The organism is Ruegeria sp. A4 (assembly GCF_056543025.1).
In genome coordinates this window covers 55713-112793 of the sequence record NZ_JBQGAW010000003.1, presented here as the reverse complement: position 1 = coordinate 112793, position 57081 = coordinate 55713, and the positions used below count along the sequence as shown (strand labels likewise).

Below are 57081 nucleotides of genomic sequence, written 5' to 3'. Positions count from 1 at the left end.
AGCAGGTTCTGTTCGGATTCCAATCCCATCTCGACCAAAATGACGACAGGCAGCAAAAACCCGAAAAGAACGGGTATTGCACACAGCAGAAATGCCCCACAGGCGCGCAGACCCGTCAGATTTGCCGCCGGTTGCGCCACATGCTGTTTCCCCGCCTGATAGTATTTTGCCTTGCCACGTTGGGTGCGCTCGGCCACGGCCATGATCAGGGCAAAGACCAGCAGGCACAGGGCCAGTTGCGCCGCTGCCGCACGATCGGCCATGGAAAACCAGCTTGTGTAGATCCCGGTGGCAAAGGTCTGTACGCCGAAATACGACACGGTTCCGAAATCTGCGATGGTCTCCATGACGGCCAGCAGAACGCCGCCTGCAATGGCGGGTCGCGCCATCGGCAGTGACACGCGCCGAAAAGCCAGCCATGGATTGTTGCCCAGCGCCCGCGCCGCCAGAAACGCGGTCGCGCTTTGTTGCAGGAACGCAGCCCGCGCAAGCAGATAGACATAAGGGTAAAGCACAAGGATCAACATGACCGCCGCACCCTCGGTCGAGCGGATTTCCGGGAACCAATAGTCGCGCGGGCCCCAGCCGGTCACATCACGCAGCGTGCTTTGAACGATGCCCGGGTGATCCAGAATGAAGGTGTAGGCATAGGCCAGAACATATGCCGGAAAGGCCAGCGGAAGGACCAGTGCGATCTCAAGAAACCGCACGCCGGGAAAACGGGTCATCGTTACCAGCCAAGCCGCCCCGGTGCCGATGCTGAACGTTCCCACCGCGACCAGGACCACAAGAATCAGGGTCGTCGCGATATAGCCGGGTAGCACCGTCTCCATCAGGTGCGAGATCGTATCCGTTCCCCCGGTTACAGCCGCCAGGACCACGGCGATCATCGGCAAAAGGCATGCGGCAGCCACGACATAGGCGATCCCCGCCAGCAGTCGGGTACCGCGGACACCGCGATTGCGCGATCCGTTCTGTGAAAACTCGATTTCGGCCATCATCCCGGCTTGTGATTGGCAAAGGCGAAGGGTTCACCTTTAATCGACCAAAAAGCTCGGAAACACCAGTGCATCGGTCAACAAATCTGCGGCACAAACTGCCGCAGACCTGAAAAACATCGCTATTCGTAGACGCGCTGATCCTCGATCACCACCCCGTCCTTGGGAAGGGATCCGGGGGCCACGACTTCGATCGCACCTTTCAGTTTCAGCACTTCGGCCACTGACTTGGCGTATGCCGGGTCGTCACCACGTGGGCTTTCGATCCGGACCGTCATCGTGTCCATCTCACCCTGGCGGGCTGCGATGACGCGGGCCTTGACAATTTCCTCATGCTTGTCGACCAGGGCCGCAACCTGTTCCGGGCGTACGAACATTCCCTTGATCTTAGTGGTCTGATCGGCGCGACCCATCCAGCCTTTGATCCGGGTGTTGGTCCGGCCACAGGGCGAGACACCCGGCATGACGGCAGAAAGATCCCCGGTCGCAAAGCGGATCAGCGGGTAATCCGGGTTGAGAGAGGTCACGACAACCTCGCCCACCTCGCCCGGCTCGACCGGCGTTCCGGTTCCGGGCGTCACGATTTCGACGATCACGTGTTCGTCGATGATCATCCCTTCCATCGCGGCACTTTCATAGGCGATGTTACCCAGATCCGCCGTCGCATAGCATTGCAGGCACGAAATACCGCGATCCGCATATTCCTGACGCAGGGACGGGAACAGCGCGCCACCACCAACAGCGGCCTTGGAGAAATTCAGCGAAACGCCCATCTCGTCGGCCTTGTCCAGGATGACCTTTAGATAATCAGGAGTGCCCGCATAGGCGGTGCAGCCAACGTCACGCGCGGCTGTCACCTGCAGTTCGGTCTGCCCGGTTCCCGCCGGCAAAACGGCAGCACCAACTGCGCGGGCACCGTTTTCAAAGATCATGCCAGCCGGCGTCAGGTGATAGCCAAAGCAGTTCTGAACAATATCGCCAGCTGCAACACCAGCGGCATGCAGGAACCGGCCCATACGCCACCAGTCGTGATCGGTGCTGCCCGGTTCATAGATCGGCCCGGGGGACTGGAACACGTGATGAAAGTGGCGCGCAGGCTTCACGGTGAAACCACCAAAAGGGGGCCGCTCCGCCTGCGCGCGGATCAGGTCCGACTTGCGCAGCACCGGCAGCATCGGCAGATCATCTGCCGAAATCACTTTGTTAGTGTCTGAATCAGAAAAATGTGCAGCAAACCCGGGTGCCGATGCAGCACGCTTGATCTGCTCTACCAGGGCTGCGGCCTGATCCGAAGCGCGTTCGTCCGCCGAGCGTGTTTCGAGTGCGTCGAAATAGGTCATCGCGATATCCTCCATCCGCTCACAGCCACCTCTTGCGGCGACGATAGGACCGCACATCGCGAAAACTCTTGCGGCCTTCGTCAGACATGCCGAGGTAGAATTCTTTGACATCCGGATTCTCGCGCAGTTCTGCGGCCGGGCCATCCATCACAACGCGCCCGGATTCCAGAATGTATCCGTAATGCGCGAACCGAAGGGCGACATTTGTGTTCTGCTCGGCCAACAGGAACGATACGCCCTCTTTCTCGTTGAGATCTTTCACGATGCCGAAAATTTCTTCGACCAACTGCGGCGCCAGTCCCATCGAAGGTTCGTCCAGCAGGATTGTCTCGGGGCGCGACATCAGTGCCCGGCCCATGGCTACCATCTGCTGTTCACCACCCGACGTATAACCTGCCTGCGAGCGGCGGCGCTCTTTCAGGCGGGGAAAGTAATTGTAGACCAGTTCCAGATCCTGCTGGATCGCTGCACTGCCGTCCTTGCGGGTATACGCGCCCGTCAGCAGGTTTTCTTCAACCGTCAGGTGTTCGAAACAGTGACGGCCTTCCATCACCTGAATCACACCTTTTTCCACCAATACGGCGGGGTCGCTTTCGTGTACGTTCTGGCCACGATATTTGATCGTGCCTTTCGTGACCTCGCCACGTTCTGAATGCAGCAGGTTAGACACTGCCTTGAGCGTGGTCGTCTTGCCCGCGCCATTGCCCCCCAGCAGGGCCGTAATACCGCCCTTGGGCACAGTCAGGCTTACGCCCTTCAGCACGAGGATCACGTGGTTGTAGATCACCTCGATATTGTTGACCTCAAGCAGGGTTTCCGCCTGCACGTCAGTGGTTTGTGCCGCATCAAGCATCAGCGCGTGTCCTCATGCCTGTCCCCTTCGGGACTGTTCGTGAGGAGCGGCGGCAAACCGCCGCTCCGGTTGTCTGCACCGCCCCGGGATTCCGAGGCGATCAGTTTGTCATTCACACCGCGGAGAGATGTTGTTTTCAGCCGCATAAGCGCCCGAGTCTTCTTCGATCAGCGCACTGATTACCTCGACATCGGTCGGTTTGAAATCCTGAACCGGGTTCCAGGTTCCTGCTGCCGCATCCCACTGAACGACGCCCACAAGGCCGGGGCCACCATGGTTTTCACAGCTTACCGTGAATTCGGGTCCAAAACCTGCCATGCCCAGACCTTCCATCTTGGCATTGGTGATCTCCAGCGCTTCCATTCCGTCACGCATCATCGATGCGTCGATATCGGCGGTTCCGTGCATCTCCTGCGCGGTCTTCACGGCTTCGGCTGCCAGCATCGCGGCATAGAGACCGCGGTTGTACTGAACCGTTCCCAGCTGATCACCTGCGCCGGCGGCTTTGCCCGCATCCACAACGTATTTCTTCAGATCGTCGTAGACCGGATAGTCCATACCCAGGCCGGTGAAGGTCAACGCTTTGTAGCCATTGGCTTTTTCACCTGCCGGCTCAACGTCGAATTCCGCGCCCGACCACCAGACGCCGATGAAATTTTCCATCGGGAAGCGGATGTTGGCGGCTTCCTGAACCGCAACCTGGTTCATGACGCCCCAGCCCCACATGATGACATAGTCAGGCTTTTCACGGCGGATCTGCAACCACTGCGACTTTTGCTCCTGACCGGGATGGTCAACGGGCAGCAGGGTCAGTTCATAGCCATGCTTTTCGGACAGGGTTTCAAGTGTGCGGATCGGTTCTTTGCCGTAGGCAGAGTTGTGATAGACCAGCGCAATCTTCTTGCCGCTCAGATCTCCGCCATTTTCATCCAGCAGATAGTTGATCGCGCCGGATGCACCGTTCCAATAGTTGGCCGGATAGTTGAACACATGGCTGAACACCTTGCCGTTGGCGGCCGAGGTCCGGCCATAGCCCATCGTGTGCAGCGGGATGCCGTCTGCCGTTACTTTCGGGATCAGCTGATAGGTGATGCCGGTCGACAGAGGCTGATAGACCAGGGCGCCTTCACCCTTGGTCGATTCATAGCATTCCACACCTTTTTCGGTGTTATAGCCGGTTTCGCACTCGATAACCTTGGCCGGAACGCCACCGATACCGCCATCGCGTTCGTTCAGCAGGGTGAAATAGTCCGCATAGCCATCCGCGAACGGAATGCCGCCCGCTGCGTATGGGCCAGTCCGGTAGCTGAGCGACGGGAACACCAGGTCGGCCATGACCGGACCTGCGGCCATCACGGCGCCCAGCGCCAGGGTTGCCAGTTTCTTGTTCATCGGGTGTGTCCTCCCTTGATTGATCCGATGTTGAGTTTCGGGCTTCGCACCCGTCTTTTCCTTGGGCCTGCCCCTTAGTGCGGGAACGGCCAGAGTCTGAGTTTCTCTTTCGCCACGCGCCACAGCTGTGCCAGCCCGTGAGGTTCGAGGATCAGGAACATGATGATCAGCGCACCCACGATCACCAGGTTAAGATGCGCGACGATGTCAGTGGGCCAGCCCAGCAAATCAACGCCAACAAGTTTCAGAACCACCGGCAGTAAAACCAGGAAAGCGGCCCCGGCAAAGGATCCGAAAATAGACCCTAATCCGCCGATAATGACCATGAACAAAACCAGGAACGATTTCTGGATTCCGAACACCTCGCCGACCTCGACCGCGCCCAGATAGACCGCGAAAAACAGCGCGCCCGCGATGCCCACGAAGAACGAGCTTACGGCAAACGCGGTCAGTTTCGCCTTGAGCGGGTTCACCCCGATGATCTCGGCGGCGATGTCCATGTCGCGGATCGCCATCCATGTCCGCCCTGTCGTACCGCGTGTCAGGTTGCGCGCAACGATGGCGCAGGCGGTCAGGAAAATCAGACAGAACAGATAGGTGGCCCAGGCCGATGCATTCGGACCGGTGATGATGATGCCGAACACATCGCGTTCCGGCGCGTTGATCTGCCCCGAAGCCGAGTAGTTGTAGAACCACGGCACCCGGTTGAACAGCCAGACCAGAAAGAACTGCGCCGCCAGCGTCGCCACCGCAAGATAAAACCCCTTGATCCGCAAGGATGGCAAGCCGAACAGCACGCCCACGATGGCAGTGATGCCACCGGCCAGGATCACGTGGATGAACATCGACACGTCTGGAAAGGCGGTCATCAGCTTGTAGCAGGCATAGGCCCCAACGGCCATGAACCCCCCGGTACCCAGGCTGACCTGCCCGCAATACCCCACAAGAATGTTCAGCCCAATGGCCGCGATCGCATAGATCAGGAAGGGCAGCAGAAGTGCATTGGCCCAATAGTCGTTGATGATGAACGGAATGATCCCGAAGGCCACCGCCAGCACCACATAGTACCGATACCGATCGAACTTGATCGGGAAAGTCTGGCTGTCATCCACGTAGGAGGTTTTGAAATCTCCGGCCTCACGATAGAACATGTCTTACTTTCCCCATTGTTCCTGCGCCCGATTCCGGGCTGCGGCGTCCAATTGATTGGACCCTTTGGCATATCCGCTCGCCTCTGAGGCGCGCACCAGCTTCAAGTAGGCCAGAACCCCCATGATCAGCCCTGCAAAGGCCAGGATCGCTGCAATCGTCAGTTGGCCTTCGGTCAGATCGTCTGATGTGAGAGCGATGTAGCCAAAGGCCCAGAACCCCGCCCATGCGATCACGTTGATGATGGCGATCAGCTTGGTCATGCCCTACACCCTCTCGATGATCTTTTCTCCGAACAGGCCCTGCGGCCTGAACACAAGGAAGATCAGCGCCAGCACATAGGCAAACCAGTTCTCGGTTGCGCCACCGACCATCGGTCCGATTGCGAATTCGAACAGCTTTTCACCCACGCCGATGATCAGACCGCCGACAATGGCACCGGGGATCGAGGTGAACCCGCCCAGCATCAGCACCGGCAGCGCCTTGAGTGCGATCAGCGACAGTGAAAACTGGACCCCCGATTTGGTGCCCCACATGATGCCCGCGACCAGAGCAACGAACCCGGCCACCGACCAGACCATGACCCAGATGAAGTTCAGCGATATGCCCACCGACAGCGCCGCCTGATGGTCATCCGCCACCGCGCGCATGGCCCGGCCCTGCTTGGTGTACTGGCTGAACGCCACCAATGCGGCCACCAACAGCGCCGCAATGATCGTTGCCACGATGTCCAGATTGTCGATGAAGAAGCCGTAGTCGAAGATGTTATAAGTGGTCTCGTCAATCCACAGATTGATGCCCTGCGGCAGACCCACATCCAGCGTCTTGATTTCAGACCCCCACATCAGGTCGGCCACGCCTTCAAGGAAATACGCCAGACCAATGGTCGCCATAAACAGAATGATCGGTTCCTGCCCCACCAGATGGCGCATGACAAATCGCTGCACGGCCCAGGCCAGCAACACCATCACACCCATCGTCAGAATGATCGCGAACAGCGCGGGCACATTCCACCCGAAATAATGGATATGGGTGCCGAAAGTCGCGTTGATCAGATGGGCAAACGGCACCTGCCCATTCATGATCCCGACCAGAGTCATCGCCGCGAACAGGGCCATAACCCCTTGGGCATAGTTAAAAATACCGGACGCCTTGTAGATCAGCACAAAGCCCAGCGCGACCAGCGCATAAAGCACCCCGGCCATCAGACCGTTGAGGATGACCTCCATTGCGAAGATAAGTTGTTCAGGCATGCCAGCCCCTCCCCAATTCTGCCCAGAGCTTAATCATGGCTGACCCCCAGATAGGCGTCGATGACTTCCTGGTTGTTGCGCACCTCATCGGGTGTGCCGTCGCCGATCTTCTTGCCGTAATCCATCACGACCACCCGGTCGCTCAGATCCATCACCACGCCCATATCGTGCTCGATCAGAGCAATCGTGGTGCCGAACTCATCATTCACGTCCAGGATAAAGCGGCTCATGTCCTCTTTCTCTTCGACATTCATCCCGGCCATGGGTTCATCCAGCAGCAGCAGCTTGGGCTCCGCCGCCAGCGCTCGCGCCAGTTCGACACGTTTCTTCAACCCGTATGGCAGACGTGACACGGGCGTCTTGCGGATGTGCTGGATTTCAAGAAAGTCGATGATCTTCTCGACCGCCTCGCGGTTTTGCACCTCTTCCGCTTCGGCCTTGCCGCGCCAGATCGCCTGCTGGAGGATGTTGGTCTTCATGAAGTTCAGACGACCCGTCATCACGTTGTCCAGAACGCTCATACCCTCGAACAGGGCGATGTTCTGGAACGTCCGCGCGATTCCCTGCTGGGCGACTTCAAAAGGCCGCATCGGCGGGCGTCTGGACCCATGGAACCAGACCTCGCCTTCCTGCGGAACATAGAAGCCCGAGATCACGTTCAGCATCGAGGATTTCCCGGCGCCGTTCGGCCCGATGATGGCGCGGATCTCGCCTTCGCGGATATCGAACGAGATATCCTTGATCGCCACCACACCGCCAAAACGCAGGGTGATGTTCTTCATTTCCATCACCACGCCGCCGATCTTGCGACCGTCTTCGGTGACATATCCTTCGGAATTATCTAGCATCGGTCACTCCCTGACTTGCGCGAAAACGGGACGGCGGGCGGGGCGATGACCGCAGGTCGAGCGGCGCGCGTGCGGCCCTCATTCTGCGGCAACCTTGTGTTGGGCGACGGGAACAACCGGCGCATCGACAATTTCCAGCGTCGCCGAAATCGATCCCTTGCGACCATCCTCATAGGTCACCTCGGTCGTGGTCGAAACCGCCTTGGACCCGTCATAAAGCGCGGCAATGATGTCGCTGAACTTGTCCTCGACAAACCCGCGCCGCACCTTGCGGGTCCGCGTCATCTCACCATCATCTGCATCCAGTTCCTTGTGCAGAACCACAAAGCGGTGCACCTGACAGCCCGACAGCATCTCGTCAGCGGCGACCGACTTGTTCACCTCTTCCACATGGGCCTTGATCGTCTCCAGCACGCGCGGATGTCCCGCCAGTTCCTGGTACGAGGCGTAGGCAACGTTGTTGCGTTCGGCCCAGTTCCCGACCGCGGTCAGATCGATATTGATGAAGGCCACGCAGCGATCCTTGCCATTGCCGAACAGCACCGCCTCCAGAATATCGGGATAGAACTTCAGCTTGTTCTCGACATATTTCGGAGCAAACATCGACCCGTCGGCCATCTTGCCCACGTCCTTGGCGCGGTCGATGATTCGCAGATGACCCGAGCTTTCCTCGATGAACCCCGCGTCGCCCGTGGCCACCCAGCCTTCGGGGTCCTTGGTCGATGCGGTCGAGTCCGGGTTCTTGAAATATTCGACGAACACGCCGGGCGAGCGGTAGTGGATTTCGCCTTTGTCGTCGATCCTGATCTCGACATCGGGGGCCGGGACGCCAACGGTGTCGGCGCGCACCTCGCCGTCGGGCTGGACGGTGATGAACACGGTCGCCTCGGTCTGGCCGTACAACTGTTTCAGGTTGATGCCTAAAGAGCGATAGAAATCAAAGATCTCCGGCCCGATCGCCTCACCCGCCGTATAGCCCACCCGAAAGCGCCCATATCCCAGCGTGTCTTTGAGCGGCCCGTAAACCAACAGATTGCCCAACGCATATTTCAACCTGTCACCCAAGCTCACCGGCTTGCCATCCAGCAACCGGCCGCCGACCTTCTTGGCATGCGCCATGAAGTAGTGGAACATGCGCTGCTTGAGCTTACTGGCATCCTCCATTCGGATCATCACATTGGTCAGCTGGGTCTCGAAGACCCGCGGCGGCGCGAAGAAATAGGTCGGCCCGATCTCGCGCAGGTCAGTCATCATCGTGTCGGCGCTTTCAGGGCAGTTCACGCAGAAGCCGCACCAGTAGGCCTGACCGATGGAAAAGATGAAATCCCCCACCCAGGCCATCGGCAGATAGGACAGGATGTCTTCGTTGCGGGTCAGGTGGTCGAATTCGGCCGAGTTCTTTGCACTTTCGATCACGTTGCGGTTTGACAGCACCACGCCCTTGGGCTTGCCTGTGGTGCCCGAAGTATAAAGCATCACGCAGGTGTCATCATAGGTGATGTCGCCGATGCGCCTGTCCAGTTCGGCGTCGAAACGCGCATGACCGGCGCTGCCCTCGGCCTTGATGTCGTCAAGGGCATTCATCTGGCTGTGGTCGTATTTCCGCATACCGCGCTTGTCGGTATAGAGGATGTGTTTGACCTGATGCAGGTTTTCCTGAATCTCGATGACCTTGTCGACCTGCTCCTGATCGCCGCAGACGACATATTTCGCTCCGCAATGCTCCAGCACATAGGCCATCTCTTCGGCAACCGCGTCTTGATAGAGAGGGACCGGAATGGCACCGACCATCTGCGCCGCAACCATTGACCAGTAATGTGCCGGACGGTTGCGCCCGATTACGGCGATGTGGTCACCCTTTTCAACGCCAAGTTCAAGAAATCCAAGCGCCAGCGCGCGGATCTCGGCGGCCGTTTCCGCCCAGGTCCAGCATTGCCAGATCCCGAATTCCTTTTCGCGGTAAGCCGGGGCATCCCCGAACTGCGTCGCATTGCGATGTAGCAGCGCCGGAAGGGAGTGCATCCCTTCGGCGCCCGACTGCGTCTGAGCCAATTCTTTCTCTCCTCCCCATCCGGCCCCGGGTCGGGCCGGAACGGCGTCGCCGGGTCAGACCGGAACGCTGCTGCCCCGATTAAGGACAAGGAGGACGATCAGCGTCAACTTTTTCGTGATGTTTTCTCAATTCTTACGAATTGTAACAATGGGGGGGGTGATCGTCTGATCCTGTTTCAAGCCACATATTCCAGTCGTGTTTTGTACTTTAAATGTCCGCTTTCAAACAGTCTTGGGCCAATGGGCGTGCCAATACAAATTGGCAAATGAACAAGGAGCTTGACATGACAACGCGAGGCAATTGCCTGTGCAAAAATACGAAATGGGAGTTTGTCGGGGATGTGACATGGGCGTGCTATTGCCATTGCGATGATTGCCGTCGAAACTGTGCCGCACCCATAGTTGCATGGCTGGGTGTTCCACTTCGGAACTTCAAATGGACTGCCCAAGCACCCAAAACACTGGAAAACTCAAAAGGTGTATTTCGGCATTTCTGCCGCGATTGTGGTTCTCCAGTTGGTTTTGAAGCAGACCATTACCCTGGCGGGATGCATTTATATGCCGCTTCAATGGAACACCCAGAGGACTTTGTTCCGACCTTCCACGTCAACTACCAAAGCAAACTTCCATGGCTGCGTATCGAAGACGATCTGAAGAAGTACGAGGGCACACTCCTTCACGCCCCAAAGGATTTGAGCGCTTATGACGAATAGGCCGATTCAGGGTCTAAGTAACCCCTAAAGCCAATCCCGCAAAATCGGAATCAGCGGCACATCGGCGGCCGGCATCGGGTAGTTCCGCAGATCATTCGCCCGAACCCATTTCAGCGCCTGACCCTCTTTCGACTGCGGGATGCCGTCCCATTTGCGGCAGGCAAACAGGGGCATCAGCAGGTGGAAATCATCATAGCTGTGGCTGGCAAAGGTCAGCGGTGCAAGGCACGAGGCCCAGGTATCAATGCCCAGTTCCTCGTGCAACTCGCGGATCAGGGCGGCCTCGGGGGTTTCGCCCGGCTCGATCTTGCCGCCGGGGAATTCCCAGAGCCCCGCCATGGATTTGCCTTCTGGGCGTTGGGCCAGCAGCACGCGGCCCTCGATGTCGATCAGGGCGACAGCAGAGACTAACACGGTTCTCACGAGCGATAATCCGCGTTGATCTCGATATAGCCGTGGGTCAGATCACAGGTCCAGACGGTGGATTTCCCCTCGCCCAGCCCCAGATCGACCGCAATCACGAGGTCCTGACCTTTCATATAGGCGGCGGCGTCTTCCTCGCGATAATCCGGGCTGACCCAGCCGTTCTCGGCCACAAGAATATCACCGAATGAAATGCTGAGCTTGTCGCGATCGGCCGCCGCGCCCGACTTGCCGATGGCCATGACGATGCGGCCCCAGTTCGGGTCCTCACCGGCAATGGCGGTTTTCACCAGAGGGGAGTTGGCGATGGCCAGACCGTGGGTCTTGGCGTCAGCGTCCGAGGCGGCTCCGGTCACGCGGATTTCCACGAATTTGGTGGCGCCTTCCCCGTCACGCACCACTTGTTGCGCAAGGTCCAGCATCACCGTTTCCAAAGCCCGTGCAAAAGCAGCATCGCCGGTGGCATCAACACCCGAAGATCCGGTCGCACACAGCAGCAGACTGTCCGAGGTCGAGGTGTCGCTGTCCACAGTGATGCAGTTGAAGGTGCGATCTGTCTGCGCGCTCAGCATTTCCTGCAACGCCGATTGCTCAACCCGTGCGTCGGTGAAGATATAGACCAGCATCGTCGCCATGTCTGGCGCGATCATCCCGGAACCCTTCGCAATCCCTGCAATAGAGACTGTTTTGCCACCGATTTCGACCTGTGCGCTCGCCCCTTTGGGAAACGTGTCCGTCGTCATGATCGCCCGCGCGGCGTCTTCGATGGCATGGCGGCTGAGGCCGGATTTCAACGCGTCAAGCTGCGAGATGATGCGATCATGCGGCAGCGGTTCACCGATGACACCGGTGGACGAGGTAAAGACCCGTTCGACCGGGACACCGGTCGATTTGGAAACGGCCTGCGTCACCTCGGCAACCGATGTCTGGCCGTAATGGCCGGTGAACGCGTTGGCGTTGCCCGAGTTCACAAGGATCGCCGCAGGTCCCTCGCTGGGGCCGCCGATTTTCTCCTGACAATCCAGAACCGGTGCCGCCCGGGTGGCCGAGCGGGTGAAGACACCCGCCACCGACGTGCCCGGATCAAGAACAGCCAGCATGACATCCGTACGACCCTGATAGCGCACACCCGCTTCGACGGTGGCAAAACGCACACCGTCAATCGCAGGCAGTTCAGGGAAAGACGCCGGCGCCAGCGGCGATACCTTCGTGATCGTGGCCACTGGTCTTTACTCCTGAATCAGGTCCAGCTGGCGCATGATCTCGGGGCCTGCGCCTTCCAGCGCGGGGCGTTCGATCTGTGCCTGCTGCGTTAACTCGTCGATCCGCGCCTGGATGGCCTCTTGCTGGATCGTTTGCGCCAGCTCATCGCGCACCGCGTCCAGTTCGGGGGCTTCGGTTTTGCGCTTGTCGTTCAGCTTGACCAGATGCCAGCCAAATTGGGTTTGCACCGGATCCGACACCTGCCCTTTTTCCAGCGCGATCACTGCTGCTTCGAATTCGGGTACCATCTGGCCTTTTCCGAACCATCCCAGCGCGCCACCATTCGGGCCGGACGGACCGGTCGAGTTTTCGCGGGCAAGTTCCGCAAAGTCGGCGCCATCATCAAGCTGTGCCTTGAGCGCTTTGGCTTCTTCTTCCGATTCCACCAGAATATGGCTGGCGTCGAATTCGTCTTCACCCGCAAAATCATTGAAACGCGCATCGTAAGCGGCCTGAATGGCTTCCTCCGTGACGACATCGTTGGTCAGGGCCGCGACCGTCTGAACCGCCTGAAGCGACCGCTTTTCATTGTCGAGTGTCAGCGCGTTTTGCTTGTTCAGGCCATCCTGTTGCTGTCCCAGCAATTGCTGCTGGATCAGCTGTTCCAGAACGAAATCGAACAGCACGTCGTCTTCCGCCTGCTGATATTGCGGTGGCAGAGAAGCGACGGTGGCGATCACGTGACCCAAAGTGATCTCATCCCCGTTTACCCGAGCGACCACGGTCGACGCATCCGGCTGGGTTTCGGCGGCCAGCGGCAGGGCCATCACGGCGGCCAGGGCCAGCGATGGCAGAAAAGTGAGACCTTTGGGCATTGAATCATCCTATTTTCTTGCCGCGACAGGGCGCGGCGTTGACACTCTGGAACCTGCCGCTTACATCGCTTTGAAGCCTTGGACAGGGCCGCCTTTCACCCCCCGTATCTATGGGTTGCGCGCAAGGTGGGCAAGCCTGTCGCAACCACGAAAAGAACAGATCCTCTGGAGTGAACATGCTGGGACTCGGAACGCTCGCCAAAAAGGTGTTCGGAACACCGAACGACCGCAAGATCAAGGCGACCCGCCCTCTGGTCGAAAAGATCAATGCGCTGGAGCCAGAGTTTGAAAAACTTTCAGATCAAGGTCTGATCGACAAGACCGAAGACCTGCGCAAGCGGGCACTGGATGGCGAAAGCCTGGACGACCTGCTGCCCGAGGCCTTTGCCAACGTACGCGAGGGCGCCAAGCGCGCACTTGGCCTGCGGGCCTTTGACGTGCAGCTGATGGGCGGCATTTTCCTGCATCAGGGCAACATCTCGGAAATGAAGACGGGCGAAGGCAAGACTCTGGTCGCCACCTTCCCGGCCTATTTGAACGCGCTGACCGGCAAGGGCGTGCATGTCGTCACGGTGAACGAATATCTGGCCAAACGTGACGCGGAATGGATGGGCAAGGTTTTTGCGGCCGTGGGCATGACCACCGGCGTGATCTGGTCCGGCCAGCCCGATGCGGAAAAACTGGCCGCGTATTCCTGTGACATCACGTATGCCACCAACAATGAGCTGGGCTTTGACTATCTGCGCGACAACATGAAGGCGGATCTGGAGCAGGTTTACCAGAAACATCACAACTTTGCGATTGTGGACGAGGTCGACTCGATCCTGATCGATGAAGCGCGGACGCCGCTGATCATCTCGGGTCCCGCGCAGGACCGGTCGGATCTGTACACCGCCATTGATGCCCTGATTCCGACGCTGAGCGATGATCATTACACCCTGGACGAAAAATCGCGCAATGTGACCTTCACCGATGAAGGCAACGAATTTCTCGAGGCACAGCTGCTTCAGGCCGGCCTGATTCCCGAAGGCCATTCCCTGTATGACCCGGAAAGCACCACCGTCGTGCATCACGTCAACCAGGCGCTGCGTGCACACAAGCTGTTCCAGCGCGACAAGGATTACATCGTGCGCGACGGCAATGTCGTTCTGATCGATGAATTCACCGGCCGCATGATGCCGGGCCGTCGCCTGTCCGAAGGTCTGCATCAGGCCATCGAAGCCAAGGAAAAGGTTCAGATCCAGCCGGAAAACGTCACATTGGCCAGCGTGACATTCCAGAACTATTTCCGCCTGTACGACAAGCTGAGCGGCATGACCGGCACCGCGTTGACCGAAGCTGAAGAATTTGCCGAGATCTACGGTCTGGGCGTGGTCGAAGTTCCGACCAACCTGCCGATTGCCCGTATCGACGAAGATGATCAGGTTTATCGTACGGCCGCCGAAAAATACAATGCGATGATCGCCGAGACGAAAAAGGCGCAGGAAAAGGGCCAGCCGGTTCTGCTGGGGACCACGTCGATCGAAAAATCCGAACTGCTCAGCCAGATGCTGACGAAGGAAGGTATCAAGCACAACGTTCTGAACGCTCGCCAGCACGAACAAGAGGCGCAGATCGTTGCTGATGCCGGTCGTCTGGGTGCGGTAACCATCGCCACCAACATGGCCGGTCGTGGCACCGACATTCAGCTTGGCGGCAATGTCGAGATGAAGGTGCTGAAAGCGATTGCCGAGAATCCAGACGCGGATCCGTCCGAGCTGCGGGCCGCCGAAGAAGCACGCCACGCCGAAGAAAAAGAAAAGGTTCTGGCTGCTGGCGGCCTTTACGTCATGGCCTCGGAACGCCACGAAAGCCGCCGGATCGACAACCAGCTGCGCGGTCGTTCCGGCCGTCAGGGCGACCCGGGCCGAACGGTATTTTACCTGAGCCTCGAGGATGACCTGATGCGCATCTTCGGCTCGGAACGGCTGGACAAGGTATTGACCACGCTGGGCATGAAAGAAGGCGAGGCGATCATTCACCCTTGGGTGAACAAGTCGCTGGAACGCGCGCAGTCCAAGGTCGAAGGCCGCAACTTTGACATGCGCAAGAACGTTCTGAAGTTCGACGACGTGATGAACGACCAGCGGAAGGTGATTTTTAGCCAGCGCCGCGAAATCATGTCTGCGAACGACCTGTCCGAGATCGTCTCGGATATGCGCGAACAGGTGATTGACGACCTGATTGACGAATACATGCCGCCGAAATCCTATGCTGATCAGTGGGATACTGAGGGTCTGCACGAGGCGATAAAGGACAAGCTGAACATGGACGTCCCGGTTCAGGACTGGGCCGCCGAAGAAGGCGTGGATGACGAGCAGGTGCGCGAACGTCTGATCAAGGCCGCGGATGAGATGATGGCCCAGAAGGCCGTCGCCTTTGGCCCTGAAAACATGCGCAACATCGAAAAACAGGTTCTGCTTCAGACCATCGACAGCAAATGGCGCGAGCATCTGCTGACCCTGGAACATCTGCGCTCGGTCGTTGGGTTCCGCGGTTATGCCCAGCGCGATCCTCTGAACGAATACAAGACCGAAAGCTTTCAGCTGTTCGAAAGCATGCTGGATTCCCTGCGCGAGACCGTGACTCAGCAATTGTCACGCGTACGTCCGCTGACCGAAGAAGAACAGAAAGAAATGCTGGCGCAGATGGCCGGGCAGCAGGCTCAGGCGCAGGAGGCCGTGGACAAGGCCGCGAAACAGGCCGAAGTTAAGGCCGAGGCTGCGGCTTCGGGTGATGCGCTTCCGGGGTTCGACGAAAGCGACCCATCGACCTGGGGCAACCCGTCGCGAAATGATCCGTGCCCGTGTGGCTCGGGCAAGAAGTTCAAACACTGCCATGGCCGACTGACCTAACGTCACCCGTCGAATCCACAATGTGTTCGTCTCGCGGCCACAAATTGGCCGCGATTCGTGGCGAATGTGCGATTTGCTCCTTCAACTGGGGAGGGTGTCTTGTTTGTAGTTCGAAACTACGTGACCATGTGCGGCACGGTCGCTTGTGCTTTGGGCATAGGCTATCTGATGCAAAACGGACCAACCGCGCAGCCGGCGAACGCGGGGGATAGTGTTGATGTTGCCTCGGCATCTCAGCAATCTTCGGTTTTGTCGGGGTTGGATGCTATCGTACTGACTTCGGCTCCGGCGTCTGACGCAGATTCCGGGGCGGCAGCGCCCGAACCTCGCGCAGTTCCGTCAGCCCCGAAAACGACGGATTGCAACATCAGCGCGCGCGCCGTCGCCGTCCCCGGCGCCATGGCACAGCTGTCGCTGCGGGCACCCTGCCACCGAAACGAACGCGTTGAAATTCATCACAGCGGCCTGACGGTCAGCCAGAACACTGACGATTCCGGTGCCTTGGACATGACCATCCCGGCACTGTCGGAATACGCGATTTTCCTGATTTCGTTCGAAGATGAAACGGGTACGGTCGCCACCACTCACGTGACCGACATTGCCGAATATGACCGCGTCGTCCTGCAATGGCAGGGTGGAACCGAGTTGCAGATTCACGCGCTGGAATTCGGGGCAAGCTATGGCAGCAGCGGCCACGTGTGGGATGATTCCTCGGCAAATGGCGCAGGAGAGGTTCTGCGCCTGGGCCAGACGGGTCTGGGTCGTGCCAAGAATATCGAAGTATATTCCTTTCCGACGGGCGCGTCGGATCGGTCCGGCAGCATCGACCTGACGGTCGAAGCCGAAGTGACCGAATCCAACTGCGGGCAAACGCTGAATGTGCAGGCGCTGGAACTTCTGTCAGATAGCCGCCTGCGGTCGCGCGACATGTCCCTGACCCTGCCGGATTGTTCACAGGCCGGTGAGTTTCTGGTGTTGAATAATCTGCTCTCAGACCTGACAATTGCGGCAAAGTAATCCGCAGGCAGGCTCGACTCTCTTATGACTTTCTTTCGTGCGGCTGTGACCGCGCTGTTAACCGTTGCAGGTGCGACCTGTGCAGTGGCGCAGGACATCACGCTGACGTCTCATGACGGCAAGGTCGAAGTAACAGGCAACCTGCTGGGCTTTGACGGCGAATTCTACCGCGTCGATACGCAGTTCGGTGAGTTGACCGTTGATGGCTCGGGCGTCACCTGCGACGGACCTGCATGCCCCAGCCTGACGGATTTCGTAGCCGAGTTGCGGTTTTCCGGATCGTCTGTCATGGCCGAAACGGTCCTGCCCGCCCTGATCATCGGGTTTGCGCGGCAGGAAGGCTTGACCGCAACGCCTGCCCGCGTCGATACGGACACCTTCGTCTATGAGCTTTTTCAGTCAGGCCGTGACGCCCCGTTGGCGCGGTTCTATTTTGACGTCGGGACCACGGATCGCGGCTTCGTCAAGCTGATCGAGGATCAGACAGATATCGTGATGGCCCTGCGCGAAGTACGCGAGGCCGAGCGGGATGCAGCCGATGCCGCGGGGCTGGGTGATTTGAAACGGGCCCGGCGATCCAGGGTTGTTGCATTGGACGCCATGGTCCCGGTGGTGGCACCCGATAGTATGATGCGTCAGATTTCGCTGGCCGATTTGGCGCGCATTCTGTCAGGTGAAGTGAAGAACTGGGTGGACCTGGGCGGGCCGGATGCTCCGATCGCATTGCATGTGCCGGATCCGGGATCGGGGCTGGCGCAGGCTGTCGAGGATCAGGTATTGAAGACCGCTGGTGTGGAACTGACCGATACCGCAATCCGTCATATTCGAACGAGCGATCTGACCAAGGCCGTCGCCAAGGACCCGTTTTCCATCGGAATCGCCAGCAAAGCGACAGCTGGCGATGCCCGAGCCCTGCCATTGACCGGAGGGTGTGGGCATCCGCTGGCCGCCTCCCGTCAATCGATCAAGACCGAAGATTATCCGCTGAACCTGCCGATGTTCCTGTATCTGCCCGAACGCCGCCTGCCGCGGATCGCACGGCAGTTTCTGACCTTTAGCCTAAGCCCCGAAGCCCAGATGGCCATTCGTGACGCAGGTTACGTGGATCAATCGCCCGAAACCTTGCCGGTTGGCGTACAGGGCGACCGGCTTGCCAACGCCATCGCCACCGGAGGGCCCGAGGTTGGGCTGGACGAGCTTCAGCGCATGATCGAAACCCTGCGCCCGCTGTCGCGCCTGTCCCTGTCGGTTCGGTTCGAGCCCGGATCATCCCGCCCGGATGCGCAGTCACGTTCCAATATTCAGCAACTGGCACATATGCTTGACGCCGGCACATTGAAGGCGCGCAAGCTGGTGTTCGCCGGTTTCAGCGACGGGGATGGCGGGGCCGCTGCCAACGCCCGCATTGCCCTGCGACGTGCACAGACTGTACGAAACGCGGTTCTGGCCGCGGCCGAGACATCGATATCAGACAGTATCGAGGTGGTCGCGGAAGGGTTTGGCGAAGCAATGCCGATGGCCTGTGACGACACCGAATGGGGCCGCAAGGTCAACCGCCGGGTTGAAATCTGGGTGCAGTGAAGCTCACAGATACCCTTCGGACCGAAAGCTCAACTCGGTCGATTTTCCAATGATCAGGTGGTCGTGCAGGGTCAGGCCCAGGGCCGAACAGGCATCCTGAATACGGTTGGTCATGTCGATATCCGACTGCGAAGGCGTCGGATCGCCCGACGGGTGGTTGTGCACCAGAATCAGGGCCGAGGCGTTCAGTTCCAGCGCTCGTTTGGCGACCTCGCGCGGGTAAACCGGCACGTGATCCACGGTGCCTTTGGCCTGTTCCTCATCCGCGATCATTACGTTCTTGCGATCCAGATAGAACACGCGAAACTGTTCGATCTCACGATGCGCCATGGTGGTGTGGCAATAATCCAGCAGCGCATCCCAGCCCGAGATCACATGCCGCTGCATCACCCGGGCGCGGGCCATCCTGTGGGCGCAGGCCTCAAGAATTTTCAGGTCGGTAACCACGGTATCGCCAACGCCCTTGATCTGGCGCAGCCGTTCCTCGGGCGCGGTCAGGACACGATTGAAATCACCAAAAGTATCCATCAGCGCCCGCGCCAGTGGCTTCACATCCTGCCGGGGAATGGACCGGAACAGGACCAGTTCAAGCAGTTCATAATCCGGCATCGCCGCCGATCCGCCGGTCATGAACCGTTCGCGCAGCCGCTTGCGGTGGTCTTTTATGTAGGAGGGTAGCCGACCAGAGGGCAGCGGCTGCGCCGGGGCTTCGTCCGTATCAAACAGCATCGGGGCTTCGGCAAAGGCGTCCTGTGTCATGAGCGCACCCTGACTCAGAATCGGTTTCTGATTGGTTAACGCACCTCACCCGCCATGCGTGCCGTGGCCCGGCGGACAATCATGTGCAGAAGGATCGAGAATACGCCCAGGGTCAGCATCGCGGCAAACATGAGATCGGTCTTGGCACGTCCATTGGCCAGCAGCATCAGATAACCCAGCCCCTGCGACGAGCCGACCCATTCGCCGATCACCGCTCCGATCGGGGCATAGACCGCCGCCAGCCGCATCCCCGACGCCAGCGACGGCAGAGCGGCCGGAATACGGATATGCCACAATACGGCGCGCTTGCTGGCCTGCATCGTTCGGGCCAGATCCAGATACCCCGACGGGGTGCGCATGAGCCCGTCAAAAAAGGATGAGGTGATCGGGAAATAGATGATCAACACCGCCATGGCGACCTTGGACCACAGCCCATAGCCCAGCCAAAGCGTCAGCAACGGCGCCAATGCGAATACCGGCAGAGCCTGCGTGAACACGAGCATCGGCTGCACCAGCACCCGCGCCGCCCGCGAATTCGCCAGTTGCAGCGCAGTAACGACACCCAGCAGCGTTCCGCATGCCAGACCGATCACCACTTCGATCGCGGTGATCCAGGTATGCTCGGCGATCACCCAGCGGTTCTGCCACCAAGTCTCGGCCACGACGGCGGGTCCGGGCAGGATGAACTTCGGCAATCCGGTCAGGGTCACGATGCCCTGCCAGATCAGCAAGGCAAACAAAGTTGCGGCCAATGCAGAAAAATACTTCATGCCGCGCCCTCGCGGAGAAGACGCAGCAAGGCACCCTGGGTTTCCAATGTCTCCAGATCATCCACGCGGCGCGGGGCCGGGGCCCGGGGCGGTTCGCACCGCGTCAATCCGTGTTCCGTCATCACCACGATGGATTGCCCCAGACGCGCGGCCTCTGCGGGATCATGGGTCACAAGAAGGACGGTTCGACCGTGCAATGCTTCGGCGGCCAGATCCTGCATGTCAGCGCGTGTGCGGGCATCAAGGGCCGAAAAGGGCTCGTCCAGCAAAACAACGGGGCGATCTTCCATAAGTGTCCGGGCCAAGGCGACACGCTGACGTTGCCCGCCGGACAACGCGTTGGGCTTCTTGTTCATGTGATCCTGCAACCGCATACGCTTGATCAGGCGGTCGCGTCGATCAAGATCAACGGTTTCACCGCGCAGACGCGCACCCAGCGAGACATTCTGCGCGACGGTTGCCCAAGGCAAAAGAAGATCATCCTGCGCCATGTATGCGACACGCTCAGCCACAGGCAAGCCATCACTGGCCGTGATCCGCCCAGCGAAGACAGCCCCGGTCTCGAGCCCCGCAATCAGCCTCAGAACCGTGGTTTTTCCCACGCCCGAACCGCCCAGCAGGCATGTCCACGCCCCGGCCCCAAGGGTCAGGGACAACGGCGCAAACAGGGTCGCGCCGTCGATCGTGGCAGTGCCGTTGATGGTCAGTTCGGGCGCAGGTGTCATGGCGTCAAACCCATCTGCCAGAAGTCGACTTCAAGCTCTGTCGCTTTGCGGAAGGTCTGGCACAGTCGATCCCAGCGTGGCGACCCCTGAAAATCAGCCCCGATACGTCTTGTTAGAGCCTGATCCAGCAACTCACCAACCGCCACACATGCGCCTTGGTAATCTTCGCCGGCATAAGTGTCGATCCAGCCGCGATATGTCTCGGACGTTGCCTCGGCGGACAGGCGCGTACCGATCTCACCATACCCCATGACGCAAGGAACCAGCGCCGCCAGCAGGTCCAGAAAATCGCCGCTGTAGCCTGCTTCCAGGACAAACCGGGTATAGGCCAGATTCTCGTGCCTCTCTGGCGTGGCAAACAACTCTGCCTGCGAGATACCTTCTGCCGCGCAGATACCGATATGCAGTTTCATCTCTTCGCTGATCAAACCGTTCACGGTTCGCGATGCGGCAAGCATTTCTTCATGCGTTTCCGATTTCACCACGGCCAGCGCCCAGGCACGTGAGAAGTGGATCAGAAACACATAATCCTGCCGCAGATAGTGCAGAAACGCCTCGCGTGGCAGCGTTCCGTCTTTCATGCCCTCTACGAAGGCGTGGCGGGTATAATCCCGCCACGGCTCCGCCGCAGCATCGCGCATCAGCGCAAAGGCTTTGCCATAATTGCTCATTGCGCGGTCACGTCGATGGTGATGTCACTAACTGGAAGGACGCTGTCGATCATCCCGCTTTCGTTCAGGAAGGTTTCGAACCGGGCATAACGACCGGCATCAAAACCTGCCGGACGCAGCGCAAAGCGCGGCAGTGTATCGACCCAGGCGCGGGCATTCAGCTCGTCCTGAAGTTCGGGCGAGGTCGCCGCGAAGATTTCCCAGCTTTTTTCCGGGTTGTTGACGATATATTGGGTCGCTTTTTCAGTCGCGGCGAGGAACCGGGCGATCTTGTCCTTGTCCATCGTTTCCGGATTGGCGACATAGATCAGTTCATCATAAGACGGAACGCCCTCTTCTTCGATATAGAAGCAGGTGCCGGGACGGCCTTCGATATCCATCTGGTTCAGTTCGAAGTTGCGATAAGCGCCAATCACCGCATCCACCTGACCGGTCATCAGCGACGGTGAAAGGGAAAAGTTGACATTGATCAGCTCAACATCGCCCAGCGCAACATCGTATTTGCCCAGAACGGTGCCAAGGATGGCTTCTTCGACCCCTGCGACCGAGAAGCCGATTTTTTTACCCTTGAGGTCCGCAGGCGACTTGATCGGCCCGTCTTCCAGCACCAGAAGACAGTTCAGTGGCGTCGCAACCAATGTGCCGACGCGCTTCAGTGGCAGGCCCTCGTGAATCTGCAAGTGCAATTGCGGCTGGTAAGACACCGCCAGATCGGCTTGGCCGGCAGCCACCAAACGGGGCGGGGCGGACGGGTCGGCGGGCGGGACGATCTCGACCTCAAGCCCTTGTTCGGCAAAATAGCCGTTTTCCTTCGCCACGATGATGGGACCATGGTCAGGGTTGATGAACCAGTCCAGCAGGACGGTCATTTTGTCTTCGGCCCATGCCGGCGCAGCGGCCAGAAGGGCGATGGCTGTCATCAGCTTTTTCATGTCTCGCGTTTCCCTTTTCTTCACGAGGTTGAGGCCGCGACGAGGACAATTTCGCCCGGCCAATCTGGTTGAATCTGTTCGGCGGCACGCCATGCCCGCAAACCGGTGGCACAGCAAAGAGCCAGCCTTTTTCCTTTGTTAGGATCTATTCTGCGCAAATTATCCGGTGAAATGCGCGTCGCGTTCGAATGGATGGGAACAGGGGCTTCCTGCGAACTGCGCAGCTCGATGATCTGATCCGTGTCTTTCAGCTGGCTTGCGGACAGAAAGCGAAAGCAGTTGCCGGGCTCGGGTGCGTCATCAAAGCGAAACCCGGTGCTGCGCAGGGTTCTTGCATCGTATTGAACCAACTGCCCAAGGGGCGAGGGATCAAGTCCAAGGATCAAGCTGAGCGCCATCTGCGCCTGCATCGCCCCGATCACGCCAACCACGGGGCCCAAAACCCCCGCAGTGGCACAGCTGGCGCCACTGTCCGGTGCATCGGGAAACACAGCGCGCAGCGACGGGCCCCCGCCGCAGAACCCGCCCACATAACCCGAAAGCCCCAGCACCGAGGCGCTGATCAAAGGCTTGCCCTGCGCCAGACACGTGTCCGACAGGATGTAGCTGGCTGCGTAGCTGTCGGCACAATCCAGAATGATATCGGCTTGCGACACCGAGCCAGGCGTATTTTCGCTGGTCAGAGCCTGATTCAGACCGATGACATCAGTTTCACCATTCAGCGCGCGGCAGCGCGCCTCGGCGGTTTCCGCCTTGGAGTGCCCGCAATCGGCCTCGGAGAAAAACGTTTGACGGTGCAGGTTGGACAGATCGACGGTATCACCGTCCATGACCGTAATCCGCCCCACCCCGGCCCCTGTCAAAAGTGGCAGAACCGGTGCAGCCAGACCGCCCGCACCGACGACCAGAACACGAGCCGCCGACAGGCGTGCCTGCCCCTGCGCCCCGACTTCGGGCAAAAGCGTCTGGCGGGCATATCGGCTCATCGTGTGACCTCGATCCACGCGCGTACCCGTGCTTCGGGGTCGGGGTTCAGTGTGATATCCGTGACCGCCGAGACGATGTCCGCCCCGGCCTTCAGTACACCGGCCGCGCGCTCGACACTCATGCCGCCAATACCGACCAAGGGAATATCACCAACCCGCGCCTTCCATTCCGTTACGCGGGGCAGGCCCTGCTGATGCCATTTCATCTTTTTCAGAATGGTGGGGTAGACCGGGCCCAATGCCACATAATCGGGATCCATGGCCAGCACACGCTCAAGCTCATCATCGTCATGGGTGGAAACGCCCAGTTTCAGACCCGCTCTTCGGATGGCTTTCAGGTCGGCATCGTCCAGATCTTCCTGCCCCAGATGGATCCAGTCGCAGCCCAGATCGATCGCGTGTTGCCAATAGTCATTGATCACCAGAACCGCCGCGTGATCGCAGCACAATTCGCGTGAGACGGCAATCTGGTCGCGCACCGCATCGTCTGGCTGATCCTTGATGCGCAGCTGCACCAGCTTGACACCCAGAGGCAACATCCGCCGCAGCCAGTCCGAGTGATCAAAGATCGGATAGAAACGGTCCAGCGTCATGACAGGAAGGCCTTTCCAACAACAGGGGTAGAGGGTTCCGCCATGTCGCGCGGCTCGATCGGGTCGGCCTGATGGGCCAATTGCCCGGCAAGGGTTGCCTGCGCCATCGCCTTGGCCATCAGAACCTGATCTCCGGCACGGGCCACAGCGGTGTTGAGCAGAACCGCGTCAAAGCCCAGCTCCATCGCGCGGGCCGCGTGGCTTGGCAAGCCGATACCGGCGTCCACCACCAGGGGAATGTCAGGAAATTCGGCCCGCATCGCACGCAGAGCGTATTCGTTGTTCAGCCCTCGTCCTGACCCGATCGGTGCGCCCCAGGGCATGAGCACCTCGCATCCCGCTTCCAACAGGCGTTCGCCCACGATCAGGTCATCGGTGGTGTAGGGAAACACCTCGAACCCGTCCTCGGTCAGAATGCGGGCGGCTTCGACCAGTTGGAAAACGTCCGGTTGCAGACTGTCCGTATGTCCGATGAGTTCCAGCTTGATCCATCGGGTCTCGAACACTTCGCGTGCCATATGGGCGGTCGTCACGGCCTCTTTCACCGTATGGCAACCGGCCGTATTGGGCAGGATCAGAACTCCCAATTCGCGGATCATGTTCCAAAAGGTCTGGCCTGCACCCGCTTCGCGCCGCAAGGATACAGTGGCAACGCCTGCACCGCTTTCGCGAAACGCCTGTTCCAGAATGGCCGGACTTGGATATTGCGCCGTGCCCAGCATCAGCGGGTTGGGCAGTTCAGTGCCGTAAAACGTCTTCATCTTCAGCCCCCCTGCATCGGTGCGACGACCTCGACCCGGTCGCCTTCGGCCAGCTTGTGAGCGACGCGCAGGCTTGAGGGCACGAAATCTTCGTTCACGGCGGTGGCCACACGGCCCGAGAAACCGCATTCATCCAACAATTCCGACAGGGTTTCGGCGCGCACCTCGCGCGTCTCGCCGTTAAGCACGATCTTCATCGACCATCTCCGAATGTGTGTTGTTCAGCGCCAGATCCGCAACACCCCGCGCCAGCGCCGGTGCCAGCAGATATCCGTGGCGATAAAGCCCGTTGGCATAGATCGTCCGGCCCAAACGCCGGATGCGCGGTAAGTTGTCGGGAAAGGCGGGGCGCAGATCGACGCCTATCTCCAACACTTCGGCTTCGCCAAAAGCCGGGTTCACGGCATAGGCCGCGCTGAGCAATTCCAGCATCGAACGGGCGGTAATGCGGCTGCTGTCCTCGGATTCGATCATGGTCGCACCCAACATGTAGACGCCGCCTCCGCGCGGAACGATATAAAGCGGCATCCGCGGGTGCAGCAAACGAACCGGGCGCGTCAGTTCCACGTCAGGGCATCGTATGACAAGCATCTCACCCTTCACGCCGCGCAGATCATGCAGGTATTCGCGGGCGTGAAGGCCACGGCAGTCAATTGCATTCTCCAACTGGGCGGGCGCCAGCTTCCGGTGGAACGCGACGCCCTGGCTTTGCAGTTGACGATACAGATCTTGCAGCGCCTGACGCGGATCGACATGGGCTTCGCGTTCGAAGAACAGGCCTTGACCAAACCCTGCCAGATCAGGCTCTAATTCAGTTATTTCTGCCCGTTCGACCTTGGTGAACCCTATTGTTCGACGCGCAAATCGGCGCAGGTCCGGCGCATCACGGGCACTTGCGACAACAAGCGTTCCCCGACGGGTCACTTTGGTACGTTGGGCCCACCATTCAATCGCTGACTGCCCAAGGCGCAGCACCGGTTCTTCCGCGTTTTCATATTCGCACCACGGTGCCAGCATTCCTCCGGCCCACCATGAACACCCATGCGGGCCCGGTGGCCCGCCGGGGTCGAATATCTGCACTTTTGCACCGCGCGACACCAGTTCGCTGGCAACGGCAAGACCGGCAACCCCTGCCCCTATGACAGACCAAAGCGTCACGAAGGCCAAACCCGGTGGAAATGATGCACCGGCCCGTGCCCAGCGCCGACATTCAACTCATCCGCGCGCGCGATGGCCCCTTGCAAATAGTCATGCGCCTGCGCAACCGCGTCCCTCAGGGTCAGCCCCTTGGCCAAACCGGCGGTGATGGATGACGACAGGGTGCATCCTGTTCCATGGGTGTTTTTCGTATCCTGACGCGGGGCCTGAAACTCGGCCATGACACCCGACGGATCGATCAGCAAATCGTGGCAGATGTCACCTGACCCGTGTCCACCCTTCATCACGACTGCTCCCGCACCCAAAGCGCACAATGCCCGGCCCTGTTCAGCCATCTGCTCACGCGTTTCTGCCGCTGGCATGTTCAGCAGGCACGCCGCCTCAGGCAGATTCGGCGTAAGAACCGTCGCCGTTGGCAACAACACATCGCGCAGCGTCCGGACCGCTTCTTGCGCCAACAAAGCGTCGCCGGATTTTGCAATCATGACCGGATCAAGAATCACGGGACCCTCGAAAGCCGCCAGCCCGCTGGCGACCGTATGAATGATCTCAGGTGTGCCAAGCATGCCGATTTTGACGGCCCTGACGTCAAGATCGTTCAGAACCGCGTCGATTTGGGCGGAAATCACATCCAGCGGAATTCCATGCACAGCGGTGACAGCTTGCGTGTTCTGCGCGGTAACGGCGGTGATGACACTTGCGCCAAAAACACCCAGCGCCGACATTGCCTTCAGGTCAGCCTGAATGCCCGCGCCGCCGCCACTGTCGGATCCTGCTATGGTCAGGGCAATTGCCGCCATCTCGTTGCTCCATCTTCTATGGGCAACGGAGTAGAGAAAACGTCTGTATTCAAGAGACCGTTCCCTACGCCGGAATTGCCCGGATCAGGTTCGATGGGTTAACGCGGTTGCGTCTCTCAGCCCTGTAAAAGGGCACCCCAACGGTTGAGGCGGACAATCTCAGGGTCGAGGGCCGGAATCAAGACTCAATTTTCCAGATATATTGCCACTTTCAGCTTTCTGCTAAGGCCAAAACTGCATGTGTATGACAGTGGGATGCGAGGCTCTGCCTCGCGCTCCGGGATGTTTTGGGCCAGATGAAGAACGGGTCCCATGCTTCATCTGGCTGCAAATATCCCGGGGGAGTCGCCCGAAGGGCGGCGGGGGCAGAGCCCCCTTTCCCGGTCGTTCAGCCTTTCATACCGTCCCAGAAAGATTTGACGGACGAGAAAAAGCTTTTTGATTCCGGATGATTGTCTTCACCCAGATCATCAAACTCGCGCAGCAGTTCTTTCTGGCGGCTGGTCAGGTTGACCGGGGTTTCCACGGCCAGTTCAATGAACATGTCACCCACACCACCGCCGCGCAACGCAGGCATGCCTTTGCCGCGCAGGCGCATTTGCCGACCCGACTGACTTCCGGCCGGAATCTGAACGCGGCCGCGACCGCCATCAATGGTCGGAACCTCGATCGATCCGCCTAGCGCCGCCTTGGCCATGCTGACCGGCACGCGGCAGTAGAGGTTCACGCTGTCGCGTTCGAACAGTTTGTGCTCGGCCACTTCGACGAAAATATACAGATCGCCCGGAGGACCGCCGCGCATTCCGGCCTCACCTTCGCCTGCCAGACGAATTCGCGTTCCGGTTTCGACACCGGCAGGAATGTTCACCGACAAAGCGCGGTCCTTTTCGACCCTGCCGGCCCCCTGACAGGATTTACAGGGGTTCTTGATGATCTGCCCCAATCCCGAACAGGTCGGGCAAGTCCGCTCCACCGTAAAGAAGCCCTGTTGTGCCCGCACTTTCCCCATGCCCGAACAGGTGGGGCAGGATGTGGGTTCAACGCCACCTTCAGCCCCGGTACCTTCGCAGGACGAACACGCCACGGCCGTTGGCACATTGATGGTTTTTTGTAGGCCCGAGTAGGCTTCTTCCAGCGTAACACGCAGGTTGTAGCGCAGGTCCGAGCCGCGCGCGGCGCGACGCCCGCCGCCGCCCCTTTGACCACCCATGAAATCACCGAACAGGTCGTCGAATACATCCGAAAATGCGCTGGAGAAGTCGCCTTGACCGCCAAAACCGCCGCCGGGGCGGCCACCGCCCCCCATACCGTTTTCAAATGCGGCATGGCCAAAGCGATCATAAGCTGCCTTCTTTTCGGCATCACGCAGAACGTCGTAAGCCTCGTTGGCTTCCTTGAACTGCGCCTCGGCATCCGGGTTGTCCTTGTTGCGGTCAGGGTGCAGCTCTTTGGCTTTCCTGCGAAAACCCTTCTTGATCTCATCCGCCGAAGCGCCCTTGGACACGCCGAGCACTTCGTAATAGTCGCGCTTTGACATTTGTTATTCCTTCGTGCCGCCGGACGCGGTGCTTTCATTGAGCCTGTACACGCCGTTGGTGTTGTTTGCAAAACTGGCCACGTAACCTGCCTTATTCAAGACCTCGTCAAGCCCGTCATCCGAATGCTTGATTTCTATCAGCAGCACTTCGGGCCAAATCTCTCGCGGTGCGTCTTCGAAAAAAGCGCGCAATACGCGGGTTTCCTGACCTTCGATATCCATTTTCATTGCATCAACCCTGGTCAACCCGGCATCGCGTATAGCGTCCAACAACGGAATCGCCTGAACGCACAGATCGCCCGACTCGGCAACTTTGGCATGACCCCGATCGCCAAGGTTCGCGGATTCGAACCACACCTCACCCGGTTTGTCAGACAAGGCCTTGTCGCAATGGATGACTTCACTGGCTTGATTGGCAGCCAGATTGGTACCAAGGCGAGCCTTGTTGACCGGATCCGGTTCAACAGCCAGGGCTTTCAGGTTACGCCCCAACTTCTGCGCAACTGATCTGACCCACAGGGTGTACAGCCCGACATTTGCACCGGCGTCGACAAAGACATAATCGCCAGAGCCCTGCGAAATATGGTTGGCCAGCGATTGACGCTCATCCAGATCAAAGAACTGCGAGCCGGTTATGACGCGACGTTCGGCCCAGTTGTCAGATGGGTGCAATCGGCATTTCTGTCCGCCAAACACCTCAACATCGTAAGGCTCTCGCTGAGAGGCCATTACTATCCTGCGAATTCCGGACGACATCCATTGACGCGGCATGCCCTCAGACCACCGGCGCAATATTTCCATCCGATGTGAGAGAGCGTAGGTGCCAAAAGAAGGTTTCGGAGACGCGTGCTGCATGGTGAAGACCGTTCCGGCAGGCCCGAACCAGGCCTGCCGGAACCGATTAACGCGTTAGGCGCGCTTGTCGTCGTCGAGGTCTTCGAACTCGGCGTCGACGATGTCATCGTCGCCTGGTGCAGCGTCTGCGGCAGCAGGTTCCTCTTCGCCTTCTTCGGCTTGCGCCTTATAGATGGCTTCGCCCAACTTCATCGCGGCTTCGGTGACGTTCTGGATGCCCGACTTGATCTTGTCGGCGTTTTCGGTTTCCAGCTCGTCCTTCAGCGCGGCGATCGCCAACTCGATGGCTTCGATCGTGGTCGGGTCGACCTTGTCGGAATGCTCTTCCATCGACTTTTCGGTCGAATGTATGAGGCTTTCCGCCTGGTTCTTCGCCTCGATCAGCTCGCGGCGTTCCTTGTCGGCTTCCGCGTTCTCTTCGGCGTCCTTGACCATCTTTTCGATATCCTCGTCGGACAATCCGCCCGATGCCTGGATGGTGATCTTCTGTTCTTTGCCAGTGCCTTTGTCTTTGGCCGAAACCGAGACGATGCCGTTGGCGTCGATGTCAAAAGTCACCTCGATCTGAGGCATGCCGCGCGGTGCCGGCGGGATGTCTTCAAGGTTGAACTGACCCAGGATCTTGTTGTCCGCAGCCATTTCACGCTCACCCTGGAACACGCGGATGGTCACGGCGTTCTGGTTGTCCTCGGCGGTCGAGAAGACCTGAGACTTCTTGGTCGGGATCGTGGTGTTTCGGTCGATCAGGCGGGTGAACACGCCACCCAGCGTTTCGATACCCAGCGACAGCGGGGTCACGTCCAGCAGAACCACGTCTTTGACGTCGCCCTGAAGAACACCGGCCTGGATGGCGGCGCCCATGGCAACCACTTCGTCCGGGTTCACGCCCTTGTGCGGCTCTTTGCCGAAGAACTTGGTGACCTCTTCGATCACTTTCGGCATCCGGGTCATACCACCGACCAGAACAACTTCGTCCACGTCAGCAGCCGACAGACCCGCGTCTTTCAGAGCGGCCTGGCAGGGCTTCAGCGACTTCTTGATCAGGTCCGACACCAGCGATTCCAGCTTGGCACGGGTCAGTTTCATGACCATGTGCAGCGGCTGACCGTTGGCGCCCATCGAGATGAAGGGTTGGTTGATCTCGGTCTGCGAGGTCGAGGACAGTTCGATCTTGGCTTTTTCCGCGGCTTCTTTCAGACGCTGCAGGGCCATCTTGTCCTGAGATAGATCGACACCGTGTTCCTTTTTGAACTCATCCGCCAGGTAGTTGACGATGCGCATGTCAAAGTCTTCACCACCCAGGAAGGTGTCACCATTGGTCGATTTGACCTCGAACAGGCCATCGTCGATTTCCAGGATTGTCACGTCGAAAGTACCACCACCAAGGTCATAGACCGCGATGGTTTGGGTTTCTTCCTTGTCCAGACCATAGGCCAGCGCAGCAGCTGTCGGTTCGTTGATGATCCGCAGCACTTCCAGACCGGCGATTTTACCGGCATCTTTGGTGGCCTGACGCTGGGCGTCGTTGAAATATGCCGGAACGGTGATGACCGCCTGGGTGACATCTTCGCCCAGATAGCTCTCGGCGGTTTCCTTCATCTTGCCCAGAATGAAAGCGGAAATCTGGCTGGGGGAGTATTTTTCACCGCGGGCTTCAACCCACGCGTCACCATTGCCGCCATTCACGATGGAATACGGCACCATTTTCTTGTCTTTTTCTACTTCGGCATCATCCACGCGACGACCGATCAGACGTTTGACGCCAAAGATCGTGTTGTCGGGGTTGGTGACCGCCTGACGTTTTGCAGGCTGACCGACCAGTCGCTCATCTTCGGTGAAGGCGACGATCGAAGGCGTGGTCCGCGCCCCTTCAGCGTTTTCGATGACCTTCGGCTGCGAGCCTTCCATGATGGCTACGCAGGAGTTCGTGGTTCCGAGGTCAATCCCGATTACTTTTCCCATTTTTGCAATCCCTTTCTCTTCAAGGCGATGTCCCGAGGGTCGGACCCTTTATGGCATCCCACTCCCGATCTGATGTGCGCGACAGCACTACCATCGCGCGTCCCGGCGTATATAAGGGCGAGGCAAGAGGCCTGCAAGCACCGTAGAGTGCAGGTTTTCGGGAATTTGAGGTCTTTTTTGGCAAGAAATTGGAAAGGTTTGGGGTTTCCGGAATGACGCGGGTGGTCTTGCGAGGGTTCGAAATCAGGAAAGGCTATATTGACCCTGCTTCCCAGGCACGGCTGATCGCGGCCCTTCGACCGATTCTGAAAGCGGCACCCTTGTTTCGACCCGTCACGCCTTCGGGCAAAGAGATGTCGGTAAGAATGACCTCGGCCGGGGATCTGGGATGGGTGACCGACAAGGCAGGCTATCGCTATCAGGATAAGCACCCGAAAGGCGGGGTCTGGCCTGAAATCCCCCCGGTCATTCTTGATATCTGGCACGATCTGGTCAGCACCGAGCGCGCGCCGGATTGCTGTTTGATCAACTACTACGGGGAAGGCTCCAAGATGGGCCTGCATCAGGACAAGGACGAGGCAGATTTTTCCTGGCCCGTTCTGTCGGTTTCCCTGGGCGATGACGCCCTGTTCCGAATTGGGAACACAACTCGTGGCGGCAAGACCGAGTCGATCTGGCTCGGCTCGGGCGACGTGGTGATCATGGGCGGTCCGGTACGATTGGCCTATCACGGAATCGACCGGATCAGATACGGATCATCCCGGCTGTTGCCAAAAGGTGGACGGATCAACTTGACGCTGCGGGTCGCATGTTAGCGGCGCGCGTTCCAGCTTTGCGAAACATGCTGGCGCGTGAAAAACTCAGCCATCAAACCGATCATCAACAAAGCTATCCCGACCCATAGCGCGTATTCCCAACTTGTGTTTCGCGGAAAGTAGTTTCGGAAGATGAAGCCCCGGCACTGGTCGATAATATGAAACAGCGGGTTCCAGGCGAACATCATCAGCAATCCGCCGCCCAGTGTGTTTGCAACGAACATCTTTCCCGAAAACACCATGTTCAGGCGACGGTAGATATTGGTGAGCATTCCCACAGTCGTCGGAAACCATGGTTTCATCGCCATGAACACTAAACCCACCGCGCATCCGGTAAACCAGGCCATTATCAGCATCGCGAAAGCACCGCCGGGATCCTGCACCTCGATCGGGGCGACCGCGACGCTGTAGATGAACAGGATCACGAACATGGCCAGCAGTTGCTTGTAAAGAATACCGAGCGCCGCAGACAGGATCGTCACCATCACATTCATCGGCGAATGGAGCATCATCGGATTGTTCGCGGACCCAACCCCTGAAATCGCGCCTATCGACTGAATGTGCAGCATGAAGGGGAACACGCCGGACAGAACATACAGCAGAAACTCGCCCCTGATCTTCGGTATTCCACCCCGGCCCATCAGTGACATGAGCAGGTAGAAAGTGGTTCCCATCACCACAAGCTGCAAAACATTTATCAGGATGGCGACTATTGCATTGGGATGTTGCGAGCGCACCTTTCGCACGGTGGCATGGAATACCAGCTCAGCCGTCGTGAAAGCGCCGCCCAGCAGCGTTTGGTTGCGCTTGAAATAGAACATTCAAAGGGTCTTTTCTGCTTCGTCGCCTCTAAACTGGCATGAATATCTTGCCGTTCCGTAACCGCCGCATCATAAGTCGATCGCGATTTTGGATCAACAAACCACAGGAACGGAGCTTTTTTGTGACCTACGATGCGCTTATTCCCGTCATCCGGCGACTGGCTCTGGAGGCAGGCGACAAGATCATGGAAATCTACGAGGCGGATGATTTCGATGTCAAAGTCAAATCCGACGCCAGCCCTGTGACCGAGGCAGACGAAGCCGCTGACGCATTGATTTCGGCAGGCTTGCGTGCGGCATTTCCGGATACTCTTCTGGTCACCGAAGAACAGGCCGCTTCGCATTCTGAAAAAGGCGACACTTTCCTTATTGTTGATCCGCTGGACGGCACCAAGGAATTCATCAACCGTCGCGGCGACTTTACCGTCAACATCGCGCTTGTCGAAAACGGAGTGCCAACCCGGGGAGTGGTCTATGCCCCGGCGCGGGGTCGTATGTTCTTCACGCTGGCTGATGGCCGCGCGGTCGAGGAAACAGGCGCTTTCGACAAAAACGAGACCGGTCCTTTGGCACCCATATCAGTCTCTGAACCGGATAATTCCGGGCTTTTGGTCGTGGCGTCGAAGTCCCACAGGGATCAGGCCACCGAGGACTACATCAACAAATATCATGTGAAGGACAGCAAAAGCGCGGGTTCGTCGCTCAAGTTCTGTCTGGTTGCCACGGGCGAGGCGGATATCTATCCGCGCGTCGGGCGCACGATGGAATGGGATACGGCGGCAGGCCATGCGGTACTGGCCGGGGCCGGTGGCCGGGTTGTACGTTTTGACGACCATACTCCGTTGCTTTATGGCAAGGATGGCTATGCAAATCCGTTCTTTATTGCTTACGCTCCGGGTGTTGAGTTGAAGGAAGCCTGATGTCTGTTCTGATTGCCATTCCCGCCCGTTACGCTTCGACCCGCTATCCCGGCAAGCCGCTGGTTCCCCTGACCGGCGCAAAAGGCGCGTCCATGACACTGATCGAACGGTCCTGGCGTGCAGCCAGGTCAGTCTCGGGTGTCGATCGCGTTGTTGTTGCGACGGATGATGAGCGCATTCGCGACGTGTCCGAGGGCTTTGGGGCCGAGGTCGTGATGACCTCGGAAACCTGTCAGAACGGCACCGAACGATGCGCCGAAGCGCATGAGGTTCTGGGTGGCGGGTATGACATCATCGTCAACCTGCAAGGCGACGCTCCGCTGACCCCGCATTGGTTTGTCGAAGATCTGGTTTCCGGCCTGCGCGCCGCGCCGGATGCCGGTGTTGCGACCCCTGTCCTGCGCTGCGACGGCAGTGCGTTGAACAGTCTTCTGAACGACCGCAAGCATGGCCGTGTAGGTGGCACGACGGCAGTGTTCGGACGCGATCACAGTGCGATGTACTTCTCGAAAGAGGTCGTCCCCTTCACGTCGCAGACATACGCCGGCGATGAAGCGACACCCGTGTTTCACCATGTCGGCGTTTACGCCTATCGGCCCGACGCCCTTGCGGCGTATCCGGGCTGGCCGGCCGGGCCTCTGGAACAGCTGGAAGGCCTGGAACAGCTCAGGTTCATGGAAAACGGGCGCAAGGTTCTGTGCGTCGAGGTCGAGGCAAGGGGCCGTCAGTTCTGGGAGCTGAACAACCCGCAGGACGTGCCCAAGATTGAAGAGATGATGGCAGCCATGGGGCTGGAGTGACGTCTTTTCCCCATGACTCTGACGGCGCCTTTGGCGAAACTGTTCCTCAACCAGCCCCGATGGATATGCCATGAAGACAATTCTTGTCACCGGTGGTGCCGGGTATATCGGCTCACATGCCTGCAAGGCGCTTGCGCAGGCAGGTTACCTTCCTGTGACCTACGACAACCTGATCACGGGTTGGCAGGATGCGGTGCAATTTGGCCCTTTTGAACAGGGCGACCTTTTGGATCGGGACCGCCTGGATGAGGTGTTCGCGAAACACAAACCAGATGCAGTGATGCATTTCGCGGCGCTCAGCCAGGTTGGCGATGCTATGCGTCAGCCCGGCGTGTATTGGTCGAACAATGTCACGGGTTCGCTGACTCTGATTGAAGCAGCCGTTGCGGCCGGTTGTCTGGATTTCGTATTTTCGTCCACATGTGCCACATATGGCGAGCACGACAATGTGGTTCTTGATGAATCCACGGCACAGTATCCCCTGAACGCCTACGGGGCATCAAAACGCGCGATCGAAGATATCCTCAAGGATTTCGAGGCGGCTCATGGGCTGCGCCATGTCATTTTCCGGTATTTCAACGTTGCAGGTGCAGACCCCGAAGGCGAGGTGGGCGAGTTTCACCGCCCCGAAACCCATCTGATCCCGCTGATGTTGGACGCGATTGACGGCAAGCGGGACGGTCTGACCGTCTTTGGCACGGATTATGATACGCCCGACGGCACCTGTATCCGCGATTATGTACATGTTTGCGATCTGGTTGATGCGCATATTCTGGGGCTGGGCTGGCTGGAACAGGGCAAAGGCAGCCGTGTCTTCAATCTGGGCACCGGGTCCGGGTTTTCCGTTCTAGAGGTGATCGAGCAATCCAGGTCCGTCACCAACCGTCCCGTGCCGTATACAGTGGGCCCTCGTCGGGCAGGAGATTGCACCAAGCTGGTATCTGGTTCTGTGCGGGCTGAAAATGAACTGGGCTGGAAGCCCAAAAGATCCACGTTAGAGACGATGATCGCAGATGCCTGGCGCTGGCACCAGAACGGCCACTACGAAAAATGAGGACCCGGTGACATCCAGCACTGCTTTGACACTTCCCCGGATCGGATGGGCACGGAAGTACAGGTTGCGCTGGAAACGTCGGCGGCTGCTCTGGAGATCGCTGCGAAGCCGACATCAGTTGACCTGCCAGAAGGATCAGACATCCCGAATCCAGCGGGGTGACATATTGGCCTTTGTCACCTTGCGCAATGAAATCATCCGCCTGCCCTGGTTCTTTCGTCACTATCGCGCCTTGGGCGTCGATCATTTTCTGATCGTCGACAACGGCAGCGACGATGGATCATCCGAGTATCTGCAAGATCAACCGGATGTCTCGGTGTGGAGAACCCATTCCAGCTATCGTGGATCGCGGTTTGGCCTGGACTGGTTGACCTGGTTGCAGATGCGCTTTGGCCACCGCCACTGGTGCCTGATGGTGGATGCGGATGAACTGCTGGTCTATGCCCATTGCGACACCCGGTCCCTGCATGACCTGACAACCTGGCTGGACCGGCGCGGGAAGATCGGGTTCGGGACGCTGATGCTGGACCTCTATCCCAAGGGCCCCTTGGGTTATGCGGCTTATGACCCGAACACCGACCCCACAAATCTGCTGTGCTGGTTCGATGCAGGGCCGTATCGCGCGCAGCGGCAAAGCCCGATGGGCAATCTGTGGGTGCAGGGTGGCGCGCGGGAACGGATGTTCTTTGCGCAAACACGGCAAAGATCGCCCACGCTGAACAAGATCCCGCTGATGCGCTGGTCGCGGCGCTATGCCTATGTGAACTCATGCCATTCCGCCCTGCCGCGCCGTCTGAACGAAACCTATGATGGCCCGGGCGGCGATGCCCCGTCGGGCGTGTTGCTGCACACGAAGTTCCTGCCGGACGTTATCAAGAAATCCAACACCGAAAAGCAGCGACGCCAACATTTTCATGATCCGGACCAATTCGGGCCATACTACGATGGGATAATCAACCAGCCGGACATGTGGACCCCACAATCGGTGCGCTACACCGGGTGGAGCCAGTTGGAACGGTTGGGTCTGATGAACGGCGGAGGCTGGGATTGAAAATGAAAACAAGGGCATCAACCGCACGTTTACAGTTTGCGGGTTTTAAAGACGTTGCGTCAGAAGATGCAAAGATGGCATAAACCGGTAATGCCATATCGTGCCATCGGTCACGACTGGTTCGGGGAAAGCTCGCGTTATAAAAAGGTTGGGCAGTCACGTGAGCCTGTTTGAGTCCTACAAAATGAGATTGCGGCGCAAGCGCCGTATTCTGCGCTGCCTCAAACGACGCCGCGAGCTCAAGCCGGTCAGCAACAACACACAGGCCATACGGCGTGATGATATCCTGCTGATGAGCGTTGTGCGGAACGAGAAAATTCGCCTGCCCTTCTTTCTTGAATATTATCGCAAACTGGGCATCAACCATTTTCTGTTTGTCGACAACAACAGCGATGATGGCAGTTTTGAATTTTTGAAAGAACAGGCTGACGTTTCGGTCTGGCGGACGACGACCAGTTACAAACGGGCAAGCTATGGTCTGGACTGGTCGAACTATCTGCTGCGCAAATACGCGCACGGTCACTGGGTGCTGAGCGTCGATCCGGACGAATTCTTCATCTATCCGTTCTGCGACACCCGTCCAATCCGAGCCTTGACGGACTGGCTGGATGGCAGTGCCGTGCGCAGTTTTGGCACGATGCTGATCGACATGTACCCTGAAGGTCCGGTGGACGCCGAACCCTATGCCGAAGGTCAGAACCCGTTCGAAATCGCGCGCTGGTTCGATCCCGGAAATTACATGATCACCAAGAACCCCGAATACAAGAACCTTTGGATTCAAGGGGGCCCACGGGCGCGCGTGTTCTTTCAGGACAACCCCTCCAAAGCACCGGCGCTGAACAAGATTCCGCTGGTAAAATGGAACCGGCGCTATGTCTATGTCAGCTCGACCCATTCGCTTTTGCCGCGCGGGCTCAATCAGGTTTACGACGAATGGGGCGGCGAAAAGGCCAGCGGGTCACTGCTTCACGCCAAGTTGATCAATACTCTGGGGGAAAAGGCCCGCGAAGAATTGCAGCGTGGCCAGCATTACCGGGGCTCGGGCGAATACAAGGCCTATGCAACCCGGCTTGAGGACAAGCCTGTTTTCTGGTGCGAATGGTCCGAGGCCTATATCAACTGGCGACAGCTTGAGATCCTGGGCCTCATGTCGAAAGGAAACTGGGCATGAGCGGTCTGGGTATTGTCATGTTGGTTCATACCTCGCTGGACCGCGCCGAGCAGGTCGCGCGCCACTGGACGGCAGCGGGATGCCCGGTGGTCATCCATGTGGATCGCAAGGTGCCAGACACTGTTTATTCCCGGTTTGTTGCGTCCTGTTCGAACAATCCATCGATCGTGTTTTCTGACCGACATCGGTGCGATTGGGGTGGCTGGGGTATCGTTGCCGCCTCGCAAAGCGCGTCCGAGTTGATGCTGGAGCGTTTCCCCGAAGTTCGGCATGTATTTCTTGCCTCGGGGGCCTGTCTGCCCTTGCGACCGGTTCAGGAACTGATCGATTACCTGTCAGACCGGCCGCGTGTCGATTTCATCGAAAGCGCGACGACATCCGATGTCAGCTGGACCATCGGTGGGCTGGATCATGAACGGTTCACCCTGCGGTTTCCGTTTTCGTGGCGCAAGCATCGCAAACTATTCGACACATATGTAAAGCTTCAGCGTCTGATGGGGTTTCGCAGGAAAATCCCCGACGGACTGGTTCCGCATATGGGAAGCCAGTGGTGGTGCCTGACCCGCCAAACGCTGTCGGCAATCCTTCAAGACCCCAGGCGCAAGCTGTATGACAAGTATTTCCGTCATGTCTGGATTCCGGATGAAAGCTATTTCCAGACGCTGGCACGCTTGTATTCCACGCATATTGAAAGCAGGTCCCTGACCCTATCCAAATTCGATTACCAGGGCCGCCCGCACATCTTCTATGACGATCATCTGCAATTGCTGCGCCGATCGGATTGTTTTGTCGCCCGAAAAATCTGGCCCCGCGCAGAGCGATTGTACCAGGCATTCCTGACAGATCAGGCCGGGGCGATGAAACCGGCAGAGCCCAATCCGGGCAAGATCGATCGCGTATTTTCCAAAGCGGTGGAACGGCGAACGCGCGGGCGCGACGGGCTGTATATGCAAAGCCGGTTTCCCCGCCATGGCAGTGAAAACGGTCTGACATCGTCACAATATTCCGTATTCCAAGGCTTTTCGGAACTGTTCGAGGATTTCGAACCTTGGTTGGCCGCAACCACCGGAGCCAGAGTCCACGGGCATCTTTTCGGGCCGGAACGCGCCGAATTTTCGCAAGGAGAAGCCATAACAAATGGCGCCCTCAGCGACAGTGCGGCGCTGCGGGACTATAACCCGACCGCCTTTCTGTCGAACCTGATCTGGAATACGCGCGGTGAACGCCAGTGTTTCCAGTTCAGCCCGCGGGACACTCAGGAAATCAACTGGTTTCTGGCGCGGGACAAGAACGCGCAGATTTCGGTCATCACCGGCGCTTGGGCGATCCCATTGTTCCGGTCCAATATGAACTTCTCGGAAATCCGGAGCGAGGCGGCGCGCCTGCAACAAATTGAAACCAAGCAGCTGGAGGTGCTGACATCGGTCTGGACCAAGGCGCGGATGCGCAGTTGGACGCTGGCCGACTTCATTGAATCTCCGATGAATGCCTTGCAGGGTATTCTAGAAGAAATCGGCATTCAGCAGACCAGCCATCTGACCGAAGTGCCAACCATGGTCGATCTGTCCGGATTCGGGAAGTTCTTGCAAAACCTCAAGAATCAGGGAATGCACCCATATCTGATGGGTGATTTCCCGGCAGACGATGTGTTCGGCCGCCAGGAAAAGCCATACCGAAAACCGTATCTGGTGCAGTGATTGCCCATGTCAGCCCAATTTGATTACTTCGTGATTCTGGCCGCCATGCGCACAGGTTCGAACCTGCTTGAGGCCAACCTGAACGCGCTGGACGGGGTCACCTGCCACGGAGAGGCGTTCAATCCGCATTTTGCAGGCAGCCTGAAATCCGACCACCTGCTTGGCCTGTCGCTGGAAGACCGGGATGCGGACCCCATGCGAATGCTCAAGGCGATCAAATCAGCACCGGGTGACATCAATGGCTTTCGATATTTCGAAGACCATGACCCACGTATCCTGAAGCCCATGCTGAACGATCCGCGCTGCGCCAAGATCATTCTGACCCGCAACCCATTGGACAGCTACCTGTCGCTGAAAATAGCGCGGAAAACGCAGCAGTGGCTGCTGAAGAATGTGAAACGCCGTGTCGACGCGCAGGTTGACTTCGACGCCGACGAGTTTTCGGATTACCTGAACCAGCTGCAAGACCATCAGCTTATGGTGCAACGGCACCTGCAAAAGACAGGCCAAACCGGGTTCTTCATTCACTATGACGACCTGACTGAGCTGGAGGTCATAAACGGGCTGGCTGTATGGCTGGGGGTTGAGGGTCGGCTGACCCGACTGGATGATACCCTGAAACCGCAAAACCCGGCGCCGGCTTTGTCGAAGGTCACCAATCCTGATGAGATGAAGCAAGCCCTGTGCGATCAGGATCGGTTCGGATTGCATCGGTCAACAGGCTTTGAGCCGCAGCGCGGCGCGGCTGTACCGCTTTACGTTGCCGCTGCAAGGTCTCCTTTGATGTATTTGCCCATTCGGGGCGGAATAGAGCCTGTTATCGTGCAATGGCTGGCTGATCTGGACGGATGTCAGACAGACAAGCTGATCACGGATCGAAACCGCAAACAGGTCCGCTCATGGAAACAGGGCCATCCCGGACATCGGCAATTCACTGTTCTGCGTCACCCTCTGGCCCGGGCACATACGGCATTTTGCAGTCATATTCTGAATACGGGGCCGGGCAGCTATAAGATGGTGCGGAATTACCTTCGCAACCGGCTCAAGCTGCCGATCCCGGGGCAAGTGCGGGACAACAATTATTCTGTCGAACAACACCGCGAAGCTTTTTCGGGCTTTCTGGACTTTCTACGCCTCAACCTCAACGGGCAGACACCGGTCCGTGTGGACGGCACGTGGTGCAGCCAGTCCAGGACGTTGGAGGGAATCGCATCCTTCACTATGCCCGATCTGATTCTGAGAGAAGAGGATCTGATGACGGCCTTGCCGGATCTGGCGCGCAGCATGGGGCATTCAAACCCGCCTCAGCCTGGCTCCTGCGCACCGGATGAACCATACGCTTTGGACCAGATCTACAACGAATACCTCGAAGCGCTGGCGGTTGACGCCTATCAGCGCGACTATGAAGCATTCGGATTCAGTGACTGGGCGCCAAAAACGGCCTAAGGGCGCAGGGTTATCAGCGTACCTTTGTTAACCATCGCATAAATCTCTTCGATTTCGTCATTCTTGACCGCGATGCATCCGGCTGTCCAATCCCGCTTCTTTTTTGCGCGTCTACGCTCAGAACGCAGATTGGGTTCACCGTGGATGAAGATATCCCCACCCGGATCAACGCCCGCAGCCTTGGCTTTTGCGACATCCTGCGAGTTGGGATAAGAAATGCCCAGGGATAAGTGATACCGGCTTCTGGGGTTGCGACGGTCGATCAGATAGGTGCCCTCGGGTGTTCGGCCGTCACCGCGCTGGTTCTTTGTTCCATTCGGGGCAAACCCCAAATCGACGTCATATTCCTTGAGGATCTTTTCGTTGTGCAACAAGTAAAGTTTGCGCGTGCCCTTGTTGACCACCAAAGAGGTCACCTCGGGTCCGTTATAAGTCAGAAATCTTGGGCCGCTAGAGGCACAAGCCGAAAGGCTTAGCGTTGCCAACGCCCCTAAACCGAATACTCGACGATCCATGTTTCACTGCCTGCTCTGCTTTTTTTCGATCATTATGCCAAAAATGGGAAAAACTGAAATCACTTTTTGATGTTCGACTGCTCGGCCAGTCGACGTTCGATGCTTTCCAACCGTTCCAGAACCTCGTCGCGATAGGCATCGGTTTTGACCTCATCCTCGGCATGATGGGCATCCTGCATCGAATTGACGATCAGACCCACCAACAGGTTCACCACCGCAAAGGTCGTGACCATGATGAAAGGAACAAAGAAGACCCAGGCATAGGGATAGACCTCCATCACCGGACGCACGATGCCCATCGACCAGCTTTCCAACGTCATGATCTGGAACAGCGTATAAGCAGACAGGCCCAGATCGCCGAACCAATCCGGGAACGATGCCGAAAACAGCTTGGTCGAGATTACCGCACCGATATAGAACAGAATTGCCATCAGCAGAAACACGCTGGCCATGCCGGGAAGGGCCGAGATGAACCCTTCGACCACGCGACGCAGACGCGGCGCCACGGAAATCACGCGCAACACCCGCAGAATTCGCAGGGCGCGCAGCACCGACAGACCTCCGGCGCTGGGAACCAGGGCAATTCCAACGATCAGGAAATCGAATATGTTCCAGCCATTTGTGAAGAACCTGCGCCCGGTGGCAATCAACTTCATGGAAATTTCAGCCACAAAGATCGCCAGGCAAAGCCTGTCCAGCGCCACGATCAAGGGGCCGGCCAGTTCCATCAGGGTCGGCGATGTCTCCATCCCCAAAAGAATGGCATTGAAAATGATCACGGCCGTTATGAACCGCCCGAAAACGGGCGCTTCGATAAGATTCAGCAAACGCTGTTTGGACCCCATGTGTCAGTTTCCCCGGTAAGATCAAGATGCTGCGTTCAGAACAAACCGCGCAGCAAGTTCCGTGTGTGTTGACCAACGAAATTGGTCAACGACCTGTACCCATTCAAGGGTGTAACCCGCGTTAACCAGCGTTTTCGCATCACGCGCAAAGGTGACGGGATTGCACGAGACATAGGCGATCACCGGGCGTTGCGCCTGTGCAATCTCATCTACCTGAGCTTCGGCACCGGCACGAGGCGGATCCAGAACAATGGCGTCGAAAGATTTCAGCTCGTCCGGCATCAGCGGGCGGCGGAACAGGTCACGGGCCTCGGTCGTTACGCGTTTCAGCCCCTGTGCCCTGCGCCAGCCCTGATCCAACGCCTCGATCATGGCGGCTTCGCCCTCAACCGCGTGAACTTCGGCAATTTCCGCCAACGGCAGAGAGAACGTTCCGCTGCCCGCAAACAGGTCAACGATACGTTTCGCACCCCGTGTAGCCTCGGAAACTGCCTTTGACAGAGCCTTTTCTCCGTCCTTTGTTGCCTGCAAGAAGGCTCCGGGGGGTGGCGTGACTCCGGCTGCCCCAAAGCGCTGAACCGGCGCATGCCGCATGGCAATAACCTCATCATCCCAACTGAGCCGGGCCAGCCCATGTTTCTCGGTCGCCTGCGCCAATGCCAGTTCCAAGGGGCCGTCCAGTGGCTTGCCACCTGTTACGGCCACATCCAGACCAGCTTCGGACAGTGTGAGCGTGACAGCCAGAACGCCCTTGCGGCTTGCGCCCAGGGTGGCCAGCGCCTCGGCCACGGGAATGGCCGCGATCAAGGCCGGGTCAAGCAAGCGGCAATCGGGTATCTCGGTGATCGTGCCGGATGCACGACCGTGAAACCCCGCCAACGTGCCCTTTTTCGTGCGCCTTACGGCAAGCGTAGCCCGCCGACGTGACCGTTCGGGCGATGTGTTTATCGGCCGCAATGGCGCTTCGAGATCCTGCGCCATCAGCGCCTTGCGGACGATTTGCAGTTTCCAGTCGGCCACAAATGCATCGGATGCGTGCTGCAACTGGCAGCCACCGCACGCTTTGTAGTGGCGGCAAGGCGCTTTGACACGGTGTTCGGACGGTGTCTCGACCCGGATATCGGTCAATTGCTGGCCAACAAGGGTGCCGCTGACGATCTCGCCAGGAAGGGTACGAGGGGCGTAAACAGGACCATCGGCAATGCCGTCGCCCTGATGTCCAAGCCGTGTGATTGTGAATTGCTGCGTCATGAGAGGCCTGATAGCCGGGCTTTCGCAGCAAAAAAACCCTTATTCCGCAGCTTCTGCCTGAATGAACCCGCCCGACTGGCGGTGCCAGAACCGCGCATACAGGCCGCCCAGGTCCAGCAGCGCCTCATGCGTTCCGGTTTCGGCGATCCTGCCCTCGTCCAAAACAACAATCCGGTCCATTTCGCTGAGTGTCGACAGCCGGTGCGCAATGGCCAGCACCGTTTTGCCCTGCATCACCCGATGCAGCGCGGTCTGAATCGAAGCTTCAACCTCGGAATCCAGCGCCGATGTCGCTTCGTCGAGAACCAGAATTGGAGCATCTTTCAAAATGGCGCGCGCCAGAGCGATCCTTTGTCGCTGCCCGCCGCTGAGTTTCACGCCCCGTTCACCCAGATGAGCATCATAGCCTTTTCGACCATGAGCATCTTCAAGACTCAGGATGAAATCATGCGCTTCGGCCTTTTTTGCGGCCTCGATCATCTCGGCCTCTGAGGCGTCCGGCCGGCCATACAGAATGTTCTCGCGGGCAGACCGGTTGAACATCGCCGTTTCCTGCGTGACCATACCTATCTGTCGGCGCAGGCTGTCCTGCGTTACCTGAGACACGTCCTGGCCATCGATACAAATGGCGCCACTTTCCCTGTCATAGAGCCTAAGCAACAGTGAGACGAGCGTGGATTTCCCCGCCCCTGATGCACCGACAATGCCCAGTTTTTCGCTCGGGTTGACGGTTAGGCTCAAATCCGTGACGCCACCGATATCGCGACCGTAAGCAAAGCTGACGCCTTCGAAAGAAATCGACCCTTCGGTCACATCAAGGTCTTTCGCCCCGCGCGTATCTTCGACCCGGTCACGCTTGGTCAGCGTTTTCATCCCGTTTTCGATTTCACCGACATTGGCATACAGCCCCATCAAGGTGAAACTGACCCAACCGGTCATCTGAGCAATACGGATCGAAACCGCCCCGGCAGCCACGATATCCCCGGCGGTCGCCATGCCGCCCTGCCACAGCCACAAGGTCGCGCCCAGCAGCAAGACAGGCAGGACACCGGCCAGCGTCATGAGGATGAACCGGAAACTTGCCGACAACTTGCCGAAATCCAGCGATTTTTCACGCAGATCCACCATCGATTCACGCGCCGCCTGATCTTCGAATTCCGAGTGGGCGAACAGCTTCACGGTTTTGATGTTGGTGATCGTATCGACCACCTGCCCGGAAACCATCGCCCGCGCCCCGGCCCGCGCGGCGGAACGTTTGCGGATGCGCGGCAGATACCAGCGCACCAGCATGAAATACACCGCCAGCCATGCTGCGAAGGGCAGCATCACCAAAGGATGAATAGACCCTAACAAAAGCAAAGACCCCACCAGAGACGCCAGGGCAAACACAATCGCGCTGATCGTTTCCGACACGACCGAAGCCATGGCGTTCGATGTCTGCATCTGCTTTTGCGCGATCCGACCGGCAAAATCATCGTCGAAATAGGTCACCGACTGACCCAGGGTCCAACGGTTCAGCTTGGCCAGAACCAAAGGTGTGATGTTTGGCATGACAATGTAGTTGTTCGACAAGGATGACAGGCCAAACAGGATCGGGCGAAGCAACATGAAGAAGGCGACCGCACCGAGGATCATCCACATATTTTCAGTGGTCAGAAAGTTCTCGGGCCCGCTGGCGGTCGCTACATCAATCACGCGGCCCAGTATCCAAGCCGTGACCGCCTCCATCGCGCCAGCAATGGCCGAGAAGAACGCCGCAACAAACAGCATTGGCCACGCCCCGGACAGGCTCCAGCGGATGAACGCCCCCAACGTCTGCGGAGGGGGCGTTTCGATGTTCCTGAACGGATAGATGAGGTCGGCAATCCTCATTCAGCGGCCTCCGGGTTCATGAAACCACCAGATTGCCGCGCCCAGAATTGGGCGTAAAGGCCACCTTGCGCCAGAAGATCGGAATGCGTGCCTTCCTCGACGATACGGCCTGCATCCATCACCAGAATGCGATCCATCTGCGCAATGGTACTGAGCCTGTGGGCAATGGCGATCACGGTTTTTCCTTGCATCATGCCGTAGAGGGTTTCCTGAATTGACGCTTCGACCTCGGAATCTAGGGCGGAAGTCGCCTCATCCAACAACAAGATCGGCGCATCCTTCAGGATCACCCGCGCCAGCGTCACACGCTGCCGCTGGCCACCAGACAGCTTCACCCCCCGTTCACCGACATGCGCGTCGTACCCGGTCCGTCCCTGCGGATCCTGCAAATCGAGGATGAACTCATGTGCTTCGGCCTGTTTGGCGGCGGCGATCATCTGCGCCTCGGACGCATCTGGCCGGCCGTAAAGGATGTTGTCGCGGACCGAGCGATGCAGCAAGGCGCTGTCTTGTTGAACCATACCGATATGGCTGCGCAGACTGTCCTGGGTGACATGCGCAATGTTCTGACCGTCAATGTAAATCGCACCGCGTTCGACGTCGTAGAACCGCAAAAGCAGCTTTACCAGTGTCGATTTGCCAACACCGGAACGACCGATCAAACCAATCTTTTCGCCGGGCCGGACGGTCAGGTCGATATGGTCCAAACCGCCGGCCTCGCGACCATAGTGATGCGAGAGGTCGCGGATCTGGATCTCACCTTTGGTAAGCCGCAAGGGTTTCGCGTCAGGCGCATCAAGCAAATCGATGGGCTGGGCAATGGTCTCCATCCCCTCGGACACGATACCAAGTTGGCGGAAAAAGCTGGTCAGGGCCCACATGATCCATCCGGTCATGGCATTCAGGCGCAGGGTCAAGGCCGTAGCCGCCGCAACAACACCTACCGAAGCGCTGCCTTGCATCCACAAGGCAATCGCCCAGCCCACAACACCCACGATCAGCATACCGTTCAAAGTGACCAGAACGGCATCCATAATAGTGAAAATCCGCATTTCGATCTGAAATGTCCGACGGGTTTCCTCGATCGCCTCGCGGGCATAGTCCAGCTCTTGCGGGCCATGGGCAAACATTTTGACCGAATGGATGTTGGTATAGCTGTCCACCACCCGCCCCGTGACCGTCGAACGCGCATCCGAGGCCGCTTTTGACGCCGGACCAACACGCTGAACGGTCCAGCGCACCAGCATGGCGTAGAATCCGAACCAGATCAGCAGCGGGATCAACAGACGCGGATCCGCCGCGTACAGAAGGATCGCCGCACCGATCAAATAGGCCAGCGAAAAGGAAATCGCGTCAAAAACCTGAAACACCACTTCACCCGCCGCAGGAGGTGTCTGCATGATCCGGTTGGCAATCCGCCCGGCAAAGTCGTTCTCGAACCAGCCAACCGACTGACGCAACACGTGTTTGTGCGCACGCCAACGGATCAGCGTACCAAAGTTCGGCAAAATCGTATTGTTCAGCAGAAGTACGTCGACCAAATGCAGAAGCGGACGCAACAGCAACACAAAGGCTGCGATCAACAACAATTCCGTTCCGTGATTTTGCCAGACCTCTGCCGGCGTGCCGCCCAACAGATCCACTACGCGACCCATGTAGTAGATCAGCCCGATTTCAACACCCGCGACGATTATGGAAACCAGCGCCGCCCAGAAAAATACCTGGAAAAAGGGCCGCGAATAATCCAGCATGAAGGGCCACAACCGCGTCGGCGGTGCGTCAGCCTCACGATAGGCAACAAAAGGGTCAACAAGGTTTTCGAAATAGCGAAACATGGAAAGTGCTCCGATTGAGCAAGAAAATAGACGTGCGAAGAAAGATGGCGCCCGAACACCACCCTTTACGGGGCAGGTGTCCCGGCTTTAGCCGAACCAGATCCCGTAATACATTCGCATTCCTCCATCCATGTGACAGGCGAACCTAAGCACAAAGGATCCGAGATGTCATCCCCTTTTGAGACTTCGCGCTAATGTGCCAGCAACTCTTCGCGTGACAGCGCAAAACCGGATGCGATCCAGCGTTTTTCCAGCTCAGCCAGCTTCTTGCCCAGCGCCGGGCCGGTGAAGTTGGGGATCAGATCTCTGGCCTGGACAGGGAAACGCGCTGCTGCGCCTGCATGCAGATCGCGCCGCAAATCTTCGGACCAGGGTTGTTCCAGAAAGGCGCAGCGCAAAAGCGTCTCGTGCAATCCCCCTTCATCGCCATAACGGTATCCCAGTTCAGCAATACTGGTTGTGGACTGTGCCTCTTCACGCATCCTGATCAGGCGTTGCAACTGCGAACGGCTCAACCGCAATGTCGCGGCTTCATCGGGCGAGGCAATGGCTGCGAGGCGTCGCACCGGATCGGGATCGGCTCCAGCTGCCTGTTCCAGCGCGATCAAAGGGGCCAAAGACCGATCGTCCGCCCCCGGCAACACCCGGGCCAAAACACCGGTACTGCGCATGGTCGCAACGGCAGGGGCCGGATCAGGTGACGCCAGCAATTTCAGCAGCTCTGCCCCGATCCGCTCGCGCGACAACGACTCCAGCCCGTCAAGATTGGCGCCGATGGCGGCCAGGGCATCGGGGTCGAAACCGCCATCCGGATCCCCGTACCAGGCGTGAAAACGGAAGTAGCGAAGCGAACGGAGATAGTCTTCGCGAATGCGGTTCTCGGCGGTTCCAATGAACCGCACCAACCGGGCCTCAAGGTCGGGAAGACCATTGAGAGGGTCCAGCACGGTGCCATCGGGTTGGGCATAGAGCGCGTTCATGGTGAAATCCCGTCGCGCCGCGTCTTCTTCGACGTGATCGGAAAATGCCACGACCGCGCGGCGGCCATCGGTTTCCACGTCACGGCGGAAGGTGGTGACCTCGTGCGGGATGCCCGCGCTGACCACTGTGATCGTACCATGCTCGATGCCGGTCGGAATGGCCCTGAGCCCGGCAGCCTGCGCCAGTTCGACGATCTGCTCGGGCCTTGCATCGGTGGCAATGTCGATATCCGACACTGGTGCGCCAAGCAGCGCGTTGCGCACGCATCCACCCACGAAAAGCGCCTGAGCCCCGGAAGAGGTCAGAGCCGAACAGACCCTTTGCGTCGCTGGTTCACTGATCCAGGCTTCGTCAATCTGCATCATTCATTCACCCGTGCAGCAAGCCCGCGCAATATGCGGGCGGTCGCGCCCCAAATGTAATAGGGGCCGTACGGAACTGCGTAGTATCTGCGTCTCTGGCCGCGCCATCGGCGCGACTCGATCAGATAATTCTCAGGATTCAAAAGATGGGCAAGGGGGGTCGCGAAAACTTCGTCCACTTCGCCGGGTTCAGGCACGGGTTGGAACCTGTCCCGCAAAACCGCGACAACCGGTGTCACAGTGAACGAGGTCACGGTCTCATGCGTCGGCAGAAATCCCAGGATCTCGGGCATTTCCGGGGGCAGGCCGATCTCTTCCTCAGCTTCCCGCAGCGCCGCAGCCGTAACGTCAGCATCGGTTTCGTCCTGTTTGCCACCGGGAAAGGCGATCTGGCCCGGGTGATGCTTCAGCGCGGATGAGCGTTTGGTCAGGATGACCTGCGGTGTGTCATCAGCCAGTGAAATGGCCACCAGAACACCGGCGGGTCGCAACCGTCGTCCGGGCGGCAGAACGGTATCCGGGTTCAGGTCAAAGTCGCTGGACCCGTGACCGGGGCGGCGCAGGGCCGCCCGGATCTTTTCAACCGGGTCATGCACCTTTGGGGTCTTCGGCATCGAACCCGACAGTTGCCGGGTCCAACACATAATGAGCCCCGCAGAACTGACAATCCGCGGTGACTTCGCCCTCGGGCGTGGTCATCTTTTCGATATCCTTGGCCGAATAGATCGACAGGCTCTGTCGCACACGATCCTCGGAACAGGTGCAGCCAAATTGAACGGACTGCGCATCATAGACACGCGGCTGTTCCTCGTGAAACAGGCGAACCAGAAGGTCGGTCGGCGCAACAGAGGGGCCGATCATCTCCAAATCCTCGACGGTATCCAGCAGGATATTGACGCGACCCCAGTTTTCACCTTCTTCGCCATCGACCAGATCGGCAGCGGTCAGGATGTCACCGGTTCCTTCACCCGACGCGGCAAAGGGCGACGCTTTGGGCATGTGTTGCAGCATGATGCCGCCTGCACGCCAATGCTCGCCCACGCCCGGCTCGGTCGATTTGCCGAAGCTCAGCGAAAACCGCGTCGGCAGCTGTTCGGATTGCGCGAAATATGCCTCGGCGCAGGCGCTCAGCGATCCACCGGCCAGCGGAGTGATGCCCTGATACGGCTGCGTGCCCTCTCCCTGATCGATCATGATGGCAAAATACCCTTCGCCCACCTGATCGAAAGGCGCAGAATTGGAAAGCCGGTCCCGGTCAAAGCTGGCATAAGCCCGTATCTGGGCGGGCTGGCCCTCTTCCTGCGGCGCATAATAGTCGGTTGCGATCATGCGCACCGCCCCTTTGGACTGTACCTGCAACGACAGTTTCCAGCGCAACGCAACCGTTTGGCCGATCAACGCGGTCAGCAAGGCCATCTCGGCCACAAGCGCCTCGACCTGCTCGGGATAGTCATGCTGTTTCAGGATACCATCCAGCACGCCATCCAGACGGGCCACGCGGCCGCGCATGTCGGATGCATCAAGTTGAAAGGGCAGGACGGTATCGTCCCACGCGATTTTTGTTCCAAGAGACATGGGGTTTCCTTACACGCCACGGGTTGGCATACCGGCACCATATAGGTCGTACAGATCGGGTTGAAAGGGGCCATACATGATCAGGCGGTTCGGTGAAACCCCCGAGACGGGGCGGAAATACACCCGAAGGGTTGGCGTATATGCCCTTTTGCCACGTGGCGGCCAATTGCTGTTGACCTGTCAGACCGAACCGGGCCCGGATCTGCAATTGCCGGGTGGAGGCATCGATCCGGGCGAATCACCGATTTCGGCCTTGCATCGCGAAGTCTATGAAGAAACCGGGTGGCATGTTGCCAACCCGCGTCGCATCGGCGCTTTTCGCCGGTTCACCTATATGCCCGAATACGATCTGTGGGCCGAAAAGGTCTGCCTGATCTACCGCGCCCGTCCCGTACGCCGCAAAGGCCCGCCGAGCGAGGCATTCCACGAAGCACTGTGGATGGAAGCCGCCGATGCCGTTGAATTGCTGGGCAATGACGGTGACCGGCACTTTGCGGAAATGCATCTCAGTTTGCTTTAAGACCCGTTATATTCAAAGAAAACGGCGGATACGTCATCCCCAATGCCATCTTTGGGCGAAATCTCCTGGGTCAATCGCCAGAACATGTCTTCCAGAAACTCCGACCCACCCTTTTCAGAAATGCACTGCTGGGCCATCTGTCGCAAACCGTCTTCCTCCAGCAAACCGCCTTCGGCAAGCTGACATTCGGTAAATCCGTCCGAATACACCAACAGTTTGTCGCCGGGTTTCATGTGAATCTCGATTTGCTGAAAACTCGCATCTTCGATCAGCCCGATCGGCAACCCGCCATCACCCAGAAATTCAGTGCTGCCATCCTGCCGCAGCAGAAGCGGATGCGGATGCCCGGCCTGCACCATCTTGAGGTGCCCGTTTCGAAGATCCACAATGGCGTAGACCATCGTGAAATATTCCTCGATCCCTTCATCCGCCATCAATCGGGAATTGAGCATGCTTGCGACGTCTTCCGGTGGCAGCAGAGCGTAGAATTTGTTGAACCTCTTCTCCATTGCGACGTTTTGATCGAAATGCTTGCTGGAAAGATAACCGCCCAGACGCGCCGTCATCATGGCCGAGGTGATGCCATGCCCGGATACATCTATGCTGTAGAACCCCAGCCGATTGACCCCGGGCGAGAACATGCCAACAAGGTCTCCTCCGATATGACCGCAGGGTTTCAACAACATGCTGACCCGGGATTTTCCAAAGCTCCGCGTAAATTCCGGAACCAGCGATTCCTGGATTTTTCGGGCTTGAATGAGGTCCTTGTCGATCGCGTCATGCGCCAGCCTGAGTTCTTCGAGCGCGGATTCGATCAGGCGGTTTTTCTGCGAAAGCTCGCGCTGCATGTCCAGAATGCGCGCGCCTGCGGATATGCGCGCCCGCAACTCATCCGCCTCCAGGGGTTTGATCAGAAAATCGTCTGCCCCGGCATCCAGTCCGCGCGCAACCTCCTGCTTTTCACTTTTGGAAGTCAGAAGGATGAAATAACAATATTGATCGGTATCCAGGGCGCGAAACGCGTTGCAAAACTCAAGCCCGCTCATCCCCGGCATGACCCAATCGCTGAGAACAAGATCGGGCGGATCGTCCAGACAATGCGCCAGGGCGGCATCGCCCGTATCGGCCTCGACCACCTCAAAGCCCCATTTTCTGAGCGATGCGACCAGGATGCGCCGCTGCAGACGGCTGTCATCAACCACCAGCACTTTACGGATCGCGCCGAAATCCAGATCTGATCTGGTTTCCTCAAGACTCGCCCTTGGCACCATTTACCCTCTGACCTGATGCGTTCATTCACACAGGGCGATCCTAGTGGCGACGGTTTTAACATCCGGTGAAGACCGAAGGCCGCAATCCCGCTGGGCTGTTAACCCGGTTTTTACTGGTGTTGCCTATTCCTGAAAACGCATGTTCAACGGCAGGTGACGCAGTATGATCCACTGGGGCAGAGTCCGACAATTGCGGGACGAGGTTGGCCCGGATGAGTTTGATGAGGTGGTCGACATCTTTCTGGAAGAAGTGCAGGAGGTCATCGCCCGCTTGCATCAGGATACAAGCCGGTCCGAACTGGAACAGAATCTGCATTTCCTGAAGGGCAGCGCGCTCAGTCTTGGATTCGACCAGTTTTCGAAACTCTGTCAGGACGGCGAACGGCAGGCGGCCGCGGGTCAGGGCGAGGATGTCGATCTGCCCGCTATTCTGGCCGTATTTGACAGTTCGAAACAGAAGTTCGAGGCTGAGCTGCGCCAGAATCTGGATTAAATCACGAACTGCGCCAGCGTTTCGTCTTCGGTTATATCGGTGTAGGTGAACCCTGCCTCATCCAGATGCGCAAACAGACGCATGAAGTTTTCAGGCTTGCGGGTTTCAATCCCGATCAGGACCGAACCGAAATTGCGCGCCGATTTCTTCATGTATTCAAAGCGGGCGATATCGTCCTCGGGGCCGAGAATACCCAGAAACTCCTTCAGCGCGCCGGGGCGCTGCGGCAGGCGCAGGATGAAATACTTCTTCACCCCGGAATAGCGTTGGGCGCGTTCTTTGACCTCGGGCAGGCGTTCGAAATCGAAATTGCCACCGGATGTCACGCAGACCACGGTCTTGCCCCGCACAAAGCTTTGAATATCGCCCACCGCTTCGATCGCCAGCGCGCCGGCGGGCTCCAGAACGATGCCTTCGACATTCAGCATCTCGATCATAGTTGTGCAGATTCGGTCCTCGGACAGAACCAGCACATCCGACAGGTGGCGTGATTTCAACAATTCGAACGGTTTCTCGCCGATGCGGCCGACCGCAGCGCCATCGACGAAGGTATCCACATGATCCAGCGACACTGGATGCCCCGCAGCCAGTGCAGCGCGCAAACAGGCACCTCCGGCCGGTTCGACAAACAAACAATGGCTGCGATCCCCGAACCATGTCGCCACGCCCGAGGACATGCCGCCACCGCCAACCGGCAAAACGACATGATCCGGCACACCTCCCATTTGCTCTTCGATCTCGACCGCCAATGAAGCCTGGCCTTCAATGACATCAGCGTCATCGAAGGGTGACAGGAAATACCCACCCTGCTGCGCGCACCATGCTTGCGCGGCGGCCAGAGTATCGTCGAAATAGTCGCCAGTCAGGTGGATCTCGATATTGTCGCCGCCGAAAATGCGGGTCTTTTGGATTTTCTGCTGCGGCGTCGTCACCGGCATGAAGATCACGCCGCGCACGTCCAAATGCTTACACATGAACGCCACACCCTGCGCATGGTTGCCAGCACTTGCACAGACGAACAGGTCCTGCCCCTGCTGCTTGCGCATGGCATTGAACGCACCACGGATCTTGTAAGACCGCACTGGGCTGAGGTCTTCGCGCTTGAGCCAGATATCGGCCCCATAACGGTCAGACAGATGCGCATTCCGCTGCAACGGGGTTGCCGGAAACACGGTGCGCATCGCCTGTTCGGCAGCGCGGGCGCGGGTCATGAAATCAGTCATGTCGATTTCCCTGCCCCATCATCGCGATAAGGGCAAGGAATACATATGTGTACGCCGCTCAGGACAGTTCGCGTTTTTCGATGAAGATTCCGTACATCGTGGTCAGGATACTGACGTTGATCATCGGCAGAATGAGCGTGCCAAAGAACACGGTCAGCAATACGCCAAGCACCGGTATTATTGCCAGAAGGGTGAAAGCCAGCTGCACCAGAATCTGGAAAAGGAGGGCGACGAGTAGCAGCAACAAGATTGCACCGCTGACCCCGGATGTGTTGTTCCATGCCTCACCGATCGATATGGGATTTCCTAACGCCGCCGAGGGCAGAATAATTGACAGGCGATAGAAGCACACGACCAGAAAAACGGTGTAAACAATCATCAGAATGATCGAAAGCCCCGCAAGACTTTCGCCTAGTGCAGCAGCGACCAGACCCATGGGGATATACGCGATCACCATCAAAATCCCCAACATCAGAAAGCGACCGAAATAGGCAAGAATCCTGTCGAAGCGGAATGTCGGGAATATTCCCGTGGGATACTCTTCCAACAGGATGAAGCGGTGCCATGATACCGCGATCCAGAACATGGTGACGGACATTACCGCCAGCAAAACGACCACAAAAACAAAGGCTGAACCTGCGGTTGCACCTGACGGCAACGCGCCTGCGTTGTCTTCAAGTGCCTCAAGCGGAATACCAAGCGCCAAGAACACGCCCACGATGATGATCGTCGCAATCAGGGCAGGGCCAACCGCAATCTGTAGCACCTGCTTGATGTTTCCAAATACCATCCGCACAGAATGCAAGAAAATCTGCCATCCCAACATTTGAAACCGCCCCTTCAACCAATGCTTGTTATTCTCTGCACCCGTTTCACCCCAATTCAGGTACTGCGTCAATCCTCACAACTTGCCCCCGCGCTCAAAACCCGCTAGGGGCCAATCGTTCTACGCATAAAGGGAAGTCAGATGTCCGCGCCCAAGAAAGTTGTTCTGGCCTATTCCGGTGGCCTTGATACCTCGATCATACTGAAATGGTTGCAGACCGAATATGGCTGTGAGGTCGTTACCTTCACCGCCGATCTGGGTCAGGGTGAAGAGCTGGAGCCCGCTCGCCAAAAAGCTGAACTGCTGGGGATCAAGCCCGAGAACATCTATATCGAGGATATCCGCGAAGAATTCGTGCGCGATTTCGTCTTCCCGATGTTCCGCGCCAATGCGCAGTACGAGGGTCTGTACCTTCTGGGCACGTCCATCGCGCGCCCCCTGATTTCGAAACGTCTGGTCGAAATCGCCGAAGCCACCGGCGCTGACGCCGTGGCACATGGTGCGACCGGCAAGGGCAACGATCAGGTGCGGTTCGAACTGGCGGCCTATGCGCTGAACCCCGACATCAAAGTGATCGCACCCTGGCGCGAGTGGGATCTGACCAGCCGCACCAAGCTGCTGGAATTCGCCGAACAGAACCAGATCCCGATTGCCAAGGACAAGCGCGGCGAGGCGCCGTTTTCGGTCGATGCCAACCTGCTGCACACCTCGTCCGAGGGCAAGGTTCTGGAAGACCCCGCCGATATGGCGCCCGACTATGTCTATCAGCGCACCGTCCATCCCGAGGACGCACCCGATCAGCCTGAATTCATCGAGATCGGCTTTGAAAAAGGCGACGCGGTCAGCATCAATGGCGAGGCGATGAGCCCGGCCACCATCCTGACCAAGCTGAACGAATATGGCGGCAAGCACGGCATCGGCCGTCTGGATCTGGTCGAAGGCCGGTTCGTTGGCATGAAATCGCGCGGCATCTATGAAACACCCGGCGGCACCATCCTGCTGGAAGCGCATCGCGGCATCGAATCCATCACCATGGACCGCGGCGCGATGCACCTGAAAGACCAGCTGATGCCGCAATATGCGGAACTGATCTACAACGGCTTCTGGTACTCGCCCGAACGCGAAATGCTGCAAGCCGCGATCGACAAGAGCCAGGAACACGTCACCGGCACCGTCCGCGTGAAGCTGTACAAGGGTCTGGCCTCGACCGTGGGCCGCTGGTCGGATCACTCGCTGTATTCCGAAGCGCATGTGACCTTCGAAGAAGACGCGGGTGCCTATGATCAGAAAGACGCCGCAGGCTTCATCCAGTTGAACGCGCTGCGGTTGAAACTGCTGGCCGCGCGCGACAAGCGGTTGTCCAAGTGACCGAAGATGACGGTCTGAACGACGAACTGGAAATGTTCATCGAAGCGCAGGACACGGTCTGGGCCGATGTCCTGCGCGAACTGGAACAGGGGCAGAAGACCAGCCACTGGATGTGGTTCGTGTTTCCGCAACTGGCCGAGCTGGGCCAGTCCCATATGGCGCAGCTTTACGGCATCGAAGATCTGGACGAAGCCACGCGCTATCTGAACCACCCGGTACTGCGCCACCGTCTGACGCAAGCGGCCTCGTTGATGTTGCTGCATCAGGGGCGCGATGCCAGCGACATTCTGGGTGGGGTTGACGCGAAAAAACTTCGCTCTTCAATGACATTGTTTTCCTCGGTGGCAGATGCTCCGGTCGAGTTTCAGGCAATTCTTGACGCTTTCTACGATGGCGAGCCCTGCGCGCGAACCGTTCAGAGCCTTGGCGCTTCGTGATCGGAAGTTCCAGTCGGGTCAGCCTTGCCTGTTCGATACCTGACGTTTTACGCATTCGGAAACTGCGAAAGGAACCCGGATGCTTCAGCATATCGCCGACGAAATTCAAAAAGGCCTGAACGGCAAAACCTTTGACGGCTCGTTGAAGTTCGATTGTGGCGAGGACGGCGTGATTGTTCTGGCCGACAGTCAGGCATCGACACAGGACCAGGAAACGGATTGCACGATCCGCATCTCGCAGGACAACCTGACCAAGCTTCTGACCGGAAAACTGAACCCGATGACAGGTGTCGCTTTGGGCAAGCTCAAAATCTCGGGCAATATGGGCGTTGCGATGAAACTGGGGCAGCTTCTGGGTTAATCCGAAGGCAGGTTGATCGCGGAATTCCACCTCGCTAGAGCGCCCTGTCCCACCGACAAGACGGCCTGCGCAAGGTTTCTCTCCGAAATCCGCCGCCGATAAACTTGCCTCACCAGCCCGTGACATCAGATGTCAGGCAATTGAATGTCCTTCGGGTTCGGGTCACCTTGGTGCCGAAAGGAGACCCGACATGTCGCGAACCGCTTTTCTGGATGCCTTCAAACCGGCCATTCTGTTCACCCTGATCACGCTGGCTGCGATGTTACGCGCTCTGCCCGCCCCCGCGGCAGGGACCGAAACGCTGACAGTTGCGGGAGGCTGTTTCTGGTGTGTCGAGTCCGATTTTGAATCGGTGCCGGGCGTTGTTGCGGCCGTGTCGGGCTATACCGGCGGCAAATCCGCCAACCCCACCTATGATCAGGTCTCCAAAGGTGGAACCGGCCATTATGAAGCGGTTCAGATCACTTTCGA

At 58.3% G+C, this 57081-nt stretch carries 56 protein-coding genes and 1 riboswitch (2 of these 57 running past the window's edge); of the genes, 18 read left to right on the top strand and 38 right to left on the bottom strand.

Features of this window, described 5'->3' with window-relative positions; all coding sequences use genetic code 11:
• From ACR0E2_RS11865 to ACR0E2_RS11825, 9 genes are all read right to left on the bottom strand, one after another.
• Positions 1–998 carry the 5' portion of an ABC transporter permease gene (locus ACR0E2_RS11865; protein WP_480446539.1) on the bottom strand. The gene continues 667 nt to the left of window position 1, outside the view, so the window shows 998 of its 1665 coding nt (coding positions 1–998); it begins with the start codon at positions 996–998; the stop codon falls past the left edge of the window.
• A 122-nt stretch (positions 999–1120) separates the two neighbouring features.
• Positions 1121–2338, bottom strand: coding sequence for a phenylacetate--CoA ligase family protein (locus ACR0E2_RS11860; RefSeq protein ID WP_171171637.1), 1218 nt, complete (start codon positions 2336–2338; stop codon positions 1121–1123).
• Between the two features lie 19 nt (positions 2339–2357).
• Complete coding sequence (locus ACR0E2_RS11855; RefSeq protein ID WP_152459549.1) at positions 2358–3191, bottom strand: ABC transporter ATP-binding protein; 834 nt, start codon at positions 3189–3191, stop codon at positions 2358–2360.
• A gap of 108 nt (positions 3192–3299) precedes the next feature.
• Entirely contained in the window at positions 3300–4583 is a 1284-nt protein-coding gene (locus ACR0E2_RS11850) for an ABC transporter substrate-binding protein (protein WP_480446538.1), read from the bottom strand.
• 74 nt (positions 4584–4657) lie between these two features.
• Entirely contained in the window at positions 4658–5734 is a 1077-nt protein-coding gene (locus ACR0E2_RS11845; RefSeq protein WP_152459551.1) for a branched-chain amino acid ABC transporter permease, read from the bottom strand.
• 3 nt (positions 5735–5737) lie between these two features.
• The gene (locus ACR0E2_RS11840; RefSeq protein ID WP_171230095.1) at positions 5738–5995 is read right to left on the bottom strand and encodes a hypothetical protein; all 258 of its coding nucleotides are present in this window, start codon (positions 5993–5995) and stop codon (positions 5738–5740) included.
• A 3-nt stretch (positions 5996–5998) separates the two neighbouring features.
• Positions 5999–6985 (bottom strand): branched-chain amino acid ABC transporter permease, encoded by a 987-nt coding sequence (locus tag ACR0E2_RS11835; protein ID WP_152459553.1) that lies wholly within the window; start codon positions 6983–6985, stop codon positions 5999–6001.
• Positions 6986–7014: 29 nt separating this feature from the next.
• Positions 7015–7833 (bottom strand): ABC transporter ATP-binding protein, encoded by an 819-nt coding sequence (locus ACR0E2_RS11830; RefSeq protein ID WP_171116793.1) that lies wholly within the window; start codon positions 7831–7833, stop codon positions 7015–7017.
• Between the two features lie 78 nt (positions 7834–7911).
• Entirely contained in the window at positions 7912–9855 is a 1944-nt protein-coding gene (locus ACR0E2_RS11825; RefSeq protein WP_480446714.1) for an AMP-binding protein, read from the bottom strand.
• Positions 9856–10097: 242 nt separating this feature from the next.
• Between ACR0E2_RS11825 and ACR0E2_RS11820 the strand changes: the two genes are divergently transcribed.
• Positions 10098–10598 (top strand): GFA family protein, encoded by a 501-nt coding sequence (locus tag ACR0E2_RS11820; protein WP_480446537.1) that lies wholly within the window; start codon positions 10098–10100, stop codon positions 10596–10598.
• A 24-nt stretch (positions 10599–10622) separates the two neighbouring features.
• Here the strand turns inward: ACR0E2_RS11820 and ACR0E2_RS11815 are convergent, their stop codons facing one another.
• Genes ACR0E2_RS11815 through ACR0E2_RS11805 form a run of 3 tightly spaced genes read right to left on the bottom strand, consistent with a single transcriptional unit; the run spans position 10623 to position 13099 of the window.
• The gene (locus ACR0E2_RS11815) at positions 10623–11021 is read right to left on the bottom strand and encodes a (deoxy)nucleoside triphosphate pyrophosphohydrolase (protein ID WP_152459557.1); all 399 of its coding nucleotides are present in this window, start codon (positions 11019–11021) and stop codon (positions 10623–10625) included.
• Positions 11018–12244, bottom strand: a complete 1227-nt coding sequence (gene argJ / locus ACR0E2_RS11810) for a bifunctional glutamate N-acetyltransferase/amino-acid acetyltransferase ArgJ (protein ID WP_171640345.1) — start codon at positions 12242–12244, stop codon at positions 11018–11020. Before argJ ends, ACR0E2_RS11815 begins: the two co-directional genes overlap by 4 nt.
• A 6-nt stretch (positions 12245–12250) precedes the next feature.
• Complete coding sequence (locus tag ACR0E2_RS11805) at positions 12251–13099, bottom strand: peptidylprolyl isomerase (protein ID WP_171640347.1); 849 nt, start codon at positions 13097–13099, stop codon at positions 12251–12253.
• Between the two features lie 176 nt (positions 13100–13275).
• On the opposite strand from ACR0E2_RS11805, the gene secA reads away from it, so the two are divergent.
• The 3 genes from secA (at position 13276) to ACR0E2_RS11790 (ending at position 18591) form a co-directional block, all read left to right on the top strand.
• Complete coding sequence (secA, locus tag ACR0E2_RS11800; RefSeq protein WP_480446536.1) at positions 13276–15993, top strand: preprotein translocase subunit SecA; 2718 nt, start codon at positions 13276–13278, stop codon at positions 15991–15993.
• Positions 15994–16092: 99 nt separating this feature from the next.
• On the top strand, positions 16093–17010 hold the full coding sequence (locus ACR0E2_RS11795) for a hypothetical protein (protein ID WP_480446535.1): 918 nt from the start codon (positions 16093–16095) through the stop codon (positions 17008–17010).
• 24 nt (positions 17011–17034) lie between these two features.
• Positions 17035–18591 (top strand): phosphate ABC transporter substrate-binding/OmpA family protein, encoded by a 1557-nt coding sequence (locus ACR0E2_RS11790; protein WP_480446534.1) that lies wholly within the window; start codon positions 17035–17037, stop codon positions 18589–18591.
• A gap of 3 nt (positions 18592–18594) precedes the next feature.
• Here ACR0E2_RS11790 and radC read toward each other — a convergent pair whose 3' ends face one another.
• The 14 genes from radC to dnaK all read right to left on the bottom strand — a co-directional run bounded on the left by radC (position 18595) and on the right by dnaK (position 31100).
• Positions 18595–19350, bottom strand: coding sequence for a RadC family protein (gene radC / locus ACR0E2_RS11785; RefSeq protein WP_152459563.1), 756 nt, complete (start codon positions 19348–19350; stop codon positions 18595–18597).
• 35 nt (positions 19351–19385) lie between these two features.
• On the bottom strand, positions 19386–20120 hold the full coding sequence (locus tag ACR0E2_RS11780; RefSeq protein ID WP_152459564.1) for an ABC transporter permease: 735 nt from the start codon (positions 20118–20120) through the stop codon (positions 19386–19388).
• Positions 20117–20845 (bottom strand): ABC transporter ATP-binding protein, encoded by a 729-nt coding sequence (locus ACR0E2_RS11775; protein WP_480446533.1) that lies wholly within the window; start codon positions 20843–20845, stop codon positions 20117–20119. The genes ACR0E2_RS11780 and ACR0E2_RS11775 overlap by 4 nt, the downstream gene beginning before the upstream one ends.
• Positions 20842–21516 (bottom strand): thiaminase II, encoded by a 675-nt coding sequence (gene tenA / locus ACR0E2_RS11770; protein WP_480446532.1) that lies wholly within the window; start codon positions 21514–21516, stop codon positions 20842–20844. The genes ACR0E2_RS11775 and tenA overlap by 4 nt, the downstream gene beginning before the upstream one ends.
• Positions 21513–22448: an ABC transporter substrate-binding protein gene (locus tag ACR0E2_RS11765; protein ID WP_480446531.1), complete on the bottom strand. Its 936-nt coding sequence runs from the start codon at positions 22446–22448 to the stop codon at positions 21513–21515. Before ACR0E2_RS11765 ends, tenA begins: the two co-directional genes overlap by 4 nt.
• 20 nt (positions 22449–22468) lie before the next feature.
• Positions 22469–23434, bottom strand: coding sequence for a HesA/MoeB/ThiF family protein (locus ACR0E2_RS11760; protein ID WP_480446530.1), 966 nt, complete (start codon positions 23432–23434; stop codon positions 22469–22471).
• Positions 23431–24027, bottom strand: a complete 597-nt coding sequence (locus ACR0E2_RS11755; protein ID WP_480446529.1) for a thiamine phosphate synthase — start codon at positions 24025–24027, stop codon at positions 23431–23433. The genes ACR0E2_RS11760 and ACR0E2_RS11755 overlap by 4 nt, the downstream gene beginning before the upstream one ends.
• Positions 24024–24788 carry a thiazole synthase gene (locus tag ACR0E2_RS11750; RefSeq protein WP_480446528.1) on the bottom strand — a complete coding sequence of 255 codons (765 nt, stop codon included), beginning with the start codon at positions 24786–24788 and terminating at the stop codon, positions 24024–24026. The genes ACR0E2_RS11755 and ACR0E2_RS11750 overlap by 4 nt, the downstream gene beginning before the upstream one ends.
• 2 nt (positions 24789–24790) lie before the next feature.
• The gene (gene thiS / locus ACR0E2_RS11745) at positions 24791–24985 is read right to left on the bottom strand and encodes a sulfur carrier protein ThiS (RefSeq protein WP_152459571.1); all 195 of its coding nucleotides are present in this window, start codon (positions 24983–24985) and stop codon (positions 24791–24793) included.
• Positions 24969–25946, bottom strand: a complete 978-nt coding sequence (locus ACR0E2_RS11740; protein ID WP_480446527.1) for an FAD-dependent oxidoreductase — start codon at positions 25944–25946, stop codon at positions 24969–24971. Before ACR0E2_RS11740 ends, thiS begins: the two co-directional genes overlap by 17 nt.
• Positions 25943–26746, bottom strand: a complete 804-nt coding sequence (gene thiD, locus ACR0E2_RS11735; protein WP_480446526.1) for a bifunctional hydroxymethylpyrimidine kinase/phosphomethylpyrimidine kinase — start codon at positions 26744–26746, stop codon at positions 25943–25945. Before thiD ends, ACR0E2_RS11740 begins: the two co-directional genes overlap by 4 nt.
• Before the next feature lie 44 nt (positions 26747–26790).
• A riboswitch (TPP riboswitch) is annotated at positions 26791–26896 on the bottom strand.
• Positions 26897–27134: 238 nt separating this feature from the next.
• Complete coding sequence (gene dnaJ, locus ACR0E2_RS11730) at positions 27135–28283, bottom strand: molecular chaperone DnaJ (RefSeq protein WP_152459574.1); 1149 nt, start codon at positions 28281–28283, stop codon at positions 27135–27137.
• A 3-nt stretch (positions 28284–28286) separates the two neighbouring features.
• A complete protein-coding gene (locus tag ACR0E2_RS11725) occupies positions 28287–29012 on the bottom strand; it encodes an FkbM family methyltransferase (protein ID WP_480446525.1) in 726 nt (241 codons plus the stop codon).
• A gap of 180 nt (positions 29013–29192) precedes the next feature.
• Positions 29193–31100 (bottom strand): molecular chaperone DnaK, encoded by a 1908-nt coding sequence (gene dnaK / locus ACR0E2_RS11720; protein ID WP_152459576.1) that lies wholly within the window; start codon positions 31098–31100, stop codon positions 29193–29195.
• Between the two features lie 212 nt (positions 31101–31312).
• Here dnaK and ACR0E2_RS11715 point away from each other — a divergent pair, with 212 nt between their 5' ends.
• On the top strand, positions 31313–31915 hold the full coding sequence (locus ACR0E2_RS11715) for an alpha-ketoglutarate-dependent dioxygenase AlkB family protein (protein WP_480446524.1): 603 nt from the start codon (positions 31313–31315) through the stop codon (positions 31913–31915).
• On the opposite strand, the gene ACR0E2_RS11710 is transcribed toward ACR0E2_RS11715, so the two are convergent.
• Positions 31912–32736, bottom strand: a complete 825-nt coding sequence (locus ACR0E2_RS11710; RefSeq protein ID WP_152459578.1) for an ABC transporter permease — start codon at positions 32734–32736, stop codon at positions 31912–31914. The genes ACR0E2_RS11715 and ACR0E2_RS11710 overlap by 4 nt on opposite strands.
• Before the next feature lie 122 nt (positions 32737–32858).
• Here ACR0E2_RS11710 and cysQ point away from each other — a divergent pair, with 122 nt between their 5' ends.
• The 7 genes from cysQ to ACR0E2_RS11675 all read left to right on the top strand — a co-directional run bounded on the left by cysQ (position 32859) and on the right by ACR0E2_RS11675 (position 40875).
• Entirely contained in the window at positions 32859–33656 is a 798-nt protein-coding gene (gene cysQ / locus ACR0E2_RS11705) for a 3'(2'),5'-bisphosphate nucleotidase CysQ (protein ID WP_152459579.1), read from the top strand.
• Positions 33656–34456 (top strand): 3-deoxy-manno-octulosonate cytidylyltransferase, encoded by an 801-nt coding sequence (locus tag ACR0E2_RS11700; RefSeq protein WP_152459580.1) that lies wholly within the window; start codon positions 33656–33658, stop codon positions 34454–34456. Before cysQ ends, ACR0E2_RS11700 begins: the two co-directional genes overlap by 1 nt.
• A gap of 70 nt (positions 34457–34526) precedes the next feature.
• A complete protein-coding gene (gene galE / locus ACR0E2_RS11695; RefSeq protein ID WP_171330630.1) occupies positions 34527–35510 on the top strand; it encodes a UDP-glucose 4-epimerase GalE in 984 nt (327 codons plus the stop codon).
• Positions 35511–35517: 7 nt separating this feature from the next.
• Positions 35518–36561, top strand: a complete 1044-nt coding sequence (locus tag ACR0E2_RS11690; RefSeq protein WP_480446523.1) for a glycosyltransferase family 2 protein — start codon at positions 35518–35520, stop codon at positions 36559–36561.
• Between the two features lie 184 nt (positions 36562–36745).
• A complete protein-coding gene (locus tag ACR0E2_RS11685; protein ID WP_224858684.1) occupies positions 36746–37732 on the top strand; it encodes a glycosyltransferase family 2 protein in 987 nt (328 codons plus the stop codon).
• Positions 37729–39429 (top strand): DUF5927 domain-containing protein, encoded by a 1701-nt coding sequence (locus ACR0E2_RS11680; RefSeq protein WP_480446522.1) that lies wholly within the window; start codon positions 37729–37731, stop codon positions 39427–39429. Before ACR0E2_RS11685 ends, ACR0E2_RS11680 begins: the two co-directional genes overlap by 4 nt.
• Before the next feature lie 6 nt (positions 39430–39435).
• Positions 39436–40875: a nodulation protein NodH gene (locus ACR0E2_RS11675; RefSeq protein WP_480446521.1), complete on the top strand. Its 1440-nt coding sequence runs from the start codon at positions 39436–39438 to the stop codon at positions 40873–40875.
• Here the strand turns inward: ACR0E2_RS11675 and ACR0E2_RS11670 are convergent.
• The 8 genes from ACR0E2_RS11670 to hslO all read right to left on the bottom strand — a co-directional run bounded on the left by ACR0E2_RS11670 (position 40872) and on the right by hslO (position 50111).
• Complete coding sequence (locus ACR0E2_RS11670; protein ID WP_171230125.1) at positions 40872–41390, bottom strand: L,D-transpeptidase family protein; 519 nt, start codon at positions 41388–41390, stop codon at positions 40872–40874. The genes ACR0E2_RS11675 and ACR0E2_RS11670 overlap by 4 nt on opposite strands.
• A gap of 59 nt (positions 41391–41449) precedes the next feature.
• Positions 41450–42235, bottom strand: a complete 786-nt coding sequence (locus tag ACR0E2_RS11665) for an ion transporter (protein WP_480446520.1) — start codon at positions 42233–42235, stop codon at positions 41450–41452.
• A 21-nt stretch (positions 42236–42256) separates the two neighbouring features.
• Complete coding sequence (locus tag ACR0E2_RS11660; RefSeq protein WP_480446519.1) at positions 42257–43486, bottom strand: class I SAM-dependent RNA methyltransferase; 1230 nt, start codon at positions 43484–43486, stop codon at positions 42257–42259.
• A gap of 39 nt (positions 43487–43525) precedes the next feature.
• Entirely contained in the window at positions 43526–45358 is a 1833-nt protein-coding gene (locus ACR0E2_RS11655; RefSeq protein WP_480446518.1) for an ABC transporter ATP-binding protein, read from the bottom strand.
• Positions 45355–47193 carry an ABC transporter ATP-binding protein gene (locus tag ACR0E2_RS11650; RefSeq protein WP_480446517.1) on the bottom strand — a complete coding sequence of 613 codons (1839 nt, stop codon included), beginning with the start codon at positions 47191–47193 and terminating at the stop codon, positions 45355–45357. Before ACR0E2_RS11650 ends, ACR0E2_RS11655 begins: the two co-directional genes overlap by 4 nt.
• Before the next feature lie 191 nt (positions 47194–47384).
• Positions 47385–48539 (bottom strand): CCA tRNA nucleotidyltransferase, encoded by a 1155-nt coding sequence (locus ACR0E2_RS11645; RefSeq protein ID WP_480446516.1) that lies wholly within the window; start codon positions 48537–48539, stop codon positions 47385–47387.
• Complete coding sequence (locus ACR0E2_RS11640) at positions 48536–49150, bottom strand: CoA pyrophosphatase (protein ID WP_480446515.1); 615 nt, start codon at positions 49148–49150, stop codon at positions 48536–48538. The genes ACR0E2_RS11645 and ACR0E2_RS11640 overlap by 4 nt, the downstream gene beginning before the upstream one ends.
• Entirely contained in the window at positions 49125–50111 is a 987-nt protein-coding gene (gene hslO / locus ACR0E2_RS11635; RefSeq protein WP_171230132.1) for an Hsp33 family molecular chaperone HslO, read from the bottom strand. Before hslO ends, ACR0E2_RS11640 begins: the two co-directional genes overlap by 26 nt.
• A gap of 76 nt (positions 50112–50187) precedes the next feature.
• On the opposite strand from hslO, the gene ACR0E2_RS11630 reads away from it, so the two are divergent.
• Entirely contained in the window at positions 50188–50631 is a 444-nt protein-coding gene (locus ACR0E2_RS11630; protein ID WP_171230133.1) for an NUDIX hydrolase, read from the top strand.
• Here ACR0E2_RS11630 and ACR0E2_RS11625 read toward each other — a convergent pair.
• Positions 50628–51902: a PP2C family protein-serine/threonine phosphatase gene (locus tag ACR0E2_RS11625; protein ID WP_480446514.1), complete on the bottom strand. Its 1275-nt coding sequence runs from the start codon at positions 51900–51902 to the stop codon at positions 50628–50630. The genes ACR0E2_RS11630 and ACR0E2_RS11625 overlap by 4 nt on opposite strands.
• Before the next feature lie 163 nt (positions 51903–52065).
• On the opposite strand from ACR0E2_RS11625, the gene ACR0E2_RS11620 reads away from it, so the two are divergent.
• Positions 52066–52395 carry an Hpt domain-containing protein gene (locus ACR0E2_RS11620; RefSeq protein ID WP_170345824.1) on the top strand — a complete coding sequence of 110 codons (330 nt, stop codon included), beginning with the start codon at positions 52066–52068 and terminating at the stop codon, positions 52393–52395.
• Here the strand turns inward: ACR0E2_RS11620 and ilvA are convergent.
• Together ilvA and ACR0E2_RS11610 are read right to left on the bottom strand one after the other, a co-directional pair.
• Positions 52392–53618: a threonine ammonia-lyase IlvA gene (gene ilvA / locus ACR0E2_RS11615; RefSeq protein WP_171230135.1), complete on the bottom strand. Its 1227-nt coding sequence runs from the start codon at positions 53616–53618 to the stop codon at positions 52392–52394. The genes ACR0E2_RS11620 and ilvA overlap by 4 nt on opposite strands.
• Positions 53619–53676: 58 nt before the next feature.
• Positions 53677–54408 (bottom strand): hypothetical protein, encoded by a 732-nt coding sequence (locus ACR0E2_RS11610; protein ID WP_480446512.1) that lies wholly within the window; start codon positions 54406–54408, stop codon positions 53677–53679.
• A gap of 177 nt (positions 54409–54585) precedes the next feature.
• Between ACR0E2_RS11610 and ACR0E2_RS11605 the strand changes: the two genes are divergently transcribed.
• The 4 genes from ACR0E2_RS11605 to msrA form a co-directional block, all read left to right on the top strand.
• Positions 54586–55812, top strand: a complete 1227-nt coding sequence (locus tag ACR0E2_RS11605; RefSeq protein ID WP_171230137.1) for an argininosuccinate synthase — start codon at positions 54586–54588, stop codon at positions 55810–55812.
• A gap of 32 nt (positions 55813–55844) precedes the next feature.
• A complete protein-coding gene (locus tag ACR0E2_RS11600; RefSeq protein WP_480446713.1) occupies positions 55845–56249 on the top strand; it encodes a DUF1810 domain-containing protein in 405 nt (134 codons plus the stop codon).
• 79 nt (positions 56250–56328) lie between these two features.
• Positions 56329–56610 carry an SCP2 sterol-binding domain-containing protein gene (locus ACR0E2_RS11595; RefSeq protein ID WP_152459599.1) on the top strand — a complete coding sequence of 94 codons (282 nt, stop codon included), beginning with the start codon at positions 56329–56331 and terminating at the stop codon, positions 56608–56610.
• A 190-nt stretch (positions 56611–56800) separates the two neighbouring features.
• Positions 56801–57081, top strand: the start of a protein-coding gene (msrA, locus tag ACR0E2_RS11590; protein ID WP_480446511.1) for a peptide-methionine (S)-S-oxide reductase MsrA. Its footprint extends 391 nt past the window's final position; 281 of the gene's 672 nt are visible here — the first part of the coding sequence; its start codon is at positions 56801–56803; its stop codon lies beyond the right edge, outside the window.

Bases quoted from the DNA above. Each gene is read 5' to 3' on its own strand.
- dnaK (WP_152459576.1), bottom strand. From the start codon at position 31,100: ATGGGAAAAGTAATCGGGATTGACCTCGGAACCACGAACTCCTGCGTA.
- ACR0E2_RS11680 (WP_480446522.1), top strand. From the start codon at position 37,729: ATGAGCGGTCTGGGTATTGTCATGTTGGTTCATACCTCGCTGGACCGC.
- radC (WP_152459563.1), bottom strand. From the start codon at position 19,350: ATGACACAGGACGCCTTTGCCGAAGCCCCGATGCTGTTTGATACGGAC.
- ACR0E2_RS11685 (WP_224858684.1), top strand. From the start codon at position 36,746: ATGAGATTGCGGCGCAAGCGCCGTATTCTGCGCTGCCTCAAACGACGC.
- ACR0E2_RS11700 (WP_152459580.1), top strand. From the start codon at position 33,656: ATGTCTGTTCTGATTGCCATTCCCGCCCGTTACGCTTCGACCCGCTAT.
- ACR0E2_RS11645 (WP_480446516.1), bottom strand. From the start codon at position 48,539: ATGATGCAGATTGACGAAGCCTGGATCAGTGAACCAGCGACGCAAAGG.
- ACR0E2_RS11750 (WP_480446528.1), bottom strand. From the start codon at position 24,788: ATGAAGACGTTTTACGGCACTGAACTGCCCAACCCGCTGATGCTGGGC.
- tenA (WP_480446532.1), bottom strand. From the start codon at position 21,516: ATGAGCAATTATGGCAAAGCCTTTGCGCTGATGCGCGATGCTGCGGCG.
- ACR0E2_RS11850 (WP_480446538.1), bottom strand. From the start codon at position 4,583: ATGAACAAGAAACTGGCAACCCTGGCGCTGGGCGCCGTGATGGCCGCA.
- ACR0E2_RS11765 (WP_480446531.1), bottom strand. From the start codon at position 22,448: ATGAAAAAGCTGATGACAGCCATCGCCCTTCTGGCCGCTGCGCCGGCA.
- ACR0E2_RS11655 (WP_480446518.1), bottom strand. From the start codon at position 45,358: ATGAGGATTGCCGACCTCATCTATCCGTTCAGGAACATCGAAACGCCC.
- thiS (WP_152459571.1), bottom strand. From the start codon at position 24,985: ATGAAGATCGTGCTTAACGGCGAGACGCGCGAGGTGCGCGCCGAAACC.
- hslO (WP_171230132.1), bottom strand. From the start codon at position 50,111: ATGTCTCTTGGAACAAAAATCGCGTGGGACGATACCGTCCTGCCCTTT.
- ACR0E2_RS11610 (WP_480446512.1), bottom strand. From the start codon at position 54,408: ATGGTATTTGGAAACATCAAGCAGGTGCTACAGATTGCGGTTGGCCCT.
- ACR0E2_RS11775 (WP_480446533.1), bottom strand. From the start codon at position 20,845: ATGACACCTGCGCCCGAACTGACCATCAACGGCACTGCCACGATCGAC.
- ACR0E2_RS11675 (WP_480446521.1), top strand. From the start codon at position 39,436: ATGTCAGCCCAATTTGATTACTTCGTGATTCTGGCCGCCATGCGCACA.
- ACR0E2_RS11660 (WP_480446519.1), bottom strand. From the start codon at position 43,486: ATGACGCAGCAATTCACAATCACACGGCTTGGACATCAGGGCGACGGC.
- ACR0E2_RS11820 (WP_480446537.1), top strand. From the start codon at position 10,098: ATGTCCGCTTTCAAACAGTCTTGGGCCAATGGGCGTGCCAATACAAAT.
- ACR0E2_RS11835 (WP_152459553.1), bottom strand. From the start codon at position 6,985: ATGCCTGAACAACTTATCTTCGCAATGGAGGTCATCCTCAACGGTCTG.
- ACR0E2_RS11755 (WP_480446529.1), bottom strand. From the start codon at position 24,027: ATGACGCTGGACCGTTTCTATCCGATCTTTGATCACTCGGACTGGCTG.
- galE (WP_171330630.1), top strand. From the start codon at position 34,527: ATGAAGACAATTCTTGTCACCGGTGGTGCCGGGTATATCGGCTCACAT.
- ACR0E2_RS11595 (WP_152459599.1), top strand. From the start codon at position 56,329: ATGCTTCAGCATATCGCCGACGAAATTCAAAAAGGCCTGAACGGCAAA.
- ACR0E2_RS11790 (WP_480446534.1), top strand. From the start codon at position 17,035: ATGACTTTCTTTCGTGCGGCTGTGACCGCGCTGTTAACCGTTGCAGGT.
- thiD (WP_480446526.1), bottom strand. From the start codon at position 26,746: ATGGCGGCAATTGCCCTGACCATAGCAGGATCCGACAGTGGCGGCGGC.
- ACR0E2_RS11805 (WP_171640347.1), bottom strand. From the start codon at position 13,099: ATGCCCAAAGGTCTCACTTTTCTGCCATCGCTGGCCCTGGCCGCCGTG.
- ACR0E2_RS11860 (WP_171171637.1), bottom strand. From the start codon at position 2,338: ATGACCTATTTCGACGCACTCGAAACACGCTCGGCGGACGAACGCGCT.
- ACR0E2_RS11725 (WP_480446525.1), bottom strand. From the start codon at position 29,012: ATGGCCTCTCAGCGAGAGCCTTACGATGTTGAGGTGTTTGGCGGACAG.
- ACR0E2_RS11845 (WP_152459551.1), bottom strand. From the start codon at position 5,734: ATGTTCTATCGTGAGGCCGGAGATTTCAAAACCTCCTACGTGGATGAC.
- ACR0E2_RS11630 (WP_171230133.1), top strand. From the start codon at position 50,188: ATGATCAGGCGGTTCGGTGAAACCCCCGAGACGGGGCGGAAATACACC.
- ACR0E2_RS11780 (WP_152459564.1), bottom strand. From the start codon at position 20,120: ATGAAGTATTTTTCTGCATTGGCCGCAACTTTGTTTGCCTTGCTGATC.
- ACR0E2_RS11710 (WP_152459578.1), bottom strand. From the start codon at position 32,736: ATGTTCTATTTCAAGCGCAACCAAACGCTGCTGGGCGGCGCTTTCACG.
- ilvA (WP_171230135.1), bottom strand. From the start codon at position 53,618: ATGACTGATTTCATGACCCGCGCCCGCGCTGCCGAACAGGCGATGCGC.
- ACR0E2_RS11665 (WP_480446520.1), bottom strand. From the start codon at position 42,235: ATGGGGTCCAAACAGCGTTTGCTGAATCTTATCGAAGCGCCCGTTTTC.
- ACR0E2_RS11640 (WP_480446515.1), bottom strand. From the start codon at position 49,150: ATGCCGAAGACCCCAAAGGTGCATGACCCGGTTGAAAAGATCCGGGCG.
- ACR0E2_RS11605 (WP_171230137.1), top strand. From the start codon at position 54,586: ATGTCCGCGCCCAAGAAAGTTGTTCTGGCCTATTCCGGTGGCCTTGAT.
- ACR0E2_RS11855 (WP_152459549.1), bottom strand. From the start codon at position 3,191: ATGCTTGATGCGGCACAAACCACTGACGTGCAGGCGGAAACCCTGCTT.
- dnaJ (WP_152459574.1), bottom strand. From the start codon at position 28,283: ATGTCAAAGCGCGACTATTACGAAGTGCTCGGCGTGTCCAAGGGCGCT.
- ACR0E2_RS11620 (WP_170345824.1), top strand. From the start codon at position 52,066: ATGATCCACTGGGGCAGAGTCCGACAATTGCGGGACGAGGTTGGCCCG.
- ACR0E2_RS11830 (WP_171116793.1), bottom strand. From the start codon at position 7,833: ATGCTAGATAATTCCGAAGGATATGTCACCGAAGACGGTCGCAAGATC.
- ACR0E2_RS11840 (WP_171230095.1), bottom strand. From the start codon at position 5,995: ATGACCAAGCTGATCGCCATCATCAACGTGATCGCATGGGCGGGGTTC.
- secA (WP_480446536.1), top strand. From the start codon at position 13,276: ATGCTGGGACTCGGAACGCTCGCCAAAAAGGTGTTCGGAACACCGAAC.
- ACR0E2_RS11715 (WP_480446524.1), top strand. From the start codon at position 31,313: ATGACGCGGGTGGTCTTGCGAGGGTTCGAAATCAGGAAAGGCTATATT.
- ACR0E2_RS11625 (WP_480446514.1), bottom strand. From the start codon at position 51,902: ATGGTGCCAAGGGCGAGTCTTGAGGAAACCAGATCAGATCTGGATTTC.
- ACR0E2_RS11600 (WP_480446713.1), top strand. From the start codon at position 55,845: ATGTTCATCGAAGCGCAGGACACGGTCTGGGCCGATGTCCTGCGCGAA.
- ACR0E2_RS11760 (WP_480446530.1), bottom strand. From the start codon at position 23,434: ATGAGCCGATATGCCCGCCAGACGCTTTTGCCCGAAGTCGGGGCGCAG.
- ACR0E2_RS11825 (WP_480446714.1), bottom strand. From the start codon at position 9,855: ATGCACTCCCTTCCGGCGCTGCTACATCGCAATGCGACGCAGTTCGGG.
- ACR0E2_RS11650 (WP_480446517.1), bottom strand. From the start codon at position 47,193: ATGTTTCGCTATTTCGAAAACCTTGTTGACCCTTTTGTTGCCTATCGT.
- ACR0E2_RS11670 (WP_171230125.1), bottom strand. From the start codon at position 41,390: ATGGATCGTCGAGTATTCGGTTTAGGGGCGTTGGCAACGCTAAGCCTT.